This is a genomic window from Lentzea sp. NPDC058450, from assembly GCF_042721395.1.
Classification (GTDB): domain Bacteria; phylum Actinomycetota; class Actinomycetes; order Mycobacteriales; family Pseudonocardiaceae; genus Lentzea.
Genome location: NZ_JBHXLO010000003.1, coordinates 249533 through 307203 on the forward strand (window position 1 = coordinate 249533; position 57671 = coordinate 307203).

General features: G+C 70.7%; 46 protein-coding genes (1 of these 46 cut by a window edge). 29 read left to right on the top strand and 17 right to left on the bottom strand.

The window, feature by feature from the left end; translation table 11 throughout:
• Window positions 1-134 precede the first annotated feature (134 nt).
• Window positions 135-563 (top strand): DUF305 domain-containing protein, encoded by a 429-nt coding sequence (locus ACFWNN_RS07470; RefSeq protein WP_382439034.1) that lies wholly within the window; start codon window positions 135-137, stop codon window positions 561-563.
• On the opposite strand, the gene ACFWNN_RS07475 is transcribed toward ACFWNN_RS07470, so the two are convergent.
• A complete protein-coding gene (locus ACFWNN_RS07475; protein ID WP_382439035.1) occupies window positions 560-1369 on the bottom strand; it encodes an SDR family NAD(P)-dependent oxidoreductase in 810 nt (269 codons plus the stop codon). The two genes, ACFWNN_RS07470 and ACFWNN_RS07475, sit on opposite strands and share 4 nt — an antisense overlap.
• A gap of 78 nt (window positions 1370-1447) precedes the next feature.
• On the opposite strand from ACFWNN_RS07475, the gene ACFWNN_RS07480 reads away from it, so the two are divergent.
• The 7 genes from ACFWNN_RS07480 (at window position 1448) to ACFWNN_RS07510 (ending at window position 13698) form a co-directional block, all read left to right on the top strand.
• Window positions 1448-1867 carry a MarR family winged helix-turn-helix transcriptional regulator gene (locus ACFWNN_RS07480; protein ID WP_382439036.1) on the top strand — a complete coding sequence of 140 codons (420 nt, stop codon included), beginning with the start codon at window positions 1448-1450 and terminating at the stop codon, window positions 1865-1867.
• Between the two features lie 142 nt (window positions 1868-2009).
• Window positions 2010-4574, top strand: a complete 2565-nt coding sequence (locus ACFWNN_RS07485) for a LuxR C-terminal-related transcriptional regulator (protein ID WP_382439037.1) — start codon at window positions 2010-2012, stop codon at window positions 4572-4574.
• Window positions 4571-6835, top strand: a complete 2265-nt coding sequence (locus ACFWNN_RS07490; protein WP_382439038.1) for a LuxR C-terminal-related transcriptional regulator — start codon at window positions 4571-4573, stop codon at window positions 6833-6835. The genes ACFWNN_RS07485 and ACFWNN_RS07490 overlap by 4 nt, the downstream gene beginning before the upstream one ends.
• Window positions 6836-6915: 80 nt before the next feature.
• Window positions 6916-8925: a hypothetical protein gene (locus tag ACFWNN_RS07495; protein WP_382439039.1), complete on the top strand. Its 2010-nt coding sequence runs from the start codon at window positions 6916-6918 to the stop codon at window positions 8923-8925.
• Between the two features lie 4 nt (window positions 8926-8929).
• Window positions 8930-11134, top strand: a complete 2205-nt coding sequence (locus tag ACFWNN_RS07500) for a LuxR C-terminal-related transcriptional regulator (protein WP_382439040.1) — start codon at window positions 8930-8932, stop codon at window positions 11132-11134.
• Between the two features lie 319 nt (window positions 11135-11453).
• Window positions 11454-12470 carry a ParB/RepB/Spo0J family partition protein gene (locus ACFWNN_RS07505; RefSeq protein WP_382439041.1) on the top strand — a complete coding sequence of 339 codons (1017 nt, stop codon included), beginning with the start codon at window positions 11454-11456 and terminating at the stop codon, window positions 12468-12470.
• A 28-nt stretch (window positions 12471-12498) separates the two neighbouring features.
• Window positions 12499-13698: an MFS transporter gene (locus ACFWNN_RS07510; RefSeq protein ID WP_382439042.1), complete on the top strand. Its 1200-nt coding sequence runs from the start codon at window positions 12499-12501 to the stop codon at window positions 13696-13698.
• Window positions 13699-13703: 5 nt separating this feature from the next.
• Here ACFWNN_RS07510 and ACFWNN_RS07515 read toward each other — a convergent pair whose 3' ends face one another.
• Complete coding sequence (locus ACFWNN_RS07515) at window positions 13704-13961, bottom strand: hypothetical protein (RefSeq protein WP_382439043.1); 258 nt, start codon at window positions 13959-13961, stop codon at window positions 13704-13706.
• 77 nt (window positions 13962-14038) lie between these two features.
• On the opposite strand from ACFWNN_RS07515, the gene ACFWNN_RS07520 reads away from it, so the two are divergent.
• Window positions 14039-14353, top strand: coding sequence for a LuxR C-terminal-related transcriptional regulator (locus ACFWNN_RS07520; RefSeq protein ID WP_382439044.1), 315 nt, complete (start codon window positions 14039-14041; stop codon window positions 14351-14353).
• 3 nt (window positions 14354-14356) lie between these two features.
• On the opposite strand, the gene ispG is transcribed toward ACFWNN_RS07520, so the two are convergent.
• Genes ispG through ispH form a run of 3 tightly spaced genes read right to left on the bottom strand, consistent with a single transcriptional unit; the run spans window position 14357 to window position 18247 of the window.
• A complete protein-coding gene (ispG, locus tag ACFWNN_RS07525) occupies window positions 14357-15496 on the bottom strand; it encodes a flavodoxin-dependent (E)-4-hydroxy-3-methylbut-2-enyl-diphosphate synthase (protein WP_382439045.1) in 1140 nt (379 codons plus the stop codon).
• A complete protein-coding gene (locus ACFWNN_RS07530; RefSeq protein WP_382439046.1) occupies window positions 15493-17283 on the bottom strand; it encodes a 1-deoxy-D-xylulose-5-phosphate synthase in 1791 nt (596 codons plus the stop codon). Before ACFWNN_RS07530 ends, ispG begins: the two co-directional genes overlap by 4 nt.
• Window positions 17284-17308: 25 nt before the next feature.
• A complete protein-coding gene (gene ispH, locus ACFWNN_RS07535; protein WP_382439047.1) occupies window positions 17309-18247 on the bottom strand; it encodes a 4-hydroxy-3-methylbut-2-enyl diphosphate reductase in 939 nt (312 codons plus the stop codon).
• Window positions 18248-18603: 356 nt separating this feature from the next.
• Here ispH and ACFWNN_RS07540 point away from each other — a divergent pair, with 356 nt between their 5' ends.
• Complete coding sequence (locus tag ACFWNN_RS07540; RefSeq protein WP_382439048.1) at window positions 18604-19506, top strand: SAM-dependent methyltransferase; 903 nt, start codon at window positions 18604-18606, stop codon at window positions 19504-19506.
• Between the two features lie 4 nt (window positions 19507-19510).
• Window positions 19511-20374, top strand: a complete 864-nt coding sequence (locus ACFWNN_RS07545) for a methyltransferase domain-containing protein (RefSeq protein ID WP_382439049.1) — start codon at window positions 19511-19513, stop codon at window positions 20372-20374.
• Window positions 20375-20449: 75 nt separating this feature from the next.
• Here the strand turns inward: ACFWNN_RS07545 and ACFWNN_RS07550 are convergent, their stop codons facing one another.
• Window positions 20450-21670, bottom strand: coding sequence for a cytochrome P450 (locus tag ACFWNN_RS07550; RefSeq protein WP_382439050.1), 1221 nt, complete (start codon window positions 21668-21670; stop codon window positions 20450-20452).
• A gap of 279 nt (window positions 21671-21949) precedes the next feature.
• Here ACFWNN_RS07550 and ACFWNN_RS07555 point away from each other — a divergent pair, with 279 nt between their 5' ends.
• From ACFWNN_RS07555 to ACFWNN_RS07590, 8 genes are read left to right on the top strand one after another with little or no spacing between them, the layout of a single operon-like run.
• Window positions 21950-22978, top strand: coding sequence for a polyprenyl synthetase family protein (locus ACFWNN_RS07555; RefSeq protein WP_382439051.1), 1029 nt, complete (start codon window positions 21950-21952; stop codon window positions 22976-22978).
• A 16-nt stretch (window positions 22979-22994) separates the two neighbouring features.
• Window positions 22995-24164 carry a cytochrome P450 gene (locus tag ACFWNN_RS07560; protein WP_382439052.1) on the top strand — a complete coding sequence of 390 codons (1170 nt, stop codon included), beginning with the start codon at window positions 22995-22997 and terminating at the stop codon, window positions 24162-24164.
• Between the two features lie 10 nt (window positions 24165-24174).
• Window positions 24175-25071, top strand: coding sequence for a UbiA family prenyltransferase (locus tag ACFWNN_RS07565; protein WP_382439053.1), 897 nt, complete (start codon window positions 24175-24177; stop codon window positions 25069-25071).
• The gene (locus tag ACFWNN_RS07570; protein WP_382439054.1) at window positions 25068-25892 is read left to right on the top strand and encodes an arylamine N-acetyltransferase; all 825 of its coding nucleotides are present in this window, start codon (window positions 25068-25070) and stop codon (window positions 25890-25892) included. Before ACFWNN_RS07565 ends, ACFWNN_RS07570 begins: the two co-directional genes overlap by 4 nt.
• Window positions 25889-27919: an aminodeoxychorismate synthase component I gene (pabB, locus tag ACFWNN_RS07575; protein WP_382439055.1), complete on the top strand. Its 2031-nt coding sequence runs from the start codon at window positions 25889-25891 to the stop codon at window positions 27917-27919. The genes ACFWNN_RS07570 and pabB overlap by 4 nt, the downstream gene beginning before the upstream one ends.
• Window positions 27916-28665, top strand: coding sequence for an aminotransferase class IV (locus ACFWNN_RS07580; protein ID WP_382439056.1), 750 nt, complete (start codon window positions 27916-27918; stop codon window positions 28663-28665). The genes pabB and ACFWNN_RS07580 overlap by 4 nt, the downstream gene beginning before the upstream one ends.
• 15 nt (window positions 28666-28680) lie before the next feature.
• On the top strand, window positions 28681-29586 hold the full coding sequence (locus ACFWNN_RS07585) for a diiron oxygenase (RefSeq protein ID WP_382439057.1): 906 nt from the start codon (window positions 28681-28683) through the stop codon (window positions 29584-29586).
• Between the two features lie 6 nt (window positions 29587-29592).
• A complete protein-coding gene (locus ACFWNN_RS07590) occupies window positions 29593-30744 on the top strand; it encodes a 3-deoxy-7-phosphoheptulonate synthase class II (RefSeq protein WP_382439058.1) in 1152 nt (383 codons plus the stop codon).
• Window positions 30745-30780: 36 nt separating this feature from the next.
• Here ACFWNN_RS07590 and ACFWNN_RS07595 read toward each other — a convergent pair whose 3' ends face one another.
• Both ACFWNN_RS07595 and ACFWNN_RS07600 read right to left on the bottom strand, forming a co-directional pair.
• Window positions 30781-32430, bottom strand: a complete 1650-nt coding sequence (locus tag ACFWNN_RS07595) for a carbamoyltransferase N-terminal domain-containing protein (protein WP_382439059.1) — start codon at window positions 32428-32430, stop codon at window positions 30781-30783.
• A gap of 38 nt (window positions 32431-32468) precedes the next feature.
• Entirely contained in the window at window positions 32469-33698 is a 1230-nt protein-coding gene (locus ACFWNN_RS07600) for a cytochrome P450 (protein ID WP_382439060.1), read from the bottom strand.
• A gap of 170 nt (window positions 33699-33868) precedes the next feature.
• Here ACFWNN_RS07600 and car point away from each other — a divergent pair, with 170 nt between their 5' ends.
• From car to ACFWNN_RS07625, 5 genes are all read left to right on the top strand, one after another.
• Entirely contained in the window at window positions 33869-37045 is a 3177-nt protein-coding gene (car, locus tag ACFWNN_RS07605; protein ID WP_382439061.1) for a carboxylic acid reductase, read from the top strand.
• The gene (locus ACFWNN_RS07610; RefSeq protein WP_382439062.1) at window positions 37038-38441 is read left to right on the top strand and encodes a GMC family oxidoreductase; all 1404 of its coding nucleotides are present in this window, start codon (window positions 37038-37040) and stop codon (window positions 38439-38441) included. Before car ends, ACFWNN_RS07610 begins: the two co-directional genes overlap by 8 nt.
• 90 nt (window positions 38442-38531) lie before the next feature.
• Entirely contained in the window at window positions 38532-39188 is a 657-nt protein-coding gene (locus ACFWNN_RS07615; RefSeq protein WP_382439063.1) for a transcriptional regulator, read from the top strand.
• Window positions 39188-40099 carry an ornithine cyclodeaminase family protein gene (locus tag ACFWNN_RS07620; RefSeq protein ID WP_382439064.1) on the top strand — a complete coding sequence of 304 codons (912 nt, stop codon included), beginning with the start codon at window positions 39188-39190 and terminating at the stop codon, window positions 40097-40099. The genes ACFWNN_RS07615 and ACFWNN_RS07620 overlap by 1 nt, the downstream gene beginning before the upstream one ends.
• Window positions 40096-41205, top strand: coding sequence for an alanine racemase (locus ACFWNN_RS07625; RefSeq protein WP_382439065.1), 1110 nt, complete (start codon window positions 40096-40098; stop codon window positions 41203-41205). The genes ACFWNN_RS07620 and ACFWNN_RS07625 overlap by 4 nt, the downstream gene beginning before the upstream one ends.
• A gap of 4 nt (window positions 41206-41209) precedes the next feature.
• Here ACFWNN_RS07625 and ACFWNN_RS07630 read toward each other — a convergent pair whose 3' ends face one another.
• Window positions 41210-41905 carry a GntR family transcriptional regulator gene (locus tag ACFWNN_RS07630; RefSeq protein WP_382439170.1) on the bottom strand — a complete coding sequence of 232 codons (696 nt, stop codon included), beginning with the start codon at window positions 41903-41905 and terminating at the stop codon, window positions 41210-41212.
• A 107-nt stretch (window positions 41906-42012) separates the two neighbouring features.
• On the opposite strand from ACFWNN_RS07630, the gene ACFWNN_RS07635 reads away from it, so the two are divergent.
• Genes ACFWNN_RS07635 through ACFWNN_RS07645 form a run of 3 tightly spaced genes read left to right on the top strand, consistent with a single transcriptional unit; the run spans window position 42013 to window position 44987 of the window.
• Entirely contained in the window at window positions 42013-43269 is a 1257-nt protein-coding gene (locus tag ACFWNN_RS07635; RefSeq protein ID WP_382439066.1) for an MFS transporter, read from the top strand.
• A gap of 25 nt (window positions 43270-43294) precedes the next feature.
• A complete protein-coding gene (locus tag ACFWNN_RS07640; RefSeq protein WP_382439067.1) occupies window positions 43295-44674 on the top strand; it encodes an acyclic terpene utilization AtuA family protein in 1380 nt (459 codons plus the stop codon).
• Window positions 44667-44987: a DUF4387 domain-containing protein gene (locus ACFWNN_RS07645; RefSeq protein WP_382439068.1), complete on the top strand. Its 321-nt coding sequence runs from the start codon at window positions 44667-44669 to the stop codon at window positions 44985-44987. Before ACFWNN_RS07640 ends, ACFWNN_RS07645 begins: the two co-directional genes overlap by 8 nt.
• Here the strand turns inward: ACFWNN_RS07645 and cmdF are convergent.
• A complete protein-coding gene (gene cmdF, locus ACFWNN_RS07650; protein ID WP_382439069.1) occupies window positions 44984-46555 on the bottom strand; it encodes a tyrosine 2,3-aminomutase in 1572 nt (523 codons plus the stop codon). The two genes, ACFWNN_RS07645 and cmdF, sit on opposite strands and share 4 nt — an antisense overlap.
• A gap of 278 nt (window positions 46556-46833) precedes the next feature.
• Between cmdF and ACFWNN_RS07655 the strand changes: the two genes are divergently transcribed.
• Window positions 46834-48090, top strand: a complete 1257-nt coding sequence (locus ACFWNN_RS07655; RefSeq protein ID WP_382439070.1) for a diaminobutyrate--2-oxoglutarate transaminase — start codon at window positions 46834-46836, stop codon at window positions 48088-48090.
• A 47-nt stretch (window positions 48091-48137) separates the two neighbouring features.
• On the opposite strand, the gene ACFWNN_RS07660 is transcribed toward ACFWNN_RS07655, so the two are convergent.
• Genes ACFWNN_RS07660 through ACFWNN_RS07680 form a run of 5 tightly spaced genes read right to left on the bottom strand, consistent with a single transcriptional unit; the run spans window position 48138 to window position 55489 of the window.
• Window positions 48138-50000, bottom strand: coding sequence for a BTAD domain-containing putative transcriptional regulator (locus ACFWNN_RS07660; RefSeq protein ID WP_382439071.1), 1863 nt, complete (start codon window positions 49998-50000; stop codon window positions 48138-48140).
• 48 nt (window positions 50001-50048) lie between these two features.
• Entirely contained in the window at window positions 50049-51284 is a 1236-nt protein-coding gene (locus ACFWNN_RS07665) for an MFS transporter (RefSeq protein ID WP_382439072.1), read from the bottom strand.
• Window positions 51285-51327: 43 nt separating this feature from the next.
• The gene (locus ACFWNN_RS07670) at window positions 51328-52671 is read right to left on the bottom strand and encodes an amidase family protein (protein ID WP_382439073.1); all 1344 of its coding nucleotides are present in this window, start codon (window positions 52669-52671) and stop codon (window positions 51328-51330) included.
• 11 nt (window positions 52672-52682) lie between these two features.
• Window positions 52683-54251 carry an APC family permease gene (locus tag ACFWNN_RS07675; protein WP_382439074.1) on the bottom strand — a complete coding sequence of 523 codons (1569 nt, stop codon included), beginning with the start codon at window positions 54249-54251 and terminating at the stop codon, window positions 52683-52685.
• Window positions 54248-55489: an ATP-grasp domain-containing protein gene (locus tag ACFWNN_RS07680; RefSeq protein ID WP_382439075.1), complete on the bottom strand. Its 1242-nt coding sequence runs from the start codon at window positions 55487-55489 to the stop codon at window positions 54248-54250. The genes ACFWNN_RS07675 and ACFWNN_RS07680 overlap by 4 nt, the downstream gene beginning before the upstream one ends.
• 198 nt (window positions 55490-55687) lie before the next feature.
• Between ACFWNN_RS07680 and ACFWNN_RS07685 the strand changes: the two genes are divergently transcribed.
• Complete coding sequence (locus ACFWNN_RS07685; RefSeq protein WP_382439076.1) at window positions 55688-56569, top strand: LysR substrate-binding domain-containing protein; 882 nt, start codon at window positions 55688-55690, stop codon at window positions 56567-56569.
• Here ACFWNN_RS07685 and ACFWNN_RS07690 read toward each other — a convergent pair.
• Both ACFWNN_RS07690 and ACFWNN_RS07695 read right to left on the bottom strand, forming a co-directional pair.
• Entirely contained in the window at window positions 56541-57302 is a 762-nt protein-coding gene (locus tag ACFWNN_RS07690) for an SDR family NAD(P)-dependent oxidoreductase (RefSeq protein ID WP_382439077.1), read from the bottom strand. The genes ACFWNN_RS07685 and ACFWNN_RS07690 overlap by 29 nt on opposite strands.
• A 28-nt stretch (window positions 57303-57330) precedes the next feature.
• Window positions 57331-57671 carry the 3' end of a 3-deoxy-7-phosphoheptulonate synthase gene (locus ACFWNN_RS07695; protein WP_382439078.1) on the bottom strand. Its footprint extends 838 nt past the window's final position, so the window shows 341 of its 1179 coding nt (coding positions 839-1179); its start codon lies beyond the right edge, outside the window; its stop codon occupies window positions 57331-57333.

The following is a 57671-nucleotide window of genomic DNA, read 5'->3' on the forward strand; positions in this document are numbered from 1 at the left end:
TTCTTAACCACCGGGTTCTTCCGGGGGGGGCCGGCGGGCCGCCGTTTGGGCCCCCCCTCCTCTGGGGGGTGCTGTTGGGGGTGCCGGCGGGGGGGCCCCGGCCCGACGCCCGGGCGGGCCCACCACGGGTTCCCTTGTCCCCCACTGATCTGGCGTTCGCGGACCTGCTGATCCCGCAGAACGAGACGGCGCTCGCCGCGCTCGCGCTCACCGGTCAGGACTCGTCGTTGCGGCCCTTGGCGGACAAGGTCGAGGGTCAGTACCGGGCCGAACTGGCGCGGGTGCGCGCGGTGCTCGCCGAGGCGGGCACTCGAGAAACCGACCAGCACGCGGGGCACGACATGCCCGGCATGATCACGGCCGCCGAACTGGCCGCTGTTGGGCACGCCGACGAGGCCGACTTCGACGAGCGGGTGAAAGCGTTGCTGCGCAACCAGTTCGAGGAGGCCCGGACGGTGGCTCGCGCGGAACGGGAGTCGGGCACCAGCGAGAGGCTGGTCCAGCTGAGCGCGGGCATCGACAGCACGCGCGCGGAGTTCCTGGCACTGCTGGAAAAGCCCTAGGGCAGGTCGGTGACCGCGTCGAGGCCGAGCTTGCGGTTCAGGGCGGCCACGGCGCCGGTGACCGCGCGGCGGGGCAGCACGCGGGCCACGAGCGTGGCCCAGCGGTTCGCCGGGCGGCCGGGATAGGAGGCGACGCGGCCGCGGGCGAAGTCGTCGAGGGTGCGGACGGCGACCGACTCCGGCGAGTCGGTGGCGCGCGGGTCCATCGTGGCCGTGGTGCCGTCGAAGAAGCCCGTGTCGGTCGCGCCGGGGTGCGCGGCCATGACCCGGACGCCGGTGCCGCGTTGTTCCTCCGCCACGGCTTCGGTGAACGACAGGACGAACGCCTTCGTGGCCGCGTAGCTCGCCTGGTAGGGCATCGGCTGGAACGCCGCGGTCGAGCCGACGTTGATGATGCCGCCCGCTCCCCTGGCCGCCATCTCGCGGCCGAACAGGTAGGTGAGCTCCATCAGCGCGCCGACGTTGAGCGCGACCGAGCGGGTGCTCTGGCCGAAGGGGCGTTCGAGGAACCGGCCGGCGGCACCGGATCCGGCGTTGTTCACCAGCAGGTCGATCCGGAGGCCGCGGTCGGCGACGGCGCGCACCAGGGTCTCGGGGCCGGCCGGGTCCGCGAGGTCGGCGCCGATCACCTCGGCCGTCACGCCGTACTCGGCCCGCACCTCGGCCGCCAGGTCCTCCAGCGCTGTCGTGGTGCGCGCGACGAGCACCAGGTGGGCTCCTCTGCGCGCCAGTTCGCGGGCGTAGGCGCGCCCCAGCCCCTTGGACGCGCCGGTGACGAGCGCGGTGATGCCGGCGAACGAGTACATGACCAGCTCCAGTTGTTCGAGTCTCGAAGTATCTTCAGCATAACTAGTTCGAACCTCGAAGCAAGTAGACTGCGCCTCATGGACGAACGGGTGGCGGCGATCGAGGCGATCCACGAGGTCTTCATGCGCACCGAGGCGGCGATCACCGGGCCACTCGCGGAGCTGGGCCTGACCACCGCCACCGCCCAGGCGCTGTGGGCGTTGTCCCCCGGCGAGGCGCCGCCGTCGATGAAGACGGTGGCCGCCCGCCTGCACTGCAACGCGCCGAACCTCTCGTTCGTCGCAGGTCAGCTCGCCTCTCGCGGCCTGGTCGAACGGGTTCCCGATCCGTCGGACGGGCGGTCGCGCGCACTCGTGCTCACCGAGCAGGGCGAGCAGGTGCGGGAGCAGGTCATGCGCATCACGGTCGGCAACAGCCCCCTGTCGGGACTGACCCCGGAGGACGTCGCGACCCTGCTGTCCATCGTGAACCGCGCGCTCACGGCCGGAGACCGCTGACCGGCCGCTGTCCGTTCCGGGAAGTTTGTTCCCCGTCGTGGAGCTTGCGTCACTCGTATTGATTACGGAAAGGTGCCGAGCGAACGCGAATCGTGACGAAGCGAAGTAGCTCGGGCCTGGCCCGGGTGATCGGGGAGCAGCTGTGACTGACCTGGTCGGTCGAACGGTGGAGTGCGAGAGCCTGCTCCGGCTGGCGGTGACCAGCCGGGACGAGGGCGCGCGCCTCGCTTTGGTGCGCGGGTCGCGCGGGGCCGGGAAGAGCAGTCTGCTGGCCGCCGTCCGGGTCGAGCTCGAGAAGCACGACGTGACGGTGTGGCGCGGTCTGCCGGCCGGCGACGACTACGCCGCGCTCTCCGAGGTGCACCGGGTCGCGGTGGAGGTGATGGCGCAACGGCCGCTGGTCGTGCTGCTGGACGACGCGGACGCCGGGGACGCGGCGACGGCCGGGTTCCTGGTGCGGCGCGGCGCCGACCTGCCGTTGACGGTGGTGCTGGCCTGGGAACCCGGTGAGTCGGCCGGATCGGTCTTCGCCGAGCTGGCCGAGGCCGGCCCCGTGACGGTGGTGGATCTCGCGCCGCTGACCGAGTCCGACGTGGCCGAGGTGGTCGAGCGGACGTTCGGGTGCGCGGTCGATCCCGGGTTCGCGGCGGCCTGTGCACGGGCCAGCGGCGGGAACCCGTTGTTGCTGAGGACGTTGCTGGAGGCGCTGGCCGGGCGGAAGGTGTCGCTGGATGCCCGCGGCGTCGAGGTGGTCGGTGAGTTCGGGCGGCGGATGGTGGCCGGCTGGCTGCCGCACCTCATGGAGGAACCCCACGTGCCCGAGGTGGCGCGGGCCATCGCGGTGCTCGGGACGGCCGACGCCCGGACCGTGGGGCGGTTCCTGAGGCTGCCGGAGCCGTTCGTGGTCAGCGCGGTGGACTCGTTGCGGCGCAAGGAGGTCCTGGCGGGGGCGAACTTCCGGCACGAGGACGTCTGCGGGGCCGTGCTGTCGGCGGTGCCCACGGCCGCGCTCGCGGAGCTGCGGCGGCGGGCCGCCGCGTTGTTCCACGACGAGGGGCGCCCGGCCGAGGAGGTCGCGGAGCAGCTCGTGTGGCTGCCCGAACTGCCCGAGGGCTGGATGTGGTGCGCCCTGAGGGAAGCCGCGGCCACGGCGGTGCGGCGTGGGGATCTTGCGACGGCCGACCGGTACCTGACGCGGGTGCTCGCGCAGGTTCCCGGGCACGTGGCCACGGTCGTGGAACTGGCCGACGTGCTGGTCATGATGGGCGCCGACGTGGCGGTGCCGCGGCTCGCCGAGGTGGTCGACCAGCTCACCGACGTCGGCGAGAAGGTGCGGATCCTCTGCCGGGTCGGGCTGCTCGCGGTCGCCGGGTCGTGGTCCGAGGCCGCGTTCGACCGGCTCGCGCTGATCGTCGACGAGGGCGCCGGGATCGACGGCGAGTCGCTGGCTCAGGTGCACGCGGTCCTGCTGACGGTCGGGCTGGGCGAGCAGGACAGCACGGCACGTCTGATCGAGCGCTATCGCCTGTCCGCCGAGGATGTGCGCGACACGCCGTCCGGGCGGCTGGTGGCCGGAGTGGCCGCGCAGGCCGAGATGCTCGCCGGCGAGTCGGTCGGGGAGACGGTCGCGCTGGCCCGGCTGGGGCTGGTTCCCGGGGCGCACGCCGGACCCGCGGTGACGGCGGCCGCGGTGCTCGGCGTGTGCGGCGAACCGGCCGAGGGGCTGGCCGCGCTGGACCGGCTGATCGGCACGACCGGTGCGCTCGACGCGGCGGCGCTGGCGGCCAAGGCGGGGCTGCTCGAACGAACCGGCGACATCGCGGAAGCCCATGCCGTGGCACGGAGTGCGTTCGAGGTCGCGGAACCGGCCGAGATCGCGGTGCTCTGCGCGACCATGGCCTCGATCCTCTGCAAACGCGGCGAACTCGCCGAGGCCGAGGAGTACCTGGCGCAGGTCGGCGAGCCGCGGTTCGGCTGGGCGCACGGGCCGGTGATGGTCCTGAAGGCGACGCTGCGGCGCGCTCGCGGCGACGACGACGGCGCACTGGACCTGCTGCTGGAGTGCGGGCGGCAGCTTCAGGCCGCCGGTGTGCACAACCCGGTGTGGGCTCCCTGGTGGCTGGACGCCGTGTGCCTGCTGGTGCGGACGGACCGCCGTGACGAGGCCACCGAGCTCGCCGTCTACGGCACGGAACGCGCGCGACGCTGGGACACCCCCGAGGCGACGGCGCTCAGCCTCATGGCGAGCGGGATGGTCGCCGACGGCACGGTCGCGGCAGAGCTGCTGGAGAGCGCGATCACGGAACTGGCCGGGACGTCCGCACGGCCGTTGCACGCGCGGGCGGTGCGGTTGCTGGGCGAGTCGAGGCTCGCGAACGGGGACGCGAAGGGCGCCCGCGAACACCTGCGGGCCGCCGTGAACCTGTCCCTCCGGCTCGGCGACCGGACGGCCGCGCAGGAAGCGCGGGACCTGCTCGTCCTCGCCGGTGGCCGCATGCCGAGACTGGGCGCGCGGCCCGCGGACGCGCTGAGCGGACGGGAACGGCGGGTCGCCGAGCTCGCCGCGGCCGGTGCCACCAACCGGGAGATCGCCGGCGAACTGTTCGTCACGCTGCGCACGGTCGAGAGCCATCTGTCCAACGTGTACCGCAAGCTCGGGGTCGAGCTGCGGGCGGACCTCGAGACCAGCCTGCGCAACACCGCATGACGGGGCTCGACGTCATCGCGGCGGCGCTGCGGTCCGGCACGGGGTCGCTCGTGGTGTTGCGGGGACCGTTGGGGTGCGGGCGTTCCGCGGCCCTGAAGGACGCGCGGCAACTGGCGGACGGCCTCGGACTCCCGGTGCTGCGGGCGGTGGGTGCCCGGCAGGAGAAGGACTTCCCGTCCGGCGTGGTGCACCAGCTGACCGGCGGCGCGGACGCACTGCCGGCCGGTCCGGCCCTGATCACCGTGGACGACCTGCAGTGGGCGGACGAGGAGTCGTTGCGCGCGCTGGCGCGGGCGGCGGGCCGGATCCCCGCGGTGCTGGTGGTCAGCGTGCGCGACGGCGACGTCGGGGCCGGCTCGCCGCTGGTGGAGGAGGTCGTCCGGCAGGCCGCTCACGTCGTGGTGCTGCGCCCTCCCCTGCTGGACGAGAGCGCGCGACCGAAGATCGTCGCCTGTCTGCGCGCGCAGCCACCGCGAACGAGGGCCGTCCTGGACGCGCTGGCGGTCCTGGGCGACGACGCGCACGCCGAGTTGATCGCGCCGCTCGCGGGGGTGGACGAGGTCGGGTGCGCGACGGCGCTGCGGGCGATGGAACGGCTCGGGCTCGTCGACCGGTGGGCGTTCCTGTTCGCGCACGACGTCGTGCGGGACGCGGTCGAGGCGACGATGGCGCCCGCCGACCGGGTTCGGTTGCAGGCCGGCGCGGTCCGGCTGCTGCACGACGCGGGCGCGCCGGCCGAGGTCGTGGCCGGGAGGTTGCTGGCCATCACGTCCGCGCAGGGGTGCTGGGCGGTCGAGGTGCTGCGGCTGGCGGCCGCGATGGCGGTCCGGCGCGGGGCGCCGGTGGTCGCGGTCGAGTACCTGCGGCGGGCGTTGCTCGAACAACCGGAGGCGGGGTGGCGGCGGGCGGCGTTGCTGGTCGACCTGGCCACGGCGGAACGGGGTGTCGACCGCGCGGCCGCCGTGGCGCACCTGGCGATGGCGGCGCGGATGGTGTCCGGCCCTCGCGAACGGGCCGCGGTCGTGGCCCGGTTCGTGCCGGTAGCACTGGCCGAGGCGCCGGCCGGGGTGCGCGAACTGGTCGAGGAGGTCGAGGGCACGGCGCACGACGAGGACCTCGCGCTGCGGGTCGAGGCCAGGGCGCACCTCGCCGACTGCGTGTCGCCACGCCGGTGCGTGGATCGGCTGCGGGACAGGACGGTGCCGTCGACCGCCGCGGGACGGGAGCTGCGGGCGGTGCGGTTGCACTGCGCGACGGTCGGTGCGGTCTGGCGCGCGGACGAGGTCGCGGCACAGGCACTGCGGGTGCTGGCGGACTCGCCGGCCGCGCCGGAGCACGTCCACACGCCGATCGCGACCCTCGTGCCGACGTTGTGCGCGGCCGGCGCCGGGGGCTCGGCGCTCGGCTGGCTGGACAGCGCGTGGGAACGGGCCGGTGCCGAACGGGTTCTGGTGGAGGCCGAACAGGTGTCGGTGCTGTTGCACACCGGCCGGATCACGTCGGCGCGCAGCGTCGCGGAGAGCGTTCTCACGGTGGTGGGCACGCACGGGGCCGCCGCCGAGGTGCTGCTGGCGTTGGCCGCGCTGGCCTGCGAGACGCAGGACGACCAGCTGGTGCACCGGCTGATGCCGCTGTTCGACGGCCGGGCGCACACTCCCGCATTGACGGTCGCGCACCGGATGCTGTGCGGCGCGGCCGGGGTGGCGGCGGTGGACCTCCGCGCTGCCCTCGCCTCGTTCCTCGACGCGGGCGGCCAGGCGCAGGAGCTCGGCTGGCACAACCCCGTGCTGTTCCCGTGGCGGACGGAGGCGGCGCGGGTGCTGTGGCGGCTCGGTGACGTCGCCCAGGCCAGGGAGCTGGCGGCCGAGCAGCACGCGCTCGCGGCGGAGTGGGGGTCGGCGGCCGGGATCGGCAAGGCGTTGTGCCACCTCGGTTCGATGACCGGCGGGCAGGCCGGGGTCGCGATGCTGCGCCAGGCCGTGCAGGTGCTGGAGGGCGCGGGCAACCAGTTCGAACTGGCCAGGGCGTTGTGGCAGCTCGGGCGGCGGACGGCGGACCGGCAGCGCGACGGTGGTCCCGCTCTCACCGGGACGCAGCAACGGGTCGTGGAGCTCGCGCTGGCCGGGCGGTCCAACCAGGAGATCGCGGAGCACCTGCGGGTGGGTGTGCGGGTCGTGGAGAAACACCTGACGAACGCCTACCGCAAGCTCGGTGTCCAGGGACGTGGCGGGCTGTCGACGGCCTTGTCCCACATGAGATGACATCGTTGACGTGTGACGAAGCGAACAAATAGCCTCTCGTCCGTGACCAGCGATCTGCTCGAGCAGGCCCGAAGTTCCGCGTGAGCAGGAGGATCACCGAACAGGAGCTCGTCACCGAACTCGACGCGAGTCTGCGTCGCGGCGGCGGGACCGTGTTCGAGGTGACCGGGCCGCCGGGATCCGGTCGCGCGGCGGTGCTGCGGCGCGTCGCCCGGCACGTCACCGGGGCCCGCGTGATCACCGCCAGCGCGTCGGCGTTCGAGTCCGATGTGGACGGTTCGGTGCACGGCCTGGTCACGGCCGATCTCGACGCCGGGCCGCTGGTGCTGGTGCTCGACGACGCGCAGTGGCTGGACGAGACCTCCACCCGCCTGTTCCGCGCGTTGCTGCGCAGGATTCACCGGGTGCCGGTGACGGTGGTCCTCGCGACGGCGGGGCTCGGCACGGCGGCCGAGGACGCGCTCGCCGGGCTCGCCGAGGACGGCGCGGTCACCACGCCGCCCTGGTACGTCGTCCGCCTGCCCGAGCCCGTCGCGGACGAGGACCTGCTCGCGCGCACGCTGCACCTCCTCGCGGAGGAGGACATCAGGTTGTTGCGCGCGTTGGCGGTGTGCGGCGAACGCGCGCCGGCGGCGGAACTCGCGGAGGTCGAGCACCTCGACCAGGCGCTCCTGCGGTTGCAGTGCCTCGGGCTGGTCACGGGCGAACGGCTGACCGGCGGGGTCGGCCGGGCCGTGCTCGCGGGGGTGAGCGAGGAGCAGCGCGACGACCTGCGGGCCAGGGCGGTGGTGCTCGGGCACCGGGCCGCGCTGGGGTTCGGGCGGATGAGCGCGATCCTGCACGACGCTCCCCCGGTGGGGTCGCCGTGGGCGTTGCCGGTGCTGCGGCGCGAGGCCGCCGTGCTGGCCTCCGCCGGACGGACGGCGGACGCGGCGCGGTTGCTGGCCAGGGCGTTGCGGGAGCCCGCCGGCGAGGCGACGCGCGCGGACCTGCTGGTGCGGCTCGCGCTGTGCGAACTCGACCACGCGCCGGAGGCCGCTGATCGGCGGCTGGCACAGGTGCTGCGCCTGACCGGGCCCGAGGTGTCCGGTGCACGGGTGCGGGCGGCGGACGTGCTGGCCTGCCGGGAACGGTTCGGCGCATCCCGGCGTGCCATCGAGAACGCGCTCTCCCACCCGGACCTGTCCGAGTCCGAACAGGAAGTGTTGACGGCGCTCTACTGGTACGTCGAGGGCGAGCCGGGCGAACTCGCCGTGCCCGCGTTCCCGGACGCGCCGGAAGACCCGGTGTGCCAGGGGATCGCGGCCTGGCGGCTGGCCAGGAGCGGGAACGGTGACGCCGTGGCGCTCGCCCGGCGGGCGCTGGTCGTGCGCGGCCCCGGTCCGTTCGCCCCGCGGCTCGCGGCGGCCGACGTGCTGTCCTGGGCCGCCGAGTACGAGAGCGCTCTCGACGGGGTCGACGCCGCACTGGTGGACGCCCGCCGGTGCGGTGCTCGGGTGGCGGTCGCCGAGGCGATGGTGCTGCGGTGCGCGGTGCGGTTGCGGCAGGGCCGGGTGGTCGGGGCGGCGGAGGACCTGGCGGACGTCGAGGCGGAACTGCCGCGCCGCAGCTGGTCTCCCCTGCTCGCCGCACGGCACCTGGTGCTGGAGGTGGTGCTGCTGCTCGCGGCCGGGATGGTCGACGAGGCCCGCCTCGCCCTGGTCCGCGAGATGCCCGCCGGCGGGCACGGCCTGACGTGCGCGTGGCGGTTGTTCGCGCACGGCGTGGTCGCGCTGGTGACGGACCCCGCGACCGCCGCCGGGCCGTTCGTGGAGTGCGGCCGTCACCTGAGGGACGTGGACGTGATCACCCACTCCGTGCTGCCGTGGCGGTTGCTGGCGGCGATGAGCCACCGGGCGGCGGGCGAACCGGCCGCGGCCGAGGACCTGATCGCCGAGGCCTGCGCAGTGGTCGAACGCTGGGGTGTGCCACAGATCGTCGAGGACACGCGGGGGTTCGTGGACGTCGTGCGCGCCATGCCCGAGGGAGAAGCCGCCAGAGCGTTCGTGGAGCAGTTCTTCCCCGTGCACCTCAACCGGCCCCGTGGCTGAGGCGGTGTCCGGCAGAGCGGCCGGGAAACAGCACCTGGCGGCGGCGCTGGCGGCCAGGACCGGGGCGTTCGTGACGGTCCGGGGGCCGATGGGCTCGGGCAAGTCGGCGTTGCTGCGGGCGCTCGCGGAGCAGCCCGGCGCGGTCGTGCTGCGGGCGAGCGGTGATCCCGCCGAGCGCGACCGGGACTTCGGGGTGGCGGACCAGCTCCGGCCCGTCCCGGACGGCTTCGTCGTCCTCGTCGTGGACGACCTGCAGTGGGCGGACCCGTCGTCGGTGCGGTGGCTGATCGAGCTCGCCGCGCGGGCGCTGGTGGTGACGGCCGTGCGGGAGGGTGAACCCGGTGCGGGCGCGTTGCCCGGGTCGGTGGTGCGGTTGCCGCCGCTGCCGTCGGTCTCGTGGTCGCCGCGCCGGGTCGCGGAGTGCCTGCGGCGGCAACCGGAGTCGGTGCGCGCCGTCGCCGAGGCGATCGCCGTGCTCGGCCGCCACGCCGAGGCCGGCCTGATCACCGCGTTGACCGGGCTCGACGACGGCACGTGCGGTGCGGCGGTGCGGACCCTTCGTGCGCTCGGATTCGTGACGGCACAGGGAAATCCGCAGTTCGTCGCGCAGGCGGTGGCGGACGCCGTGCCCGCGACGGCCTCCGGGCACCGGGCGGCCGCCGTGCTGCTGCACGACCGGGGCCATCCGGTCACGCACGTCGCCGACCACCTCGTCGCGTCCAGGGCTCCCCTCGACGAGTGGGCGGTCGAGGTGCTCCGGGACGCCGCGCGGCAGCACAGACCGAACGCGGTGACCTACCTGCGCAGAGCGGTGCCCGGTCCCGGCCGGGCCGCCACGCTGATCGACCTCGCCCTCGCCGAGAGCGCGACCGACCCCCTGCTCGCCCTGCACCACCTGTGCTACGCGACGGAGCTGCTGGCCCCGGGCCGCGAGCGCGCCGAGGCCGTGCTCCGGATGCCGATCACGGCCCTGGGCACCGCACTCCCCCTCGTCCGGGACCTCCTCGACGACGTCGGCCGGGACCTGCGGGACCCCGATCTGGTGCGGAGACTCGAAGCACGGGCGCGCTACGCCGGGCTCACCGACCCGGCCGAGCTCACCGACGCCACCGCGCGGATGAGGGAGCTCGGCCCGGACCGTGCCGCGAACCGGGAGCTGCTCGCGGTGCTGGCGTTCGCGACGACACTGCAGGGCCGCACGCCCGCGCACGAGATCGCACCACTGGCCGAGCACCTCCTCGCCCACGCGCCGACGGACGAGATGACGCGCCTGCTCGTGAAGACGCTGTGCGCGGCCGATTCCCCGCCCGCGGCCGCGACCGGGACGGACCGCGCGCTCGTGGCCGTCCACCTCGGGGATCTCGCGGACGCGCGGCGCGCGGCCGAGCTCGTGCTGGACGGCCCGACCGGCCAGGACGCCCTGCTCGACCTGGCACTCGTGGCGCTCAAGGTCGGCGACGAGCACCTGTGCGAACGCGTGCTGGCGAGTCTTCCGTCCGAAGTGGACAACCCGGGCGCGGCTGCCGTGTTCGACCTGCTGCGCGGCGCGGACGCGGCCGCGAAGGGCGACACGCGGGCCGGGCTGCGGCAGCTCACGGACGCGGGCAGGCACCTGGACCGGCTGGGCTGGCGCAACGTCGTGCTCTTCCCGTGGCGCATGGCGGCCGCGCACCTGCACCAGCAGCTCGGCGACGTGACGGCGGCCAGGGTCCTGGCCGAGGAGAACCACGACCTCGCGGTCGAGTGGGGCGCTCCGGCGGGCATCGGCCGGGCCCTGCGCGTGCTCGGCAGCCTGACCGACGGCGCCGAGGGCCTGAACCTGTTGCTGTCAGCTATGGACGCGCTCTCACAATCGGCCAACCGGGTGGAGCTGGCGCGCACCCACCTGGCGTTGGGGGTGCGCCTGCGCAACCGTTCCGAGCAGGTCTCGCATCTCCAGGCGTGCCAGGACATCGCGGCCGCCTGCGGTGACCAGCGGCTGGCGCGGCAGGCCGCCACCCACCTGCGCGGCGAGGTCCGCCGGGCCGAACTCACCCGCACCGAACGGAAAGTCGTCGCGCTCGCGGCACAGGGCCGGTCCAACCAGGAGATCGCGGAGGCACTCTCGGTGGGCACCAGGGCGGTGGAGAAACACCTGACGAACTCGTACCGCAAGCTCGGCGTGGTGAGCAGGGCAGACCTCGCCGGAGCGTTCAACCACCCGTTTTAAGCTTGCTTTTAGGCGCGCCATGCACGAGATTCTCACCGGAACCCGCCCGAGTCGGCGTTGCCCGTGTTTGAATTCCGACCGGTCTGGAAAGGCAACTAATTCGTCGGCGAAGCAAGGCGAGCGCCGCATCTCAACTGGGCCGTACCTTCCGTCGGTGTCCTGTCGGCCCGACCGCCCCGCAACCCCGGTGGGACCACAGTTTTAGCGGTGCGCGCCCGTCCGCGGTTGACCGCGAACCGCGATCTTCGTAGCGTCGGAAGCGCCGGGGAATCGTCAGTCCGCCGGTGAGCCAAGGCGAGGTTTCCGTCCACTGAGGACGATGGAACACGAGTACTCCTCGCACTCGATCGCGCACCGAAGGACGGCTTCGTTGCAAAATCAAGGATTCGACTGCGACCGTCAGGACCTGCCGTCACCGTGGCGCGCCTACCAGTCCGGTGTCGTTCCCACCGAGATGGTGCCGATCAGCCGGCTCCGGCTCGGCGGCTCGCCGCGCACCGGCGACGTGAGCGCCGAGCACATCCGGGTGCTGGCGCGGGCGGGCGTGCCGATGCCGCCGATCATCGTGCACTGCGGCACCATGTGCGTGCTCGACGGCGTGCAACGGGTGCGGGCCGCGACGCTGAGCGCCCGCGACCACATCGAGGCGCAGTTCTTCGACGGTGATGAGAACGAGGCGTTCGTGCTGGCCGTCGAGGCGAACACGGCGCACGGCCTGCCGTTGTCCACGGCCGACCGCAAGGCCGCCGCGGCACGGATCGTCCTGACCCACCCGACGCGGTCGGACCGGTGGATCGCCGCGATCAGCGGGCTGACCGCGAGCACCGTCGGCGAGATCCGGCGGCGTTCGACCGTCGAGGCCGCACGGTCGAACACGCGGCTCGGCCGGGACGGCAGGACGCGCCCGCTCGACAGTTCGGAGGGACGCAGGCTCGCGGGTGAGCTCATGCGGGCCGATCCGGACCGGTCGTTGCGCGACATCGCCAGGGCGGCCGGTATCGCGCCCTCCACCGTACTGGACGTGCGCAACCGCATCAGCAGCGGCGAGGACCCCGTACCGGTCCGGAAATCCGTGCCGGCACCGCGCCGGCCGGTGGCCGAACCGGATCCGCTCGAGATCATGCGCACGCTCTGCAAGGACCCGTCGCTGCGGCTCACCGAGGCGGGACGAACGTTGTTGCGCTGGCTCGACGCGCACACCGTGACCGGCGAGCCGCCGGTCGCGGACGTCCCCTCGCACTGCGCCGCCGCGATCGCCGCGCTGGCCCGGCACAACGCCCGGTTCTGGTCCGAGTTCGGAGACCGCGTCAGCGACCTCGACGACCAGCACAAGTGACCCCGACGACAGGAATGGACTGGTTCGCGTGAATGGATCCAACCGGTGGGTGGTGCTCATCGGCTCGTTCGTCGCGTACATGTTCGACGCGCTGGAGATCCTGCTGCTGTCGTTCGCGTTACCCGTGATCCGAGCTGATCTGCACCTCACCACCACACAGGGCGGTCTGCTCGCCACGGCCACGTTGCTCGGCATCGGCGTGAGCAGCGTGACCGTCGGCTGGCTCGCCGACAACTACGGCCGCAAGCGGGCGCTGATGCTGTCGCTCGCGGTGTTCGGCGTGTTCACCGCGTTGATCGCGGTGGTGCCGACCTTCACGTTGTTCGTGGCGCTGCGCTTCCTCGCGGGCATGGGCCTCGGCGGCGTGTGGGGCGTGGTGTCGGCGTACGTGGTCGAGACCTGGCCCGCCGCGCAACGGGGGCGTGCCGTCGCGTTCGTGCTGAGCTCGTTCCCGGTCGGCGGGGTGGTGGCCGCGGTGATGTCGGGCGCGCTGCTGCCGGACTGGCGGCTGCTGTTCCTGCTCGGCGGCGCCGGTGTGGTGATCCCGCTGGTCATCGTGGGGGTGTTCTTCCGCGAGTCGGCCGAGTGGGCCCAGCAGAAGACCACGCCGGTGCGGGTGAGCGAGATCTTCTCCCCCGAACTGCGCCGGCGCACGACGCTCGGGGTGGTCGTGACGAGCTTCGCGATGTTCGGCGCGTGGGGCGCGTCCACGTGGCTGCCGACGTACCTGCAGGGCGACAAGGGCATTCCCGGCCCGACGGTCGCGTTGTTCCTGACGGTGCTCAACGCCGGCATGTTCGTGGGCTACAACGTCTTCGGCATCATCGCCGACCGGATCGGCCGCAAGAACGCACTGGTGCTGTCGCTCGCCGGGGTGGCGGTCACGCTGCCGCTGTACGTGGTGGCGGCCGACCAGACGGCGTTGCTGTGGCTGGGCCCGCTGTTCGCGTTCTTCGCGGCCTACGCGGGCATCTTCGGCGCGTACCTCGGCGAGCTGTTCCCGACGCGGGTCCGCACGACCGGGGCCGGGTTCTGCTTCAACATCGGGCGTGGCGTGTCCGCGTTCGCGCCGCTCACCCTGGGCGCGCTGGCGGCGGGGTCCGGGTTCGGCGCGGGTCTGCTGGTGTGCGCGGGTTTCATGGCCTGCGCGGCGATCGTCATGACGTTCCTGCCCGACCTGCGGGAGACTGCACCGGCACGAACACAGGCGGCCCCGGCGGCGTCCTGACGGCGTCACTCCGGTTCGCGCGCCTGCCACAGGTAGCCGCGCACCGAGAGCGACGCGGCGCGCATGGTCGCGCGGACGCGGTCGAGGTCCTCCGCGGTCGCCGGGCCGGGTGTTCCCAGCACCTGCCTGGCGGCCTCCAGCAGGCACAGCACCGCGTCCAGCCGCACGCTGGCGGGCAGGCCGCTCAGGTCCTGGTGCAGTGCCTCCAGCAACGCGTCCGCCGCCGTGGTCGTGTCGTCATATGCCAACGTTGTCAACGTCATCCCTCGAAGTTGTTCCACTGTGGACACGAGGCTGAATCTCCTTTCCGGTCAGAGCTGTACGGGAATGGACGGGTGCCATGTACTCCGGGCAGAAGAACTGCGAACCCCACTCGGGCTGCGTCCGCAAGCACGAACCGCACGACCTGGTCGGCTGTCTGATGCTGAGCTCCACGCAGGCGCGCATCCTGGAAGGCGTCGCCGCCGGGTTCTCCAGCGGGCGGTTGTCGCGGGAGCTGTACCTCAGTTCGAAGACCATCGACTACCACGTGCGCGTGTTGTCCGACAAACTCCAGGCACCGAACCGGGTCGCGTTGATCTCGCGTGCGTTCGTGCTGGAGATCCTGCGCACGGACTCGTGGCCACCGCGGGTCGCGTGCGAGACCGTGGACTGACCCTCAGGTGGCCGCCTCGACGTCGACGCCCATCTCCTCGGCGAGGCGGGCGGCCTCGGCCAGCAGGGTCTCCACGATCTGCGACTCCGGGACCGTGCGGATCACCTCGCCCTTCACGAAGATCTGCCCCTTGCCGTTGCCGGCGGCGACCCCGAGGTCGGCCTCCCGCGCCTCGCCGGGGCCGTTCACGACACACCCCATCACGGCCACCCGCAACGGCACGGGGAACCCTTCGAGCGCGGCGGTGACCTGCTCGGCCAGCGTGTGCACGTCCACCTGGGCGCGGCCGCACGACGGGCACGACACGATGTCCAGCCCGCGCGGCCGCAGCCCCAGGGACTCCAGGATCTGGTTGCCCACCTTGACCTCCTCGACCGGAGGGGCGGACAGCGAGACGCGGATGGTGTCGCCGATGCCCTCCGCGAGCAGCGCGCCGAACGCGACCGACGACTTGATGGTGCCCTGGAACCGGGGCCCCGCCTCGGTGACGCCGAGGTGCAGCGGGTAGTCGCAGCGGGCGGCGAGCCGGCGGTACGCCTCGATCATCACGACCGGGTCGTTGTGCTTCACCGAGATCTTCAGGTCGGTGTAGCCGTGCTCCTCGAACAACGAGCACTCCCACAAAGCCGACTCCACCAGCGCTTCCGGCGTGACGCCGCCGTGCTTGGCCAGCAGCCGCTTGTCCAGCGACCCGGCGTTCACGCCGATGCGGATCGGCACGCCCGCGTCCCCGGCGGCACGGGCGATCGCGCCGACCTGGTCGTCGAACTGCCGGATGTTGCCCGGGTTCACCCGCACCGCCGCGCAGCCGGCGTCGATCGCGGCGAACACGTACTTGGGCTGGAAGTGGATGTCGGCGATCACCGGGATGCCGGACTTGCGGGCGATCGCGGGCAACGCGGCCGCGTCGTCGGCCGACGGCACGGCCACCCGCACGATCTCGCAGCCCGCCGCGGTGAGCTCGGCGATCTGCTGCAACGTCGCGTCGACGTCGGCGGTAGGGGTGGTGGTCATGGACTGCACGGACACCGGCGCGTCCCCGCCCACCGCCACCGGGCCGACCATGATCTTCCGCGAGGTCCGGCGCGTGGCCACGGAGAGTTCTTCCTTGCGCGGCACGGGCATGCCCAGGGCGACGGTCATAGCTCCACTCCTGAACCGACGGGCTCGCGCGCGTCCAGATCGGTGATCAGTCCTGCCACGGCCTTGGTGATGTCCTGCGCGGTCAGCCCGCACGCGGCGAGCACCTCGGCCCTCGACCCGTGGCCGAGGAACCTCCTCGGAATGCCGAACTCGCGCAACGGCGTGTGCACGTCGTTGTCCCGCAACGTCTGCGCGATGGCCGAACCGGCGCCGCCCGCCCGGCTGTTGTCCTCGACCGTGATCGCGAGCCGGTGCCGCCGGGCCAGATCGGCGAGGGCGGAGTTGACCGGGGTGACCCAGCGCGGGTCCACCACCGTCACCCCGAGTCCGCGGGCCGCGAGATCCTCCGCGACCACCAGGGCCAGTCCCGCGAGCGCGCCGATCGAGACGATCAGCACGTCCAGCGAGCCGGAGCGGCGCAGCACGTCCAGTCCGTTGAACACGGCCACGGCGGGCAGGTCGTCACCGGCGGGCCCCTTGGGGAACCGCAGCAGCGTCGGTCCCTCCTGCCACGCCACGGCCTCGGTCAGCAGCTCGGCGAGCCGGGCGCCGTCGCGCGGTGCCGCGATCCGCAGTCCTGGCACCACCTGCAGCACCGAGAGGTCCCACATGCCGTTGTGGCTCGGCCCGTCGTCGCCGGTCACGCCGGAGCGGTCGAGCACGAACGTCACGGGGCGCCGGTGCAGCGCGACGTCCATCAGCAGCTGGTCGAGCGCGCGGTTCACGAACGTCGAGTAGATGGCGACCACCGGGTGCACGCCGCCCATCGACAGCCCGGCGGCCATCGTGACCGCGTGCTGCTCGGCGATGCCGACGTCGATCACCCGGTCCGGAAACCGTTGCCGCAACGGGAGAAGCCCGGTCGGCTCGGTCATCGCGGCGGTGATCGCCACCATGTCGTCACGGCGCTGCGCCAGCTCGACCAGTGCCTCGCTGAAGACCGAGGTGAACGACCGGGGCGACGACTTCAGCGCCCGCCCGGTGACCGGGTCCATCGGCTTGATCGCGTGGCCGAGGTCCAGCTCGTTGTTCTCGGTGTGCGGGTGTCCCTTGCCCTTGGCGGTGACGACGTGCACCACCACCGGTCCTTCCAACGCCACGGCGTGCCGCAGGGCGTGCTGGACGGCGGCGATGTCGTGGCCGTCGACCGGGCCGGTGTAGAGGAGCCCGAGCTGTTCGAACACGTTCGCGCCGTGCCCAGCGCGCAGGTCGGCCAGGTGCTCGGCCAGTCCGCCGACCGTGGGCGCGTAGGAACGGCCGTTGTCGTTGAGCACGATGACGAGCGGCCGGTCGGGTCCGCCCGCGATGTTGTTGAGCGCCTCCCAGGCCATGCCGCCGGTCAGCGCGCCGTCGCCGATGACCGCGACGGTCGCCCGGTCGCGCCGGCCGAGGTGGGCGTCCGCGCGCGCCAGTCCGTCCGCATAGGACAGTGCGGTGGACGCGTGGGAGTTCTCCACGAGGTCGTGCTCGGACTCCTCGCGCGACGGATAGCCCGACACGCCACCGGTCCTGCGCAGCCGGTCGAACCCGGCCTGGCGCCCGGTGAGGATCTTGTGGACGTACGACTGGTGCCCGGTGTCCCACAGCACGCGGTCGCGCGGGGACTCGAAGACCGTGTGCAGCGCGATGGTCAGCTCCACCACGCCGAGGTTGGGCCCGAGGTGTCCCCCGCTCGCGCTGACCCGGTCGATCAGGAACGCGCGGATCTCGCCCGCGAGGTCGCGGAGTTGGGCCGCGGTCAGCTCCCGCAGCCGGGCCGGGTCGTGCACGGTGTCCAGCAGCGCCATGTCGAACAGAGCTCCTCGCGGTCGGTCAGGGCCCGGTGAGTCGTGCGGGCGGGGTGAACACGACGTCCTCGGTCGCGACCCGGTGCACGGCGACGTCGCCGTAGCCGAGCGAGGCGAGCTTCGCGACCACCTCGTCGACGAGGATCTCCGGCGCGCTCGCGCCGGCGCTCACGCCGACGGTGCGCACGCCGTCGAGCCACGCGGTGTCGAAGTGCGTCACGTCCGGCACGAGCTCGGCCCGCCCGCCGAGCCTGCGCGCCACCTCGACCATCCGGATCGAGTTGCTGGAGTTGGTGGAACCGACCACCAGCACCAGGTCGCAGTCGTGCACGATCGCTCTGATGGCGTCCTGGCGGTTCTGGCTCGCGTAGCAGATGTCGTCGGTGCCGGGCCCGCGCAGATCCGTGAACCGGCTCTCCAGCACGGCGATGATGTCCCTGGTCTCGTCGACCGACAGCGTGGTCTGCGTCAGCAACGCGACCGGCGCGTCGGCGGGAAGGTCCAACGCCTCCGCGTCGGCCACGGTCTCGACGATGATCGTCCGGTCGGGAGCGTGCCCGAAGGTGCCCTCGACCTCCTCGTGCTCCGCGTGGCCGACGAGCAGCACCGTCCGCCCGTCGCGGGCGAACCGGCGGGCCTCCTGGTGCACCTTGGCCACCAGCGGGCAGGTCGCGTCGAGCACGTCCAGTCCGCGCGCCGCCGCGTTCTCCCGCACCTGCGGGGAAACACCGTGCGCGGAGAACACGCACACCGCGCCCTCCGGCACTTCTTCCTCGGAGTCGACGAAGACGACACCGCGTTGGCGGAACTCGCGCACGACGTAGTGGTTGTGCACGATCTCCTTGCGGACGTAGATGGGCGCGCCGTGCCGTTCCAGCGCCAGGTCGATGATGGAGATCGCCCTGCGCACCCCGGCGCACAGACTCCGCGGCTCGGCCAGCACGACCTGCTTGTCGCCGCTCATTTCCCACTCCCGTTCCGCGCGATGACCCCCGCGCCGGCCGGTAGAAACCGAGTCCCTCTCAGGAAGTCCTGGCCGCGTGCCCAATGACCGGAGTAGTGCACGGTCTCGGCGTCGCACAGCAGCCACCAATCCGGAGAATAGTGCAGACGGAGCTATTCGCCGGGACCGTTGGGGTTTTTCCCAAAGTCGAACGAGCGCCCTCCGCGTCGTTGACACGGCACTGCGTGTCACTCCAGGATGGAATCCGATGGCCGCCACCCATATTTCGGGGCGACTCAGGATTCCGGATCGTGAGGCGGCAACGAATTTCGAACGAGTCGCTGCTTGCGAGAAATCCGAGCCCTGGAGAAGTGACCGTGTCAAATCTTGCAAGTTCACCGCTGGCAGCGCTCGACCCCCAGGACGAGGTCCGGGTCGTCGGCCAGTATTACGACGACAAGACCGCCAAACTCGTTCGCAAGTACGGGCCCGGCCCCCGGATCCACTACCACGTGGGCTACTACCCCGGTTCCGAGACGCCGACCTACCCGGCGAACGCGACGGCGGACGACATCCGCGCGAGCATCCGGCTGCACCAGGAGGGCCTGCTGCGCTACGGGGCCAAGATCTGGGGCGCCGAGCACCGCCTGTCGGGCAAGGTCCTCGACGTCGGCTGCGGCCTCGGCGGCGGGTCCCTGTTCTGGGCGCAGGAGTACGGCGCCGAGGTCACGTCGGTGACGAACGCGCCGGAGCACGCGCCGATCGTCGAGGGGTTCGCGCGCGAGTGCGGCCTCGACGGCAAGGTCAAGGCGCTGATCTGCGACGCGAACAAGCTCACCGTGGACGACGGCCCGTACGACGCGGCGGTCGCGATCGAGAGCAGCGGCTACTTCGACCGCCCGCAGTGGTTCGAACGCCTCTCGCACGTGCTCAGGCCCGGCGCGAGTGTGTGTGTCGAGGAGGTCTTCACGACACGTCCGCACGGCGCCGACGTGTGGGCCGAGTACTTCTACTGCAAGCCGGTGACCGTGGGCGACTACGAGAAGGCCGCCAACGCCGCCGGGTTCGAGCTGGTCGACGACGTGGACGCGACGGCGGAGACCGCGCCGTTCTGGGACGAGAGCGCGGCCTGGACGCAGGCGGGACTGGACGACGACCACAGCCTGTCCGCGGTCGAGCGCAGGCAGATGCGGATCTCCCTGCTCGCGAACCGGGCGCTGGGCGCCGAGTGGAAGGCGGGCGGCCTGAAGCTGGGTTTCCTGCGCTTCGAGAAGAAATGACCTCGTGTCAGCCATCACGAACGATGCGGAGTTCGACATGACGCTCGGCCAGTCCCCCGCTCCCAGCGACGTCGCGGACGTCTACGACGGGATCGGTCAGATCTACGGTGCGGCCTGGGGTCCCAACTACCACTACGGCTACTGGGACGACGACAACGACCACGCGTCGATCGAGGCGGCCACCGACCGCCTGACGGACATGATGATCGACGGTCTGCGCGGTCAGTCGGGCCAGCGGGTGCTCGACGTCGGCTGCGGCATCGGGCACCCGGCGTTGCGGCTGGTCCAGAAGTCGGGCGTGGACGTCGTGGGCATCTCGGTCAGCCACGTCCAGGTGGCACAGGCCAACGAGCTCGCGGCCGGCGCCGGCCTCGCGGACAAGGCGACGTTCCAGTTCACCGACGCGATGGACATGCCGTTCGCGGACGGCTCGTTCGACTCGGCGTGGGCGTTCGAGTCGATGTGGCACATGCCCGACCGCGCCCAGGTGCTGTCGGAGATCTCCCGCGTCGTGCGTTCCGGCGGCCGGCTCGCGATCGCCGACGTCATCGAACGCGGCCCGGTCAGCCCGGAGGGCCGCAAGGTCCTCGACCACGTCTGCGCGAACTACGCGGTGAAGTCGCTCGGCACGATCGAGGAGTACCGGGAGGCGCTGGCCGCCAACGGGTTCGTCGACGTGGACATCCGCGACGTGACGGCCAACTGCAACCGCACGCTCGCGGTGATGGCCGACGCCGTGGAGACCCGGCGCGACGAGCTGAACGCGCTGGTCGGCGAGGAGCAGGCCCAGTCGTTGCTGGACTTCATGCGCCTGTCCGCGGTCACGCCGGAGCAGGGGTACGTGTTCCTGACGGCGACTCGCGCCTGACAAGCACTGCGAAAGGAGCCCCGGCCGAATTCGGCCGGGGCTCCTTTCGCGTTCGGCATTGCCGAATCGCGTTCGTCAATGCCGAACGCGCAGCTCACTCAGCGCCCGCAGCGGGAACACCGGGCGGTGCTTCGGCGCCTGGCCCGCGACCAGCGTCAGACCGGGCATCCTGGCCGCGACGGCCTGCACCGCGACCTCCAGCTCGGCACGGGCGAACCCGGCGCCGAGGCAGAAGTGGATGCCGTGCCCGAACGCGAGGTGCGAGGAGGACTTCGTGTTCGGGGCGAACGCGGCGGGGCACGCGTGCGCGCGGCTGTCGCGTCCGGCGGCGCCGTAGAGCAGCAGCAACCGGCTGCCCTCGGCCAGGTGGACGTCACCGACGACGACGTCGCGCGTGGCCGTCCGGTACATGCCGGCGAGCGGGCTGTCGAAGCGCAGCCCCTCCTCGACGAGCTCGCGCGTGGAGACCGTGCCGTCGACGACGGACTGCCAGCCGTTCGGCGCGAGGAGCTGCTGGTAGAAGATCGTGCCCAACGCCTCGGCGCAGGTCATGTGGCCCGCGAAGATCAGCGTGGGGATCTGCACGGCGACCTCGGCGGCGGTGAGCGTGGTGCCCGCCTTGCCGTCGTGCAGCAGCTCGCTGATCAGGTCGTCCTGAGGGGTGACCAGCCGGTCCTGCGCGATGGCGCGGGCGAACGCACCGAACTCCATCAGCCCCTGGGCGTGCTCGCGCAGCAGGTCGGGATCGGTGTCCTGCTGCAACATCATGAGCTCGATGCGCTGCTCGGACCACAGCCGGCAGCGGTCGTAGTACTCCTCGGGGATGCCGAGCCGCCGGCACATCACCTCCAGCGCGTACGGCACGGCGAACGACGCGATGAAGTCGAACTCGTCGTCCTTCGCGGCCCGTTCCGCCAGGTCGGCGGCGATCTCCCGCATGGTCGGCTCGAACGCCCTGACCCGCGCCGGGGTGAACCCGGTGTTCAGCACCTCGCGGATGCGGGTGTGCTCGGGCGGGTCGAGCGAGCCCACGGCCACCGCGCCCGCGCCGCGCCAGGTCTTGAACATCTTCGCCACGTCGTCGGGCAGCGCGACCTTGGGACGCGGGTTGTGGTCGCGCGCGGAGAAACCGCCGTCGTCCTTCAGCACGGCGAGCATGTCCTCGCGCCGCGTCACGCACCACGCGTCGAGCAAAGGGGCGTAGAACACCGGCTCGTCGTCCCCGATGCCGGCCAGGAATGAGTACGGGTCGTCGCGGTGTTCGCCGTACGGGTCGAACGGCCTGCCTTCACGCAATTTCCCAGAATCGGCTGATACAGCCATTTAACGTCTCCAGCTCTCGGGGCACCATTCCCCGGCGCTGACCAGCACCGCCCGGTGCCACCCAGCAGCCACCAATCCACAGATTAGTGCCATCCGGGTGACGTGCCGCGCGGATTGGGGTTTTTCCCAAAGTCGCAGGAGTGCGCGGGGGCGTCGTTGACACGAACGCGAGGGGTCCCGCAGGATGCTGAGAGGAACTGCTGCCCGAATTATTTCGGTTTCAATTCGCGAACGTCAGTGCGGAGAATCCCGATGAGCACACTCGACACGTCGGTGACCGGGCTCGCGCCGCCGCGGACCGTGCGGTCCGAGGTGCTGCCCGTCGTGCGGCAGCAGGTGTCCGCCCTGGAACCGACCCTGGCCCGGATCTGTTCGTACCACCTCGGTCTGATCGACGAACGCGGTGAACCGATCAGCGCGGCGAGCGGCAAGATGACCCGCGCCGCGTTGATGATGGTGACGGCGGAAGGTCTCGGCCTGCGCGCGAACGACGTGTTGCTGCCCGCCGCCGCGTTGGAGCTGCTGCACAACTCCACGCTGATCCACGACGACATCATCGACGCGGACGACCTGCGGCGGGGCCGCCCGGCCGCGTGGAAGGTGTTCGGCGCCGGGCTCGCGATCCTCGCCGGGGACGCGGTGCAGAACCTCAGCATCGAGATCGTCGTGAACGACCCCGGTGCCGGCCGCGCGGAGATCGCCAGTGCGTTCGCGGAGGCCACCCGGCTCGTGCTCGCCGGTCAGTCCCGCGAGCTGACTGTGCGTCTGGGCCCGGACACCGGCATCGCCGAGTACGAGCGGATCGTCGAGGAGAAGACGTCCGCGCTGCTCGAGTGCGCGCTGGTGACCCCGGCGTTGCGTGCGGGCAAAGCAGATCACGTCGTGGCGGCGTTGCGCGGCGCGGGCCGGCACCTCGGCCTCGCCTTCCAGATCTCCAACGACGTCGAGGACATCTGGGGCGACCCGGCGGTGACCGGCAAGCCCGTCCGCGGTGACGTCGAACGCCGCAACCCGACCTTCCCTGTTCTCGCGGCGATGGCGACCGAGAGCCCGGTGAGCGCCCGGCTGCGCGAACTGTGGGACTCCGGCGGAACGTCTCCGGCGCAGGTGCAGGAGATGGCCGACCTCACCGAGGAGACGGGTGGCCGGGACACGGCCGACAAGCTCTCCCGCGGCCACCTCGACTCCGCCCTGGAGCACCTCGGCCGGGCCGGGCTGACGCCTGCCGCGACCGCCGAGCTGACCGCGTTGTTCCACCGCATCGTCCGCCGCACGGCATGACCCCCGGAGGTCGTCAGTGAGTACCCCGGTTCAACTGCCTCTCGAGCAGGAGAACGTGCTGGAGCTCGCGCCCGGTGTGCGCGCGCTCCAGTCCCAGGGTTCGGTCCACCGGGTGCGCACGCCCCAGGGAGGGCCGGGATGGCTCGTCACCGGGCACGCCGACGTGCGGCGGTTGCTGGACGACGACGAACGGCTGAGCCGCACCAACCCCGACCCGGCCGCGACGGACGGCGGGGCGGCGTTGCTCGCGAGCCTGCTCGGCGGGTTCGCCACGGACCACGCCCGGATGCGCGCGTTGCTGGAGCCGCACTTCTCCCCCGAGCGGATGGCGGAACTGCGCCCGTACGTGGAGAAGCAGGCCGGTCAGCTGCTGGACTCCCTTGCCGCGCAACGACCTCCGGCCGACCTGCGCGAGGCGCTGGCGTTGCAGTTGCCGATCCAGGTGATGTGCGAGTGGCTGGGCGTGCCGCCGGAGGACAAGGACCGCTTCGGCGGGTGGACTCAGGACGCCGCGAACGTCGGCGACCCGGCCAAGTCCAAGCAGGGCCTGGGCGGGTTGTTCGGTTACTGCAAGCAGCTCGTCGCCGACAAGCGGCGCAACCCCGGCGACGACGCGATCTCCCGGCTGTGCGCGGCCGACGGGATCACCGACGACGAGGTGCTCGGGCTGACGGCGTTGCTGCTGTTCGGCGGCTACGAGACGACGGTCGCGCGGATCGGCACCTGCGTGCTGCTGTTGCTGTCCGAACCCGGGCAGTGGCAGGCGCTGGTGGACGACCCTGCCCTCGTTCCCGGCACGGTGGAAGAGACTTTGCGGCGGTCGATGCCGAACCCGCACAACGGCGGCATGCCCCGGTGGGCCTCGGTGGACTTCGAGATCGACGGTGTGCGCATCGCCGCCGGGGATCTCTTGATGCTGAACGTGATCGCGGCCAACCACGACGAGTCGGTGTTCGCCGACGCGGGCCGGGTGGACGTCACGCGTGACACCGCGGGCAGCCTCGCGTTCGGGTACGGGGCGCACGCCTGCGTGGGCGCGGCACTGGCGCGGATGCAGCTGCAGGTGGTGATCGCGCAGCTCGTCGCGCGGTTCCCGGCTTTGCGCCTGGCCGTCGGTGTGGACGAGCTGAGGTTGCGGCATGAGACGTTGATCGGCGGTCTGTTCGAACTCCCGGTGACCTGGTGATGGGGAACTGATGCTGCACAAGATATCCGCGGGCGTCGTCACGAAGAGCCCGGACTCGATCCGCTCGTACCTGCTGCTGATGCGGCTGGACCGGCCGACGGGGTACATGCTCTACCTGTTGCCGGGCCTGTGGGCCGTCGTCTTCGCCTTCCAGGACGCGTCCGACCTGATCGCGGTGGCGGCCGTCGCCATCGCCGCCGTGCTGATCCGCGGTTTCGCCTGCGCCAGCAACGACGTGACCGACGTGGAGATCGACCGGCGGGTCGCCCGCACGGTCGGCAGGCCCGTCGCGGCGGGCACGATCAGCGTCCGCAACGGGGTCCTGTGGGCCGCCGCGCAGGCCGTCGCCGCGTTGCTCGTGCTGGCGGTGGCGAACTTCCAGACGGTGCTGGTCGCGCTGGCCACCTACCCGTTGATCGTCGCCTACCCGTTCATGAAGCGCTTCTTCGTCTGGCCCTCGGCGTTCCTCGGGCTGGTGATGAGCACCTACGTGTTCGTGGGCTGGACGGCGGCGACCGGGAACGCCGACTACCCGCCGCAGGTGTACGGCCTCTACGCGGCCGGCACGTTCTGGACGATGATCCACGACGCGATCTACTCCCACCAGGACAAGGAGTACGACCGCAAGATCGGGGTCAAGTCGTCGGCGTTGCTGTTCGGCGGCTCCACCAAGGTGTGGCTCGCGTTCTTCGGTCTGCTCAGCCTCACGGGCGTCATCTGGGCCGCGTCCCTGACGACCATAGGGTGGGCGTTCTACGTGGTGGTCGTGCTCGCCGCGGCCTACCTGGGCTACCTGATCAAGCGGGTGGACCTCGACGACCCGAAGGCGTGCTGGGACACGTTCTGCGCCAACACGAACTACGGCTGGCTCGTGCTCGCCGCCCTGATCGCCGGGCAGCTCACGTGACGGGCCTGTGGCAGGGCGACGGGGTCGACCTGGACGCCTACCTCGCGCGCGTCGGGTTCGAGGGCGAACCGGCGGCGGACCTGGCGACGTTGCGGGGCCTGCACACCGCGCACGTGGACGCGATCCCGTTCGACAACCTCGACGCGCTGCTCGGGCGGACCGAGGTGCCGCTGGACATCGCCCGCGTCCAGGACAAGCTCGTGCGGCAGGGCCGTGGCGGCTGGTGCCTGGAGCAGGTCGCGCTGATGGCGGCCGTGCTGGACCGCATCGGGTTCACGTTCACGGCGTTCGCCGGACGGACGCGGATCCGCACCGGGAACCCGTTCGGGCCCGCGTTGCACGTGGCGCTGGCCGTCGAGGTCGAAGGCGAGACCTGGCTCCACGACGTGAGTTTCGGCGCGCACGGCTTGCACGAGCCGATCCAGCTTCGTGCGGGTGCGCGGCTGGACGGTGACTTCTCGTTCGAGGTGGCGCGCGAGTCCTCCGGCGAGTTCGTGCTGCGGTTCCTGCGTCCTGAGGGCGCGGCCGAGCTGTACGGCTTCACCACGGACGCGCGTTATCCGTCGGACTTCGAGCTGCTGAACCACTTCTGCCTCACGCACCCGCGGTCGCCGTTCAACCACCGGATGATCCTCCAGCGCACGCAGGCGAAGGTCCGGCACCTGCTGGCCGGCACCACGCTGATGGAGATCCGGGCGGGCGAGACGTCGTCGCGCGAGCTCGACGAGGCCGAGGCGCTGGCCGTCACCGAGGAGATCTTCGGCATCGCGCTGGCGCCGGACGACGTCCGGACACTCCGCAAGACCTTGGCCGGCCCATGACGCGAACCCTGCTGGTCGACAACTACGACTCCTACACCTTCAACCTGTTCCAGCTGATCGCCGAGATCAACGGCCGCGAGCCGACGGTCGTGGTCAACGACGACCCGGCGTTGCTGGACCTGCGGCTGGAGGACTTCGACAACATCGTCGTGTCCCCCGGTCCCGGCCGCCCGCAGAACCCCCGGGACATCGGCCTGGTCGGCGATCTGTTGCAGCGCACCACGTTGCCGGTGCTCGGGGTGTGTCTCGGGCACCAGATCATCGGGCACCTGGCGGGCGCCTCGGTGGGCGCCGCGCCCGAACCCCGGCACGGGCACCTCGCCAAGGTCTCGCACGAGGGCGACCCGCTGTTCGCGGGCGTGCCGCGGGAGTTCGTGGCGGTGCGCTACCACTCGCTCAGCGTGCAGGAGCCGTTGCCTTCTTCGCTCGTCCCGATCGCGTGGGCGGACGACGGCGTGCTGATGGCGTTGCGGCACCGGGACCGGCCGCAGTGGGGCGTGCAGTTCCACCCCGAGTCGGTCGCGTCCGGCTACGGCCGCGAGATCCTGCGCAACTTCGCCGAGCTGACCCGGCAGGCGTCGGCGCCCGTCGAGGAACTGGGTCTTGTCAGCGCCGTGGTTCCTGTCTGCGACGCCGAGTCGACCTTCTTGGAGCTGTTCGGCGAGAGCGAGCACTGCTTCTGGCTCGACAGCAGCCGGGTCGAGACCGGGCTCTCGCGGTTCTCGTTCCTGGGCGACACGACCGGGCCGCTCAGCGAGGTCGTCACCTACCGCACCGGCAGCGGCGTCGTGCAGGTGCGGGACGGCCGCGGGGCGCACGAGGTCCCCGGCAGCGTGTTCGACTTCCTGGACCAACGGCTGCGCGAGCGGCGGATCCCCGACACCACGCTGCCGTTCGACCTGACCGGCGGCTACGTCGGCTACTTCGGGTACGAGCTGCGCGAGGAGTGCGGCGCCACGGTCCGGCACCGGGCCGAGACCCCGGACGCGGCCTGGATGTTCGCCGACCGGATCGTCGCGGTCGACCACCAGGCGGGCCTGAGCTACGTGGTCGCCGTGCACGACTCCGCAGGCCGGGACGCCGCCCAGGCGTGGGTCGACCAGACCGCGTCCGTCCTCAGTGGACTGCCTTCGACCGAGGAACCTCCCGCCGTACCCGCCGGGCCGGTCGACGCCGAGGAGTTCCTGGTCCGCGACCAGGCCCAGTACCTGGCGGACATCGAGGAGTGCCAGCGGCAGCTGCGTCTCGGCGAGAGCTACGAGATCTGCCTGACGAACAAGCTGCACCTGCCGTTCCGCGACGACGACACCTCGTTCTACCTGCGGCTGCGCCGGTCGAACCCGGCGCCGTACGCCGCGTTGCTGCGGCTCGGCGACATGACGGTGTTCTGCTCGTCGCCGGAACGGTTCCTGCGCATCGAACGGGACCGCTCGGTCACCAGCAAGCCGATCAAGGGCACCGCTCCCCGCGACGCAGACCCGGTGCGGGACGCGGAGATCGCGGCCACGCTCGCGTCGAGCGCCAAGACGCAGGCGGAGAACCTGATGATCGTCGACCTGCTGCGCAACGACCTCGGCCGGGTGTGCGAGGTGGGCAGCATCGACGTGGATCCCTATCTGGCCGTGGAGAGCTACCAGACCGTGCACCAGCTGGTGTCCACTGTGCACGGACGGCTGAAGGACGACGTCAGCGCCATGGACTGCGTCCGGCAGTGCTTCCCGGGCGGGTCGATGACGGGGGCGCCGAAGCTGCGCACCATGGAGATCATCGACGGCTTGGAGACCGAGGCCCGCGGCGTGTACTCCGGGACTTTGGGGTACTTCGGGTTGTCGGGCGGCACGGACCTGAACATCGTGATCCGCACGGCGGTCCGGGTCGGTGACCGGCTGTCGATCGGGGCGGGCGGGGCGATCGTGCTCGACTCCGACGCGCAGGAGGAGTACGAGGAGATGCTGCTCAAGGCGGCGGCCTCGTTGCGGGCGTGGCGGGCGCCGGCCGTGTCGGACGCGGGTGGTGTGCAGCGGTGAGCCGGCGGTGGTGGGACGGCGGGTGGACGGAGGCCGACGACTCGGGCGTGGTGCGGGTCATCGACTCGTGGCTCGTGGAGGACGGGCGGGTGCGCGGCCTCGGCCTGCATTTCCGACGCTTCGCCGACGCCTGCCGCCGGTTCGCTGAATGCTCCGCGCCCCACCTCCCCTGGACTTCCTTCTCCCCACCCCCCACCGACGCTTTCCTCCAAGCCGTTGCCGAAGCAATCCCCGCCCAGGGCCGGTGGTTCCCGCGCGTCGAACTAGTCGACATCGGCTCTCGCAAGCGGTTGCGGCTGTGGCTGCGCCCCGCTCCCCCGCGCACCAAGACCGTCCGGCTGTGGACCTCAGGCCCCGACCGCCGATCTAATCCCACAATCAAAGGCGTCGACCTCGACCACCTCGCCTCCCTCCGTGCGACCGCCATCGCAGCAGGTGCCGACGAGGCGTTGATCCTCTCCCCCAATGGACATGTGCTCGAAGGCTCGACGACCAGCATCGTCTGGTGGCGCGGCGACACGCTCTGCGGCCCGCCCCTCGACGCGGTACTGCCCGGCGTCACCCGCGCCCTCCTCGGCCCGATCGCCGAAGAACTGGCCACTCCGGCCGACCTCGCAAGCGTTCCCGTGTGGACGGTCAACGCCCTGCACGGCATCCGGCCGGTCACCGCGGGCCTGGGCGCCGAACCGGACCTGCGGCTGGCGCAGCGCTGGCAGGACGCACTCGTCTCCGTGCCGATCACGTGAAGGAGGTTCCACCCGATGTCCGCTGACTTCGAGCGCGACCTGCTGGTCCAGCTGACCGAGCGCTGGGGCAAGCGGGTGGCCGTCAAGAAGGACGAGCTCGACCTGGACGGGCATTTCGACGCGTCGTTGCCGGACTTCCCCGAACACCTCGTGCCCGTGCTCGCCCTGCCCGGCGCCGAAAAGCTCGACCGCGACGCGAAAGAGCGCATCCTGTCCGCCGCGTGGATCGCCTACAACGCCAAGACCGCGGCCATCGAGGACGAGATCATCCTGCCCGCGTGCCGATTGATGCTCCAGGACCGGATTCCGGTGCGCCGGGACGACATCGCGGTGGACGCGCTGCACCAGACCATCATCGACGAGCACTACCACATCCTCATGTGCCACAACGCCGTCGGCGTCACGCGCCGGCGCCGGGACCTGCGGGACGTGCGGTTCAAGCCGGGTGTGTGGTCGGTGGTGCAGGGCCGGGAGAAGGCACGGGCAGGGCTGCACGGGTTCGACCGGGACGTCGTCGACATCGCGTTCTCGCTGGCGGCGGAGACGACGATCAGCGGGTTCCTCTCGACCCTGTCGACGGCGCACGACATCCAGCCGATGAACCGCATCACCACCGACATGCACCGCCGCGACGAGAGCGGGCACGCGGTGGTGTTCCGCGAGCTGTGCGGGTCGCTCTACCGGAGCTTGGACGGTGGGCAGCAGCAGATGTTCCGCGAGGCGCTCGTGGACGGGCTGACGGCGTTCCGGTCGGCCGACCTGGAGCCGTGGGTGGCGGTGGCGGCGGAAGGCGGGTTCGAGATCGGCACCGACCAGCTGCGCGAGTGGGCGGCGGCACGGCCCGTGCCCAAGCGCGACACCGGCCCGTTGCAACTGCTGCTCGACGACCTGGGCATCAGCCACGACCTCGTCAAGACGTGAGGACCCATGAGCGACGGCACGGTCGAAACGGTCCCGGACTGGCGGACGCTCGTCGCCCGCCAGCGGCCACCGTGGCCGGACGAGGCACGGCTGGGCGAGGTGGTGGCGGATCTCGCGGCCTCTCCCCCACTCGTCACACCCGAGGAGTGCGACGCGCTCACCGCCCGGCTCGCCGAAGTCGCGGCGGGCAGGGCGTTCCTGCTGCAGGGCGGTGACTGCGCCGAACGGCTCGACCAGCTCTCCGCGCCCGCGATCGAACGCAAGCTCGGCCTGCTGCGGAGGATGGCCGCGATCCTCCCGCTCCCGGTCGTGACCGTCGGCCGGATCGCCGGTCAGTACGCGAAACCGCGGTCCTGGCCGACCGAGACCGTCGACGGCCGCGCACTGCCGGTGTACCGGGGTGACGCGGTGAACGGCACTGCCTTCACCGAAGCCGAGCGGCGGCCCGACCCCGATCGTCTCAAAAGCGTGTATGAGGCGTCGAAGTACACAGTGGACGTTCTGCGCGGCGGAATGTTCGTGAGCCACGAGGGTTTGCTGCTCGACTACGAGGAGGCGCTGACCCGGCGTGACCCGCGCACGGGCCGCAGGTACGCGGGCAGCGGGCACCTGCTGTGGATCGGCGACCGCACCCGGCAGCTCGACGGCGCGCACGTCGCCTACTTCGCGTCCATCGACAACCCCATCGCGGTCAAGCTCGGCCCGTCCGCGACGCCCGAGCACGCGCTGGCGTTGATCGACCGGCTCGACCCCGACCGCACGCCGGGCAGGCTGACGTTCGTCGTGCGGCTGGGCGCCCGCCGCGTGCGGGACCTGCTGCCGGAGCTGGTGGAGAAGGTCAACGCGTCCGGCGCGTCCGTGGTGTGGGCGTGCGATCCCATGCACGGCAACACCTTCCAGGCGCCCAGCCGGCACAAGACGCGGCGGTGCGAGGACGTGCTCGCCGAGATCACCGGGTTCGTGGAGGTCCACCGTGCGCTCGGCACGCACGCGGGCGGCCTGCACGTGGAACTGACCGGCGAGGACGTGACCGAGTGCGTCGGCGGCGGCCTCACCTTCGACGACCTGCACCGCAACTACACCTCGGCGTGCGACCCGCGGCTCAACGCCGGTCAGTCGCTCGAACTGGCGTTCCTGGTCGCCGACCTGCTCCGCTGACGAACGGGCGCGAGTCGCCTCGCGCCCGTCCACACCTCAGCTTTCGTTGGTGTAGAGCACGCCCTCGGACCAGATGTACCTGGTACCGCCCCACTTCGCCGCCGACTCGACGTCGGGGAAGAAGCCGCTGCCCTCCAGGTTCGCGCTGGTGTTGCACAGCACTGGAACCCCGCTGATCTCCGCGTAGTGCTTCAAGACGCGGACGGTGGCGGTGTCCTGAGTGGACTTGATGGTCTGCAAACGGGCGGTGCCGTCGAGGTGCACGATTGCCGGGACGCGCTCGGCCCAGCCCGGCCGCATGCGGTGCTCGAAGATCATGAACGGGTCGGGCGTGCCGGGGTCGAAGACCTCGGGTGCGCGCTCCTCCAGGCATATCGGCGCGACCGGGCGGTACGAGGCGCGGTTCTTGATGTCGTTGAGGACGTCCTTCATCCGCGTGCTGGTCGCGGGCGCGATGATGCTGCGGTTGCCCAGCGCGCGCGGACCGAGTTCGGCGCGGCCGGAGAGCACCACTACCGGTTCGTCCTCGGTGTGCAGGAGCTCGGCCAGCTGCCGTTCGTCGCACGGCCGCGTGGTCCAGCCGTCCGGGAGGGTGCCGACGGTGATCTTCGGACCGCTGTAGACGTCCCACTCCAGCGCCGTGTGGCCGTTGAGGAACATCTCGCACGCCGCGGTGCCGATCGCCGCGCCGGCGTCGTTGGGGAACGGCGGGATGAAGACGTCCTGGAAGACGCCGCTGGCCCGGATCGCGGTGTTCCACTTGATGTTGAGCGCGCAGCCGCCGCCCATCACCAGGTTGTGGCCACCGCCGGGGAACCGGCTCTGCACGGCCTTGGTGAGCCGGTCGAGCAGTTGGTGGCCGAGGTAGGCCTGGTAGGTGGCGATGAGGTCCGCGTTGGACAGGCCCGGCATCAGCTCGTCGCGGTTCGCGGCGACCTTGTCCCCCAGCACGCCGACCCGGTCGACGGTGATGTCGCTGAGCTCGGCCATGAGCTTGTCGAACACGGCGAACGCGCCGGTGTCGACCGTGCCCTTCGCCGCGTACGCCATCGCCTTGCCCGCGACGGAGAGGTGGTGGCGGATCGCCGGTTCCGACGTCATGTCCTCGTACGGCCGCAGATACGGCTCGAACCGTGCGCAGAACGCCGCGAAGCTGCCGCCGAAGACCGGCATGAGCGCCTCGACGAACGTCACCTCGCGGGTCTCCGCGCGGACCAGGTAGAGGCGCGGCGTGATGATGCCGTCCCACACCAGGACGAACGCGTCCTCGCCCCTGGCCGCGAACGGGCTGGAGACGTACGTGCCGATGAGGTGGTTCGCGACGTGGTGGTAGCTCGCGTACTCGCCGAGGCCGTGGCCGCTGAAGGTGTGCCGTTGCAAGGGACTGCCGTCGGTTTCGACGTACGGCGCGACCTTCAGCTGGATCGGCTCGCCGCCCTCGGTGACGGCGACGACCACCTGGCCGTCGGCGTCGGTCGTGTACCAGCCGTCGACCACGAACTTGTCGATGTCGGAGAGCTTCAAGCCCTCGGCGGCCAGGATCTCGGCGACGCGTTCCATGCTCCCGAGGGAACTGTAGCGCTCACCGTTGTTCAGCTTCTCGATCTCGTAGCTGAAGAGAAGGCGACCGTCCTCGATGACCGCGACGCCACCGTCGTGTGATGCCTTGATTCCGCATATCCGCATTGGTCAGCCGCACCCTTTTCGGAAATGAGAGAAAGTGTCTACCGGAGTCGCACTGGCAGCGATTCGAGCCCGCGAATGATCGTGCTGTTGCGCCACCGCAGGTCGCCGGGGTCGGCGGCGAGCGTCATGGCCGGGAAGGCGTCGAGCAGCGAGTCGAACGCCATCTGCACCTCGATCCGCGCGAGCGGAGCGCCGAGGCAGTGGTGGATGCCGTGGCCGAAGGCGAGGTGGCCGGCGGCGGGCCTGCGGACGTCGAGCGCGTGCGGGTCCCCGAACCGTTCGGGGTCGCGGTTGGCCGACGCGATGGCGAGCAGCACGAAGTCGCCCGCCGGGATCTCGGCGTCGCCGACGGTCAGGTTCTCGGTGGCGCACCGGAACGTCGCGTGCTTGAGCGGGCTCTCCAGCCGCAGGAACTCCTCGACCGCGCCGGGCAGCAGCGTGCGGTCCTGGTGCAGGGCCTCCCACTGGTCGCGGTGGCTCATCAGGTGCAGCGTGCCGTTGCCCAGGGCGTTGAGGGTGGTCTCGAACCCGGCGATGAACATCAGGTACGCCGTCGAGATCAGTTCGGTCGTGGTCAGCCGGTCGTCGAGGTCGTGCGCCGCCACCAGGGCCGTGAGGATGTCGTCGGTGGTGGCGGTGCGCTTGCGTTCGACGAGGTCGCCCAGGTACTCGGCGACGGCGCCGGCCGCGGCGGTGGCCTGCTCCGGGGAGTGGCCGGAGACGAGCGCGCTGGACCAGTCCTTGAAGTTGCCCTGCTCCTCGACCGGCACGCCCAGCAGCAGGCAGATGACGCGGATCGGCAGCGGGAACGCGAAGGCGTCGAGGAAGTCGACCTCGTCGCGTCCGTCGAGCGCCTCGATCAGTTCGTCGGTGACCTGCTGGATCTGCGGCCTCAGCGCCTGGACCGCGCGCCCGGTGAAGGCCTTGCTGACGAGCTTGCGCAGCCGCGTGTGGTCCGGCGGGTCGGTGTGCATCATGTGGCTCGCGATGACCTTGGAGAACCCGCCGCGCTTGCCGCTGTCCGGTTCCTTCTGCGCGAACAGGCCGTCGATGCGGTTCAGGTCGGTGCTGAGCCTCGGGTCCGCGAACGCCGCGCGCACGGCGTCGTAGCCGGTGATCACCCAGACCGGCAGCCCGCCGATCAGCGGGACTCCCGGGGGCATCCGCACGCGGTGCGCGGGGCCCTCCTCGGCGAGCTTCGCGTACACCGAGTAGGGGTCCTGCACGAACGCTTCGTCGAGTTCCAGAAGGGCGGAATCGTGGTCCATCGGCACGTCCTCGGATTGCAGGAGTCCTCACCTGAATCCCTATCAAGGCCCACCGTTCGCCGCAATCATGCTTATCAAAAAGCCTAATTCGCGTCTCGAACGGCGTGACGGCCCTCTCTGCTGCTGCTACGGTGCATGATTACCGGGGCTGTTCTCACGCGGAGACAACATTGCGACTTGCGCAGGTAATGGCGGACGTCTTCGAGCGCTTCGGCGACCGGCCCGCGCTGGGGGAACGCGCGCGGGAGTTCGTACCGGATGCCGACGGCCGTGTCACCTCCCGGCTGCTGCCCCGCTACGACACGATCACCTACGCCGAGGTGTGGCGCCGCGTTCAGGCGTTGGCGGCCGAACTGCCTGCGGTGGCAGGTGATCGGGTGGCGTTGCTCGGGTTCACCAGCGCGGACTACGCGACGTTGGGGCTGGTGTGCGGATACCTGGGCGCGGTCAGCGTTCCGCTGCAGACCGGTGCGTCGGTCGAGGTGCTGGCCACGATCGCCGCGGAGACGTCGCCGGTGGTCGTGTGCTCCAGCGTCGAACGGCTGGACGTGGCCTGTGAGCTGGTGCGGCGGACGCCTTCGGTGCGGCGGCTGGTGGTGTTCGACTACCACCCGCAGGACTCGTCGCAGGCCGCGCGGTTCGCCGCCTGCTCCTCGCTGGACGTGGAAGTCGTTGCGCTGGCGGAGGTTCTGGAGCGCGGGGCTTCGTTGCCTCCGGTCCCGCCTCACGTTCCTGGCGACGACGAGGATCCGTTGGCGATGCTCGTGTACACCTCGGGCAGCACCGGTACGCCGAAGGGCGCGATCTACACCGAGCGGCTGGCGCGGGTGATGTGGGAGGACCGGGCTCGGCGGGACGGCCTGGTGAGCCTGAACTACGCGCCGCTGAGCCACATCGGCGGCCACTTCACGCTGACGAACGCCCTGGCGCGCGGCGGGTTGAGCTGCTTCACGGCCGGGAGCGACCTCTCGACGTTCTTCGAGGACGTCGAGCTGGTGCGGCCGACCGAGCTGTCGCTGGTGCCGCGGGTGTGCGAGATGCTGTACCAGCGCTACCAGGGCTCGGCGGATCGCACCGACCCCCTCGGCGGGCGGATCGTGTTCGCCGCGTGCGGTTCCGCGCCGCTGTCGGCCACGCTGCGCGAGTTCGTCGAGTCGCTGCTGGGCGTTCCGTTGTTCGACATGTACGGCTCGACGGAGGTCGCGGGCATCGCGATCAACGGCACCTTGATGAACCCGCCGGTGCTGGACTACAAGGTCGTCGACGTGCCCGAGCTCGGCTACTTCCGCACCGATTCTCCTCATCCTCGCGGCGAACTGCGGATCAAGGCCGACGGGATTCCCGGCTACTACCAACATCCCGAACTGACGGCGGATCTCTTCGACGAGGACGGTTACTACAAGACCGGTGACATCGTCGCCGAACTGGGCCCGCGCCGCATCTCGGTGGTGGACCGGCTCAAGAGCGTGTTGAAGCTGTCTCAGGGCGAGTTCGTGGCCCTGGCCCGGTTGGAGTCCGTGTTCGCCGCCAGTCCGTTGGTGCAGCAGATATTCCTGTACGGCAACAGCGAACGCTCGCACCTGGTCGCCGTCGTGGTGCCCATGCCGGACGCTCTGGGGCGGGCGGGACTCGACGACCTGCTGGCCGAGTCGTTCCGGGAGATCGCGCGGGCCGAGGGGCTCCAGTCGTACGAGGTCCCGCGTGGCCTGCTGATCGAGCCCGAACCGTTCAGCCAGGCCAACGGTCTCCTGTCGGACCAGCGCAAGCTGTTGTCCCCCAAGCTCGCCGAACACTACGGCCCGAGCCTGGAGCAGCTCTACGCCGAGATCGCGGACCGCGAGGCCCAGGAGCTGCTGGACCTGACCCGCGCCGGCCGCGACCGCCCGGTCTTGGAGACCGTCCAACGAGCGGTGCGCGCGTTGCTGGCAGTGGAGGTGCAGTCCTCAGCGCAGTTCCGCGACCTGGGCGGCGACTCGCTCTCGGCGGTGGCGTTGTCGAACCTGCTGCACGACACGTTCGGGCTGCGCGTTCCGGTCGACGTGATCATCAGCCCTGCCCACGACCTGCGGCAGGTGGCCGCCTACATCGAGGCCAAGCAGGGTGTTTCCGCGAGTCGACCCACGTTCGCGTCGGTGCACGGCACCGACGCTCTCGTGGTGGCCGCCGCGGACCTCACCCTCGACCGCTTTCTTCCCGCTCTCGCCCAGGATCTGCCCTCGGCGGGCGAGCCGCGCTGCGTGCTGCTGACCGGTGCGAGCGGGTTCCTCGGCCGCTTCCTGACGTTGGAGTGGCTCCAACGCCTCGCGTCCGTGGACGGCAAGCTGATCGCGGTGGTCCGCGGCACGGACCCGGAAGCCGCCCGGCAACGCCTGCTGGACTCGTTCGGCACCTCCGACCCCGAGCTGACCAGCACGGTCGACAAGCTGGCGGACCGCCTGGAGGTGCTGGCCGGTGACATCGCCGAACCGGGCCTGGGCGTGGACGCGGCGACGTGGGACCGGCTGGTGTCCGAAGTGGACCTGATCGTGCACGCGGGCGCCCTGGTGAACCACGTGCTGCCGTACAGCCACCTGTTCGACGCCAACGTCCTCGGCACCGCCGAGCTGATCCGGCTGGCGCTGACCTCTCGCCTCAAGCCGATCACGTACGTCTCCAGCGTGGCCGTGGCGCACGCCGGCCCTCCCCTGGACGAGGACGCCGACGTGCGTTCGCTGCCGCCGCAGCCCGTGGACGCCGGGTACGCCAGCGGGTACACGACGAGCAAGTGGGCGGGCGAGGTGCTGCTGCGCGAGGCCCACGAGCAGTACGGCCTGCCGGTGACGGTGTTCCGCTCGACCATGATCCTCGCGCACTCGTCGTTCACCGGTCAGCTGAATCGCCACGACATGTTCAGCCGCCTGATGTTCAGCGTCCAGGCGTCCGGTGTGGCCCCGCGCTCGTTCTACCGCTCGGCCGACGCCCACTACGACGGTCTCCCGGTCGACTTCACGGCGGCGTCGATCGTCGAACTCGGCGGCAGGCCTGGCTACCGGACGTTCAGCCTCACCAACCCGCACGACGACGGCATCTCGCTCGACACGTTCGTGCGCTGGCTGATCGAGGACGGACACGCGATCGAGCTCATCGACGACTACGACGACTGGCTGGTCCGCGTCGAGGCGGCCCTGCGCGGCCTGCCGGAGTCGCAACGCCAGTACACGATCCTTCCGCTGCTGCACGGCTTCGCAGAGCCGGCGCCACCCGACCCGACCGTCCCGTCGGCCCGCTTCCACGAGGCCGTCGGCGACATCCCGCACCTGACCCGCCAGCTCATCCGCCAGTACGCACGAGGTCCCGAACTTGACTGACTACGACCACATCGTCGTGGGCGGCGGCAGCGCGGGCTGCGTGCTCGCCGCCCGCCTGTCCGAGCACTCCCACGTCCTGCTGATCGAAGCAGGCACCGCCACCCCGCCGACGGCCCCACCCGGCGCCTGGCTGTCCCTGCTCGGCTCTTCGGCCGACTGGCAGGACACCACCCTCCCGGAACCCGAACTGGGCAGGCCGATCTCCTGGCCGCGCGGCAAGGCGCTGGGCGGTTCGTCCGCCATCAACGGCATGATCTTCCTGCGCGGCCACCGCTCCAGCTACGCCTGGGGCAAGGGCTGGGAGTTCGACGACCTGCTGCCGTTCTTCCAGCGCAGCGAACACGCCCCGACCCGCGACCCCGCGTTGCGCGGCGTGGGCGGCCCGCTGCACGTCTCCCCTGCATCCCAACAACATCCGACAGCAGCGGCGTTCCTCGACGCGGCTGCGGAAGTGGGTTTCGGTCAGGCGACGGACATCAGCGGTGGCCTGGAGGAGGGCGTCGGCTGGGTCGACCTGAACATCGTCGACGGCGCCCGGCAGTCCGCCGCCGACGCCTACCTGCGCCCCGGTTCTTCCCTGACCGTGGTCGCGGACGCCCTGGTCCAGCGAGTGGTGTTGAGCGGCACCCGTGCCACCGGCGTCACCTACACCGTTGGCGGGCAACAACTCCAGGCGTCCGCCCCGTCGGTGATCCTGTGCGCGGGCACCGTCGGCACCGCCGAACTGATGCTGCGCAGCGGTCTCGGCCCCGCCGACCACCTCCGTGACCACGACATCGCCGTGCTCGCCGACCTCCCTGGCGTCGGCGCGAACCTGCACGACCACCCGCTGACGTTCGCGATGTACTCCGGCGCCCAGCCGATCCCGCCGGGCGCCTACAACAACATCGAGGTCCTGGGCCTGGTCCGCAGCGATCCCTCGCTGGAGTTCGCCGACCTGCAGATCGGTCTGTCCGCACCGGCCGGTGACAACCACTACGTGCTGCCGCTGTCGCTGATGACGCCGTTCAGCCGGGGCGAACTCCGCCTGTCCGGCAGTGGTGTTGCGTTGGCGCCGCGCTACCTGACCGACCCGCGGGACATGACCGCGATGGTCAACGGCATGCGGCTGCTGCGCGAGATCGGCGCGACCGACGCCCTCAGGCCGTGGCGCGGCGAGGAGGTGATGGCGGGCGGCGAGGAGCACATCAGGGCGACGGCCGGGCCGTACTACCACTACGTCGGCACCTGCAAGCTCGGTGAGGACGAGATGTCGGTGGTGGACCGGGACCTGCGGGTGCACGGCGTCGAGGGGCTGCGGATCGCGGACGCCTCGGTGATCCCGTCGATCCCGTCGGCCAACACCTACGCGACGGTGATCGCGATCGCGGAACGGGCCGCGAGCCTGCTCGCCTGACCGGGTCGTGGCGAGAGCCACATCGCGTTCGGCCGCACCGCGTGTGACACTCTGTCCAGCAAATGACAGTTTGTCCACGCGGAGGCATCGTTGTCCGACGTACCCGCGACCACCGCCGACGCGGTGTTCGCCGCACTGACGCCCGTGATCGAGGGCATCGCGGCGACCTTCGGCCGCAGCTGCGAGGTCGTGCTGCACGACTACCGCGACCAGGAGCACTCGGTGGTCGCGGTCGCGGGCTCCGTCACCGGCCGGCAGGCGGGCGACGCGATGAGCGAGATCGGCCTGCGCGTCCTCGCCGCCGGGGACGACGCCCGCACCGAGGTCGGCTACGTGACGCGGGCGCAGGACGGACGCGTGCTGAAGTGCACGACCGTGCCGTTGCGCGACGTCGACGGGACGTTGATCGGCGCGCTGTGCATCAACATCGACGTGTCCGCCATCAATCGCGCCACCGGGGTTCTCGCTGATCTGCTCGGGTTGTCCCCGACGGAGACGCCGGTGGCGTCCACGAACTTCTCCGGCGACCTGGACCAGGTGGTCGAGTCGCTCATCGAACGTGCCGAGCGGGCGCACGCGGTACCGGTGGCGTCGCTGGGCCGCGAAGAGCGGCTGAAGCTCGTCCGGGACCTGAACGACGCCGGCGTGTTCGCGTTGCGCGGGGCGCCGGGACGGGTCGCGGGACGGCTGGGCATCTCCCGCACCGCTCTGTACAACGACCTCGCCGAACTGAAGAAGGACGCGTGATGACCGCTTTCCTCTCCGAAGCCGAGTCCGCCGCTCTGGTCGACGACGAGCTCGCGCTCGCCGCCGCACGCGAGGCCTTTCTGGCCGCTGCCAAGGGGTCCACGTTCCCGGTCGTGATCGGTCGTTCGTCCACACCGGACACCCGGTTCACGCTCAAGTCCGGTTCGGCGGGCGAGCTGGTGGGTGTGAAGATCGGCAGCTTCTGGCCGGGCAACGTCGACCTGCCCAGGCACAGCTCGACGATCGTGCTGCTCGATCCCGCCACGGGACGGCTGAGCGCGGTGGTCGAGGCCGCTGCGGCCAACGCGTACCGCACGGCCGCGGCCGACGCGCTCGCCGTGCAGGCGTTGGCCCGCGCAGACTCCCGCACGCTGACCGTGATCGGCACGGGCCACCAGGCGTTGCACGAGGTTCGGGCGGTGAGTCGGGTCCGGCCGATCGAACGGGTCCTCGTCGTCGGCCGGCGTGCCGCAACGGCCTTCGCCGAGCGGGTGACCGCGGAGACCGGGCTGCCCGCCGAGGCCACCGACGCCAGGACCGGGGTCGCGGCGGCGGATGTGCTCGTGACGGCCACGACCGCGCGTGAGCCGTTGTTCGACGCTTCGTGGGTGGCGCCGGGCACGCACATCTCCGCGATGGGCGCGGACGGGCCGGGCAAGCAGGAGCTGCCCACCGAGCTCCACTCGAACGCGCTGCTGTTCTGCGATCTGCCGGACCAGTCCACGACGATCGGCGAGTTCCAGCACGCCCAGGGCGTCACGCCGACAGCACTCGGGGCCGTACTCACCGGCGAGGCCGCCGGCCGGACCTCTCGGGACGACGTGACGGTTTTCGACAGCTCCGGTTTCGCCCTGCAGGACCTCACTCTCGCCGCAGCGTTGCTGCGCCGCGCCGCCGGAGACGTCAAATGACCACCGTGGACACACCCGACACGCCGTTCGCCGTGGTCGACGCCGACCGGTTGGAACGCAACGCGGCCAGGCTGCGCGACCGTCTGGACGGCCTCGGGGTGCCGTTGCGGTTGCACGTCAAGACGTGCAAGTCGGTCGAGGTCGCCGCGCGGGTCCAGGAGGGCGGGCCGATCACGGTGTCGACGCTCGCCGAGGCCGAGCACTTCGCCGACGCGGGCTACCGCGACATCCTCTACGCGGTCGGCCTCGACCCGCACAAGCTGCCGCGCGTCGCCGCCCTGACGCGCCGGGGCGTGACGCTCACGGTGCTGCTCGACAGCCTCGCGCAGGCCGAGGCGCTCACCGAGTTCGCCGAGCGGGAGAACCTCCGCGTGCCCGCCCTGGTCGAGATCGACTGCGACGGCCACCGCGGCGGCGTGCAGGCCGACGATCCGGTCCTCGTCGAGATCGGCCGGACGCTCGGGCCCAACCTCGCGGGCGTGCTCACCCACGCCGGCGAGTCCTACTTCGCCTACACCCCGGAGGCGCTGCGCGCGGCCGCCCAGCACGAGCGGGACGTCGCCGTCGCGGCCGCGGAAGCGTTGCGCGCCAACGGACTCGACTGCGCGATCGTCAGCGTCGGGTCGACCCCGACCGCGCACGCGGCGACCGACCTGAGCGGTGTCACCGAGGTCCGCGCGGGCAACTACGTCTTCTTCGACCTCGTCATGGCGGGCATCGGTGTGTGCGACGTCGACGACCTCGCACTCTCCGTGGTCGTCACGGTGATCGGCCACCGTCCCGACAAGAACTGGGTGCTGACCGACGGCGGCTGGATGGCCACCTCCCGCGACCGGGGCACGCAGGCGCAGGCCGTCGACCAGGGCTACGGCCTCGTGGCGGACGTGCGGGGCACCCTCATCCCCGGCCTGCTCATGACCGGCGCGAGCCAGGAGCACGGCGTGCTGAGCACCAGGAACGGCGGTCCGGTGCCGGACCTGCCGATCGGGACCCGGTTGCGCGTCCTGCCCAACCACGCCTGCGCCACGGCCGCGCAGCACGACCAGTACCACGTCGTTCGCGGCACAGCGGTCGAGGCGCTCTGGCCGCGTCTGCGCGGCTGGTGAGCACTCAGCGACGCAGGTCGTCCAGGCCACCCCGCACGTCGTCCATCGCGATCTGCTCGGCGGCCGCCGAGTCGCCCGCACGCAGGGCGCGCACGAGCGCACGGTGCCCGGCGTAGCGGTCGAGCCCGAACTCGTGGTTCTGGTGGACCCGTTCCAGCACCAGGCTCTTGCGCTCGGCGCGGGTGAACACCCTGGTCTGCTCCAGCAATCGCACCAGGACGGTGTTGTCCGCGCACGCCGCCACCGCGTCGTTGAAGCGTTGCATCGTGTCCAGCAGGGCGTTGAGGTGCCTGTCGACCGGACCGCCCTCGGCGTCGCGCTGCTTGATGACGATCAGCAGGTCGTCCGCGTCGTCCAGCACCGCGTCGAGTTCGTCGAGCTGGGCCGCGGTCGCGCGACGAGCGGCGAACCGGGCGATGAGGCCGCGCAACGCGATCTCCACCTCCGCGAGGTCCTCCACGGCCTCGGCGCCGATGTCCGCGACGACGACCGTCCGCGGCCCCGTCCTGGTGATCAGGCCGTCCTGCTCGAGCCGCCGGATCGCCTCCCGGACCGGGGTGGGACTCATCTCCAGCCGTTCGGCCAGGCCGCGTTCGGTGATCTTCTCGCCGGGAGCCAGCTGACCTGCGCCGATGGCTTCCTGCACCGAGCGGTAGGCCCGGCCGGCCAGCGTGTCGGACTGCGCGTCCTTGTCGACCATCACGAGCGCCGATACTACGACAAACCTCGAAGCTATTGCTTGCGCATTTTGCTATAGCATCCTAACTTGGGCACGCCGCGACGTTCCCGAGCCAACGGAGGCTTCCGATGTCGTCACTCGCCGCGCCGACCGAACGGCGGCTCACCAGGCGCATCACGTTCTTCGTCGCGCTCGCCGTGTTCGCCCAGGAGGCGACCTGGGACTTCTACGACGCCCAGGTGCCGCCGCTGCTGCGCGAACACATCGCCAGCACCGCGATAGTCGGCCTGCTCATGGGCATGGACAACCTGCTGGGCATCTTCGTCCAGCCGTGGATCGCCCACCGCTCGGACAACACCCGCACCCGCTGGGGCCGCCGAATCCCCTACCTGGCCGTGGGCATGCCGCTAGCAGCTCTGCTCTTCACCCTGATCCCGCTGGCCACGGCGTTGCCGGCACTAATCGCGATCATCTTCGTGTACTCGTTGGTGGGCAACAGCTTCAAGCCGATCGCCCAAGCATTGCTGCCGGACTTCATCGAGCCGGAACGCCGGGGCCGCGCAAACGCGGTGGTCAAGATCGCCTCCGGCCTGACGGTCGTGGTGTCCGCACTGATCAGCGCGGTGCTGGTGGACGACCACCCGAAGCTCGCCTTCACCGTCCCCGCCCTGCTCATGCTGACGTGCACCGCGGTCCTCGTGCTGCGCGTCCGCGACAACACGTCGAGGGCCTACCAGCTGGCGCTCACCGAGGACGCCGCTCAGGAGTCCCCGCAACGACTGCGAGACCTGGCGCGGGACATCCTCCGCGACCGGGACCGCAGCCGCCTGCTCGTCGTCACCGCCGTACTGCTGTTCGCCTCCGCCTGGTTCTCGTCGCGGTCTTTGTTCACCCCGTACGGCATGGAAACGCTGGGCCTGTCGCGAGGCGAGGCGGGCTCGCTGACGTTCCCGAGCGGCATCGCGTTCCTGACCGCCGCCTACCCCGCCGCCCTGCTGGCCGAACGAATCGGCCGCATCCGCACGATGACGATCGGCATGACCGTCTTCGGCACATCTCTCGGGTTGGGCACTCTCGTGCCGACACCAGTAGTCACGGTCGTGTCGTTCTGCGTAGCCGCCGCCGGAGCGTCCGGCTTCCTGATCAACGCCGCCGTCGTGCTGTGGAACCTGGCCCCGTCCGCCCGCGTGATCGGCGTCTACACGGGCCTGTACACGGTGAGCTGGGCCGCGGGCGGCTTCATCGGCCCCGGCGTCGTAGGCGCCATGGTCGACATCACCGGCTGGCGCTACATGCTCCTGGACATCGCCATCGTCACCGCTCTCGCCACCGCCGTGATCCTCCGCGTGGCCGTGCTGAGCCGCCGCCGTTCCATCTCGCTGTAGAACCGTTCCACCGAAAGGGAAATCCATGAGCGCTCCCGACGGAGCCGTGCGCGTCCTGACGCCCACCGGCATGCTAGGCGCCGGCTTCACCGAGTCCTCAGTGGACCGAGGCCTGGAGCTGGGCGCCGACGTCATCGCCGTGGACGGCGGCTCCACCGACTCGGGCCCGCACTACCTCGGCTCCGGCACCGCCAAGACCACCGCAGCAGCAGTAGCCCGAGACCTGCGCATCCTCCTCCGCGCCGCCGCCAAGGCCCGCATCCCGCTGATCGTCGGCTCCTGCGGCACCAGCGGCACCGACTCGGGCGTCACCTGGGTGGCCGGAATCGTCGAGGACATCCTGTGCGAGGAGCAGCTAGACCTGTCCGTAGCGACGATCTTCAGCGAACAAACCGCCGACTTCGTCAAGTCCCGTCTGCGCGAGAACGCCGTACATCCACTCGCACCAACGGGCCCACTCGATGAGACCACTGTGGACGACTGCACGCACATCGTCGGCATGATGGGCCACGAACCCATCGAAGAGGCCCTCCGAGCGGGCGCCAACGTGGTCCTGGCAGGCCGCGCGACCGACACCGCCCTAGCCGCCACTATCCCGTTGATGAGGGGCCTGCCCGCCGGCCCGGCCTGGCACGCCGCGAAGATCGTCGAGTGCGGCGGCCAGTGCACCACCAACCCACGAGCCGGCGGCGTCCTGGCCACGATCGATGATTCTGGTTTCACCATCGAACCCCTCGACCCGGAAGCCGCCTGTACGCCGATCTCCGTTGCGGCACACATGCTCTACGAAACGGTGAACCCGTTCCGCATGCGCGAACCGGCAGGCGAACTGGACGTCACCGACGCCACCTACACCGCGCTGGACTCCCGCCGCGTACGCGTAGAGGGCTCCCGCTTCCACCCCGCCCGGCACACGATCAAGCTGGAGGGCGCCCGCATCACCGGCTACGAGACGATGTCGTTCACGGCGATCCGCGACGAGCACATCCTCGCGAACATCGAGGAGTGGACCGACCTGTTCGTCAAGGTCTTCACCGGCCGAGTAACCCAGACCCTGGGCCTCGACACCGCCGACTACGCCTTCGACCTGCGCCGCTACGGCTACGACGCCGTCCTGGAGACCCTGGACCCGGCCACCCGCCCACCCCGGGAGGTAGGCGTGATGCTGCTGGTCCGCGCCAAGACCCAAAAACTGGCAACCGCCATCGCCAAGGTCGCGAACCCGCTGATGCTGCACCTCCCGACCCCGGACATGGACTACCTGCCGAGCCTCGCGTTCGCCACCTCCCCCGCCGAAACCGAACGAGGCGCGGTCTACGAGTTCGCGCTCCACCACGTCGTCGACACCCGCACCCCCACCGAGATGTTCCGCACCGAGCACCGAAAGGCCGTCACCCATGACTGAACAGCGCACGTTGGGCGACCTCGCCCTGGAGGTCCGGTCCAAGAACGCCGGACCGTTCTGGGTGACCATGGAACTGTTCATGCGGAACGAGGAGGGCTATGCACTGGCCGCCGAGATCGTCGACGCGAACCTCATCGCGTCGCTGTACGAGGTGCGAGCCGAGGACGTACAACTCTTCCACATCCCGTCGCTGAACGTCGTGAAGATCTCGTTCCCGCGCCCGACACCGCAGGGCGGGCTGCGCGACCGGGACGTCCACGCCGGCCAGCACCACGTCCCGCTGGCGTCAGTGCCCACCCGCGGGCACGGCTAGCTCTCACCCATCTGCGGCAGCAGTTCGCCCGCCTCCCCCAGAAGCAGGGTCTCCCGAATGGTGGCGAGGAAGTCCGACGCCACTCCCCCGCCGTCCTCGTAGGCGGGAGTAGTGGTGCCCAGCAACGTCAGCAGTCCGCGCACGCCGGGGCTGAACTGCTCGGCTCCCGTGATCGCCGAGGCCTGGTACACGGCGGCGACCAGCACGGAGACGATCGTCTGGACGTTGTCCGTCAGCTGGAGCGACTTGCGAGCCGCGATCAGGCCCATGCTCACGACGTCCTGGTTCTGGCCGTTCGACGGAATGGTCTTGATCGACGCGGGCGCTGCCAGGTCGAGGTTCTCCGACGCGATGCTCGTCGCCAAGTACTGCGCACCCTGCAGACCGCATGTCACGCCGGGCTCCCCGAGTGTGAGGAACGCCGGGTAGGTCTTGTTGAGATGCGGGTCGAGCAGGCGGTTGAGCTGCCGTTCGGCCAAGACTCCAATCTCGGTGACGGCGATGTTCAGGAAGTCGCTCGCCATCGCGACGTACTGACCGTGGAAGTGTCCCCCGTGGAACACCGTCTCCGGCGACTCGAAGATCAACGGGTTGTCGTTGCAGGAGTTCAGCTCCTCCTCGACGATGCGTCGGCAGTAGCGGATCGCGTCCACCACCGGCCCCAGGATCTGCGGCACGCACCGCACCGTGTAGGCGTTCTGGAGGTAGTTCCCGGCATCGACGAGCTCATCCCCCGACGCGTCCCTGACAAGGCGCATGACGTCCTCGTGTGTCACGGTCAGGGCGCTGCCCGCCAGCAGTTCGCTGATGATCTCGGCGACCTCCGACTGGCCGCGGTGGTTCTTGAGCTCGTGGCCGTACTTCTCGAATGCGCGCGTGGAGCCCCGCATGATCTGGATGAAGGCCGCCGAGGCCCACAGCGCCAGGCGGAGCAACCGTTCGGCTCGCACCAGCGCCAGCGACGCCGCGCCAGTCATGACCGACGTCCCGTTGATCAGTGCCAAGCCGTCTTTGTAGCCCAGTCGCACGGGCCGCAGTCCCAGGTCCGACAGGACTGTCGCCGAGTCCACGACCTCACCGCGGTAGCGCACCGCGCCCGCTCCGATCAGAGGAAGTGCCAGGTGCGACAACGGCGCGAGGTCGCCGCTCGCCCCGAGCGAACCCTGCTGCGGGACGACGGGGTGGATCCTCCGGTTGAGGAACTCGGCCATTAGCTCAAGCGCCTCGACGCTGACACCCGAGTACCCCTTGCTGAGACAGTTCAGCCGTGACAGGAGCGCGGCGCGCACCACGTCGTCGGGAAACAGCAGGCCCGCGCCGGCCGCGTGGCTGCGAAGCAGGTTCTCCTGGAGTTCTGCCTCGAACCTCGCGGGGACGCTCATGTGGACCATCTCGCCGAACCCGGTCGTGACTCCGTAGATCGGATGGCCTTCCGCTCCCCAGCGCTGGATGCGGTCGCAGCTCTCGGCCACGAGTTTGAGCTGGTCCTCGTCGATCCGCACGATCTCGCCGCCGACCGCGACGCGGTGAACGTCGTCGACGGTGAGGTCCTTCCCCCGAACTAGCACGATCTTCTCCCCTCTGGACTGCCGGACGAAACAACGGCCAACGGCCGTGGCACCGCTCCGACCTGCACGACAACGTTTGAGCAACGGACTGGCAACGGGAACTCGGCATCGTTGCGGCACAAACAGATCGACGAAAGCCCACGGCCGGAGAGGTGACTCGCACACGGGTTCACCACGGCACTCGCCGTGCCACTCCCCAGTGACACCACTGTGGACGGTTGCTCGCCTTCGGGCTGCTTTCTGCTCATGCGCCACCGATCCGAGAGAGGTGATCACGAATGCCGGGTACGACAGTGTTCGACCGTCACGAGTCGGAGGTGCGCAGCTACTGCCGAAGCTTTCCGGTCGTGTTCGAGCGCGCCGCCGGCCACCACCTCTGGGACGCAGACGGTCGTCAGTACGTGGACCTGCTCTCCGGCGCGGGCTCGCTCAACTACGGCCACAACCCGCCGAAGATCGTGAAGCGGGTCAGCGAGTACCTGGCGAGTGGCGGGCCGGTGCAGTCCCTCGACCTGCACACTCGGGCCAAAGCCGAGTTCCTGCACCGATTCGCGGACGAGGTACTGGAGCCCAGGGGGTTCGTCGACCACGTCATGCAATTCCCGGGACCGGCGGGCACGCTCGCGGTCGAGGCCGCTCTGAAACTGGCGAGGAAGGTCACCGGCCGGACGAACGTCGTGGCCTTCCAGGGCGGCTTCCACGGTGCCTCGCTCGGCTCGCTCGCCGCGACCTCGTCGCCGTTGCTCCGCAACGCCGCCGGAACGGCCCTGCCGAACGTGACGATCACCGCGTTCGACGACGGAACCGGCTCGCCCGACTCGTTGGACGCGCTGCGGACCACGTGCCGCAATACTCCTCCCGCGGCCGTCCTGCTCGAGACGGTCCAGGGTGAGGGCGGGCTCCACACAGCCTCGGCACAGTGGCTCAAGGCGGTGCGACAGATCGCGGACGAGGTCGGCGCGCTGGTGATCGTGGACGAGGTGCAGGCCGGTTGCGGCCGCACGGGAACGTTCTTCAGCTTCGAGCACGTCCCCGACTTCGACCCCGACCTGATCTGCCTGTCGAAGTCGTTGAGCGGCATGGGTCTTCCGATGGCGATGGTGGTGCTCAAGCGGCAGCACGACCTGTGGAAGCCCGGCGAGCACAACGGTACCTTCCGCGGTCACAACCTCGCCTTCGTCGCCGCGACGGCCGCACTCGACCACTGGGCCGACCCGGTGTTCGTCGCACGCACGCCGATACTCGGCATCGCGATCAGGGAGTCGCTGCTCGAAATCGCGACCGCGCTGCCGGACGGCGTGGTGACGCTCGCCGGGCGAGGCACGATGAGCGGTCTGCGCTTCGCGGACGCGGAGATGGCCGAACGCGTGCAGGCGGAACTGTTCCGCGCGTCGATCATCGCCGAGAGGTCGGGCGACGGCCGGGTGCTGAAGTTGCTGCCACCGCTCACGATGTCGCTGCCGGAGTGGTCGGAGATCGCGGCCAGGATCGCCGAGGTGACGCTCGACGTCGCCAGGCTCCGCGTACCCGTGTGACCGCACCGCGGACGTCACCCCGGTGCGGGTGACGTCCGGCGCGGCCGTCACCCGGCCTCCGCGTGACGGCCGCGCGTGACGGCTTCCGCCGCAGAGGAGCCGAAGGGCTCGCGCGCGAACCAGGTGCGCCCGGCCGCCGGTCGTGGAGCCACGTCGGCCGAGGCGCCGGCGAGACGGCGCAGACCGGCGCGGCGGACCTCGGGAGGAATCCGGCGTGCCTGCTCCCGGACGAAGTCCCCGAGCAGGTCGTGCATCCGGAACTCCTGCTCACCTCCGGTACCCGGACCGCTCGGGTCGATCATGCCCGCATCGCACAGCCGCTCCAGCGTCCGGCTGACGTCCGGGCGGCCCGACAGGGTGCTCAGCTGCCGCTCGGTGAAGTCGTTGGCGGACAGGACTCCCAGCCAGCGCAGGGCTGTTCGGTCGTCCTCGCTCAGCCTGCGGTAGCTGAAGCCGATCGAGGTGCGCACTGAGGCCACCCCGACGTCGAGTTCGTCCAGCCGTGCACGGTGGTCGCGCAGCCGCTCCGCAAGTGCGACGAGTGGAGCGGAGGGCATCGCGCTCAGGCGGGCACCCGCTATCCGCAACGCCAGCGGCAGGTGGCCGCACGCGGAGGCGATGTCGCGCAGGGCGGCGGACTCGGTCACTGCGCGACCGGCGCCGACGAGACTGGTCAGCATCTCCACGGATTCCCGCTCGCGCAGTGGTTTCAGGCGAATCCGCCGACCCATCGGTGTGGTCGCGAGCAACGAGCGGCTGGTGATGAGCACGGCGCAGTCCGGGGTTCCGGGGACCACGTCCGTGATCTGGCCCGCGTCGTGCAGGTCGTCGATCATGATCAGCACCTTGCGGCCGCTCAGTCTGCCGCGCAGCATCGCGGTGCGCGCCGACGGTCCGGAGGGCAGCTCAGAAGGCACGACTCCGCACTGCAGCAGCAGGGTTTCCAGCGCCTCGGCCGAGGTGCTGGCCCGGACGTACAACTGCCCGTCGGGGAACCTCGGGCGGAGGCGGTGGGCCACGCTGATCGCGAGCGTCGACTTGCCGACACCTGCGGGACCGGAGATCAACGCGAGGTGCGGCGGATCCGTGGTGAGCTCCACGACCTCGTCCGCCCGCCCGACGAAGTCCGGGACCTCGGACGGCAGGTGACACCCGAACCCGACCGGCACCGCCCGGCGCACACCCGCGTCACCACTCAACGCCCGCTGGTGGAGCGCCCTCAGCGCAGGGCCCGGATCCACACCGAGTTCTTCGGCGAGGCTCACCCGGATGTCCTCGTACTGCCTCAGCAACTCGGCCGTGCTGCCGCTGCGGAAGAGGGCGAGCAGGTACTGCGCGCGCAGTCGCTCGTCGAGCGGATGTGCCGCTACTTCCTCCGCGAGCGACGACGCCAGCGCCGTGTGGCGGCCGAGCCGGAGCCGGACGTCGTTGTGATCGAGGCGAGCGGCGTGACGTTCCCGTTGCAGCGCGGACCTCGTGCGCTCCACCCACTCCCCGCTCAACCCGGCGAACGGCTCTCCCCGCCACAACGTCATCGCCTGCCCGAACAGGTCTGCGGCCAGGACGTCGTCCTCCGCGTCACGAGCCCGCGCGACGAGATCCCTGAAAGCGACCACGTCGATCGCCGACTCGTCCGTGTGCACCACGTAGCCGAGACGTCCGCGATCGATCTGGAGAGCGCCTCGAAACGTCCGGCGCAGGCGGGAGATGTGCGCCCGCAGCGTGCCCGCCGCGCCCGGTGGCGGCTGGTCCTCCCAGACCCGGGCCGCGAGCCTGTCCATCTGCACGTCCGGCGAGGCCGACATGAGCAACGCGACGAGCACCGACTGCCTCTGCGCGGGGCCCAGGTCCACCTCGGCGCCGTCGAGGAACGCCCGGACGTGACCGAGCAGCTCGAATTCAACCCGCATGGCAAGGATCCCCCCAAAGAACCCGCTACTTCGCCGCCCCGCGGGCGACTACCGCTGCCGCACCCCGGGGTGGAGCAGCGAGAACACGAACGCAGCCATCAGCACCACCGCGCCGACCGCGAACGGTGCCGACGGGGACAGCTCGTAGAGTCCGGTCGCCGCCATCGGACCCACGACCAGCGTGACGGCATTGGTGGAGCCGATCAGTCCGGCCACGCCGCCCTGTTCGTCGGAACCGAACAGCAGGGACGGCGCGGAGTTGTAGCCGGGCACTGCCAGGCTGTGCCCGATACCCGACAGCACCGACGCGGTGATCATCGCGGCGAGGTTCGGCGCGAACACCATCACGACGAACGCGACGCCGGTCACCGGAAGCCCGACGCGCAGCAACGTGAGCGGCGTCCAGCCCAGCTTCGGCACGACGATGCCCTGCACGAGCAGCATCGGCAGACCGCCCGCGAGCAGCACGAGGCCGGTGTACTCCGCGGTCGTCGCGCCGTCGAGGTGCAACCGGTCCTGCAGCAGGAAGCCGACGCTCAGCGACAGGAGGCTGATCGACAGGTAGATCGCGAGCCCGAGAACGAGGAACGGCCACATGCGGCTGTCCAGCGCCCGCACCTTCGGCGGCTTCGGCCGGTCGACGTGCCTGGTCTCCCTCGGCAGCCTGACCAGCACCACCAACGCGGCGAGTGCCAGCACGACGGGCGCGACGTAGAGCGCTGTGAGCAGGCCGAAGCGACCGAGCAGTCCACCGACCGCCGGGCCGAGCACCAGGCCGAGGCCAAGGCTTGCCCCGACCCTGGACAGTCCTTTGACCCGGTCGCGCGTTCCGTGGGTCACGTCGGCGACGTAGGAGTTCGCCGCAACCGGCAGCGCTGCGAGGGCACCACCGAACAGCACACCCCTGGTGAGCAGGAAGGCGACGAACACCACTGGGGCGCTCAGCACCCCGAGCATGCCCAGGTTGGCGGTCACCGCGAACGCGAAGAGCCCGACCGCGGTGCCCAACAACGCACCCGTGAACAGCGGCTTGCGACCCCACACGTCACTGCGCCGGCCCCAGAACGTGCTCGTCAGCGCCACCATCGCGGCGGAGGCGCTCATCACGAGGCCGAGTTGGAACTCGGTGAGCGACAGCTCCCGCGAGAGTGGCGGGAGCACCGGCGACAGCAACTGCTGACCCGTGTAGCCCCCGAAAACCGCCAGGTACACCAGCGCGAGTCCTTTGGCGGGCCTGGCCTCCCCGGCCGGTACCGCCGTTTCCGTCGAGTCCTGCGCCGACATCCCCATGTCCTTTCGTAACCGAAGTTTCGCTCAGCGTAGTCAATCACCGAGGTGCGAAACCGAGGTTTCCGAACACCGCTCCGGCGTCGCGGGCCAGTCCGATCAGCGCGTTCTCCGCGTGCGGCCTGCCCACGAGCTGCACCGCGAGCGGGGCCTGAGCAGGGCTGACACCGACCGGGAAGGTGATCGCGGGCAGTCCGGCGAAACTCGCGACCGGCGTGTACCCGATCTCCCGGTCGTAGTCGGGGTCCGCCGGGGTCGGGATGGTCGACGTCGCGGCGGGCTTCGCCCCCTTCGCACGAGGCACCACGGCGTCGAGCGGCAGGAGCCACGCGTCCACACCACCCTCGTCGAAGAGCCCGGAGACCGCGGCCCGATGACGGACGAGCGCGGTGCGGATCTCCGCGTACCTCCTGTCGTCGATCCTGGCGCCCGCCTCCAGCGCCGCCAGCGTGGACGGCAGCAGGTCGTCACCGAAACGCTCACCCCACACCTCCCGGCCGAGCCACGCGTCGCGGGCGCAGAGATCCCACGCGGGTCCGCGCCAGTGCCACAGGTCTCCCAGCCGCACCTCGCTCACCGCGTGGCCTGCCTCCGCCAGCGCTCGTGCCGCAGCGTCGAGCGCCCCGGCGATCTCCGGCTCGACCGCTCCTTCGGAGACCTCGCTCACCACGCCGACCCGCAACGCCCGGTGGGACACCTCGGAACCGAGGCCCAGGTGGGACCACAGGAACGCGAGGTCGTCGGCTGTTCTCGCGACCCAGCCGGGAGCGTCCATGGACGGGCACAACGGGAAGATGCCCGTCAGGTTGCCCGGATCGTGGGTGGTGCGCAGTCCCACCACTCCGCAGCGACCGGCGGGCCAGCGCACCGAGCCGAGCACGTCCGTTCCGAGCGAGACGTCGCAGATACCTGCCGCCACCGCTACCCCGGAGCCGGTGCTCGACCCCGCCGGATCGATGTGCGGGAAGTACGGGTTGCCACAACCGGAGCCGACACCGATGTTGAGCTCAGTGGTGACGACCTTCGCCGTCACCACGGTGTTCCGCACGTCCCGCAGCACTGCCGCGGACCTGCGCGGGTGGTGGCGATACCGCCGCAGGCCCAGGGTGGTCGGGAAGCCCGCGACGTCCACGGTGTCCTTCACTCCGAGTCGCAGCGCGGGCGAGTCCGACGACGGCTCCGCGAGCACGGCGCACGCGCGGTACCGAGCGTCGGCCACGACGCTCCACTCGTGAGCGGTCTCGTGCCACTCGGCCGCCCCCACCTCTCCCGAGGTGATCAGCCGGTGCCGTTCCCGGAGGGGCAACGCCACCAGGTCAGGTACCTCGACCTGGTCGGGCACGTCCGCGCCGCGCAAGAAGTCCTCGACCGCAGATGTGGACAAACCGACTCCGTTCACGAGACGCGACCCAGGAAGGCGGCGCCGGACCGCACTCCCCACCGGTAGGTGAGCAAGGCGCACACCGCGACGACCGCGGTGTCCCAGTGCAGCGGGATCAGCTGCGTGCCCCCGAAGGAGCCGAATCCGGACAGGACCACCAGCCAGCCGAGATAGGCGACCAGCCACGCGCCCGTCCGCAGCTCGACGCGCAGGTCCAGTTCGCGGCGGCGCAGCACGGCGAAGAGGAGCACGGTGAGCACCAGCACCGGTAGCGCGACCCGCAGGTGCTTCCAGGAAGCCCAGTAGATGAGCTCGGTGGCCACGACGAACCCGGCCGGCGCGATCCAGCGCATGCCGCGGACCCAGCCGGCGAGCCGCTCCGGTGCGGCGACGTGGAAGGTGCCCGCCGCGATCGAGCAGAGCGAGTAGGTCAGCAGAGAGAGCACCCCGACCACACCGATGATCTCGTGCCACCCTCCCGAGGGCAGCAGGAACACCATGCTCAGCACGAAGTTCAGGAGCAGTGCGTTCTTCGGCACGCCGCGACGGCGGTCCACCTCGGCGAACCTGCGCGGCAGCGCGCGGTTCTTCGAGACGGCGTAGGTCTGCCTGCCCCCGGTCGCGACGAACACGTAGGTGGAGCCCCACGGCGAGAAGACCGCATCGGCGTAGATGAGCGCCGCCAGCCAGCCGAGGTTCAGCAGCAGTGCGAGCTCGCCGAACGGTGAGACGAACGTGAGCCCGCGCCAGCCGGAGCCCAGGCTCTCGGGTGGCACCGCGAGCACGAACGTCACCTGGAGCAGCACGTACAGGACCACCGAGAGCGCGATCGCGGTCAGCACGGCCCGCGGAATGTCCCTGCGGGGGTTGCGCGCTTCCGCGGACAACTCCATCGGCGCCGCGAAACCGTTGATCGTGTAGACGATGCCCGCCCCGGCGATCGCGGTCAGTGCCGCGGACCAGCCGTACGGCGCGAGTCCGCCACCGGTGGTGACGTTGCCGGGGTGGAAGCTCGACACCAGCAGCGCCACGATGGTCAGCACCGGCACGAGCACCTTGATGGAGGTGACGAGCAGGTTGAGGCGCGCGAACAGCTTCACGCCGAACCAGTTGAGCACCACCAGCAGGGCCAGCACCCCCGCCGCGGCGAGCTTGCCCGCGATGGTCAGGGAGTCGGTGTAGAGGCCGGGCAGGTACCGGTTGGCGTACTGCACGATCGCCGACGCCTCAGCCGCCAGCGCACTCGCGAGCGCGAGAAGGATCGCCCAGCCGATGAGGCTGCCGGCCAGCGGACCGTTGGCCAGCAACGGCCAGCGCACCATCCCGCCCGCCTCCGGGCTGCCCGCCCCGAGCTCGACGAGCACCAGCGCGACCAGTGTCAGTGCCGCTCCGGCGATGACCCAGGACAACACGGCGGCAGGCCCTGCCGCCTGCGCGCCGTAGAACGCGCCGAACAGCCAGCCGGAACCGATGATCCCGCCGAACGCGACACCGGTCAGGCTCCAGAAGCCGAGATCCTTGCGAAGCCCGTCGCCCGGTCCAGTGGAGGCCTCGGCACGCTGGTCGGAGGACGTCGCCGTCATCCGGCTGTCCGGTAGAACGCCGTGCCGTCGAGGTAGCGGACCGTGCCCGAGTCGCGGAGCACGACCTCCTCGACGTCGTGCCTGAGGTTGACGATCACCGGGTAGGTCAGGTCGTCGACCGTGCGGGAGATCCTCTCGCCCGGCTGCACCAGCGTGCGCACCTCGAGCAGGCTCTCCAGCGACTTGAGCTCGTCGAGGTGCGGGTAGCCGGCGAGGGTGCCCTCCACTGGCGAGACCATCGCGACCGAGGCGAAGTGAGCCTGAAGGCGGTAGTCCTCCGCGTATCGGGCCATGAACCGGTCCGGGTCCACGTAGGCGTCGACGGTCCACTCGACCTGGGACTCGCCGACACCGAGGAACGCGTAGTGCGACAGGTCACCACCCGCGATGCGAGCGCCGACCTCCACTAGGCACGGCCCCTTGGGCGTCATCTTGATCTCGATGTGCGCCGGGCCGTGCCGGATGCCGAGCGCGTCCAGCACCTCGTAGGCGTAGTCGGCCAGTTGCTGCTGGACTTCGCCTTCGCGCTTCATCAGGTAGACCGCGTCGCAGAGGTCGAGCACACCGTTGGCGCTGATCCGGCTGGTCTTCCAGATGTCGCAGACGTGGTGGTGACCGTCTCGGCTGACGGTGTTGAGCATGTACTCGGCGCCGAAGTGGTACTCCTGCGCGACCACGGCCTCGTTGGTCGACGTGTAGACGTTGCCGCGGTTGATCAGCGCCCGGTAGGCGCGGACCGACTCTTCGGGGGAGTCGCAGAAGAACACGCCGTCACCCCCACCACCGCGAATGGGCTTGACGACGACCCTGCCACCGCGGTCCGCGTGCCAGGCGGCGAGCTGGTCCTCGCTCTCGACGAGCAGTTGGTCGGCACCGTGCACACCGGCCGCTTTGATCGTCTCGATCATGCGGAACTTGTCCCGCCGCGCCGAGCTGAGCGCAGTGCCGTTCGTCGGCAGCCCCAGCGCCTCGCTCAGCGTGTCGGCGAACTCGACACCCACCTCCGAACCCGCCACGACGGCGACCGGTTCGTGAGCGGCGACCGCGCGGATCGTCTCGTCGAGGTCGCCGTCGTGGACGATGTTCGCCGCGTAGCCGTCCAGGCTCAGCGACGAGCGGAACAGGATCGGTACCTCGGGAGAGCTCTGGACCCGGACGCATCCGTACCCGGCTTCGTCGAACCGTCGCGCGAGCCGCCCGCGTCCCTGGTTGGTCGGCAGGTAGGAATCGACGATCACGACATGTCCTTGGACTGACATGGTCACCCCGTTCTTTCCGGTCAGCGCCATTCTGGAGGCAGAGCCGAGAAGCGGTCCAATAACGCGTTGAACTGACTTGAAAAGCCACTGTTATCAACGGTCCGACCATTTTTTGGACACAGCCTGCTACGCTCTCGTCAATCTTGATTTTCACTTGTCGCGACAAGAAAGCGAACGATGGATCTGCGGAGTTTGCGCTGGTTCGTTGCGGTCGCCGACGAGTTGGACTTCGCCACGGCCGCGCACCGGCTCAAGGTCACCAGGACTGCGCTTCTGCGCCGGATCACTCATCTGGAACGCGAGATCGGATTCGCGCTCTTCAGTCGCGACCACCGGCGTGTGCAACTGACCGAGACAGCCAAGACATTCCTGCCTGCGGTGGTCGACCTGCTCGGCGACGCAGACGGGCTGATCAGGTCGCTGACGCGACCGCAGGTGTTGGAAGTGGCCTATCCACCATCGGTCGCACTCGGTCTGCCGGTTGCCATCGTGGAGTCCTTCCGGCGCGAGCACCCGTCGACGGGCGTCCGCACGTCGACGGGATCGTCCGACGCGAACGCGCGGCGCGTCGCGAACGGGGAGGTCGACGTGGCGTTCCTGCGCCCGCCGCTGACGGAGCAGATCTCGACGGCCGTGCTCGCCACCGAAGCGGTGTCGGTCGCGCTCCCCGCCGGCCACAGCCTGGCGGAACGGCGCGAGATCACCTGCGCCGATCTGCTCGGCGAACCGCTGGTGGCGTTCCGGCGCGAGGACGCCACCGGCCTGTGGAAGTCCGTTGTGGACGGTGTCTACCGCACCGGTGGCGGCCCGGCTGTCGTGAGGGTGGAGCCGGACGAGGCGCACATGCTCGCGGTGGTCGCCGACGGCGTGGGGATCTGCCTGATCACCGAGACGGCGGCGGAGGTGCTGCGCGTTCCCGGTGTCGAGATCAGGCCCATCGCCGACGGCCCACTGGTCGCACTCGCGCTGGGCTGGCGGCGCAACGACTTCAACTCGTCGGTCGCCGCCTTCGTCGCCCACGCGATCGCGTTCAGCGCCCGGCGAGCGCTCCCCCGTTGACCTGGACGATCTGCGCGGTCACCTGGTCCGCCTCCGGCGAGGCCAACCAGAACACGCTGTTCGCCACGTCGGCGGGGGTACTCGCCCGCCCGGTGGACGTCTGGCCGACGAGCATTCGCTCCCGTTCGGGCGAGAGGCGGTTCGCGAAGAACTCCGTCTCGGCGACATAACCGGGCGCGACCACGTTGACGGTGACCCCCTTCGGGCCGAGCTGCGCGGCCAGGTCGTAGGCGTACGGGTGCAGCGCGGCCTTGCTCCCGGCGTACGAACCCGAACCGGAGCCGCGATACGCGGCGATCGAGCTCACCAGGACCACACGGGCACCTGCGGGCAACGCGTCCTTCAGCGCCTCAGTCAGCAGCACCGCGGTGAGCACGTTCGACCTGAAGTTGCCCAGCCAGTGCCACGCGGCCCCCTCGACCCCGGTGGTGGCACCGTCGGGCGCGCCGATCTCGACGTTCCCGCCTGCGTTGTTGACCAGCACGTCCACCTGGCCGTGCCGGGCGACGACGGTCTCGGCCACCCGCACGGCCTCCCTGGGCTCGGCGAGATCCGCGGTCAGTGACGAGACCAGGCCGGACCCGGTGCTCGCGTTGATCTCCGCCGCTGTCCGCTCGAGCACGTCCACCCGGCGGCCTACCACCACCACCCGGTCGCCGGCGTCGGCGAACCGGTGTGCGACCGCACGCCCGATGCCCGTACCGCCACCACTGACCACGACGACTCGTGACAAGGTCGATCTCCTCGTTCTACCTCGATGTTCACCGGCGGAGCAGCTCTGCCGCCAGTCTGACCACGCGTTCGGCCTGTTCCCCGTCGAGCCTGGGGTCACACGCCGACTCGAACCGGGGGAAGTCGTCGACCGCCAGGCGGTCGTGGGTGTCGACGCACTCGGTGACGTCGTCGGGGGTCAGCTCCAGGTGCAGACCGCCGGGATACACGCCGTGCGCCCGCAACACCGCGCAGAACGCCTCCACCTCGGCAGCGACGTCGGACACGACTCTGGTCTTGCGACCGGACGCGGACCGCACCGTGTTGCCGTGCATCGGATCGCACAACCAGACGACGTCGCGTGCCCGGTGACCCAGACCGGTCAGCAACA

Bases quoted from the DNA above. Each gene is read 5' to 3' on its own strand.
- pabB (WP_382439055.1), top strand. From the start codon at position 25,889: ATGACGCGAACCCTGCTGGTCGACAACTACGACTCCTACACCTTCAAC.
- ACFWNN_RS07520 (WP_382439044.1), top strand. From the start codon at position 14,039: ATGTACTCCGGGCAGAAGAACTGCGAACCCCACTCGGGCTGCGTCCGC.
- ACFWNN_RS07645 (WP_382439068.1), top strand. From the start codon at position 44,667: ATGACTGAACAGCGCACGTTGGGCGACCTCGCCCTGGAGGTCCGGTCC.
- ACFWNN_RS07590 (WP_382439058.1), top strand. From the start codon at position 29,593: ATGAGCGACGGCACGGTCGAAACGGTCCCGGACTGGCGGACGCTCGTC.
- ACFWNN_RS07675 (WP_382439074.1), bottom strand. From the start codon at position 54,251: ATGACGGCGACGTCCTCCGACCAGCGTGCCGAGGCCTCCACTGGACCG.
- ACFWNN_RS07655 (WP_382439070.1), top strand. From the start codon at position 46,834: ATGCCGGGTACGACAGTGTTCGACCGTCACGAGTCGGAGGTGCGCAGC.
- ACFWNN_RS07490 (WP_382439038.1), top strand. From the start codon at position 4,571: ATGACGGGGCTCGACGTCATCGCGGCGGCGCTGCGGTCCGGCACGGGG.
- ACFWNN_RS07475 (WP_382439035.1), bottom strand. From the start codon at position 1,369: ATGTACTCGTTCGCCGGCATCACCGCGCTCGTCACCGGCGCGTCCAAG.
- ACFWNN_RS07640 (WP_382439067.1), top strand. From the start codon at position 43,295: ATGAGCGCTCCCGACGGAGCCGTGCGCGTCCTGACGCCCACCGGCATG.
- ACFWNN_RS07630 (WP_382439170.1), bottom strand. From the start codon at position 41,905: ATGGTCGACAAGGACGCGCAGTCCGACACGCTGGCCGGCCGGGCCTAC.
- ACFWNN_RS07595 (WP_382439059.1), bottom strand. From the start codon at position 32,430: ATGCGGATATGCGGAATCAAGGCATCACACGACGGTGGCGTCGCGGTC.
- ispH (WP_382439047.1), bottom strand. From the start codon at position 18,247: ATGAGCGGCGACAAGCAGGTCGTGCTGGCCGAGCCGCGGAGTCTGTGC.
- ACFWNN_RS07555 (WP_382439051.1), top strand. From the start codon at position 21,950: ATGAGCACACTCGACACGTCGGTGACCGGGCTCGCGCCGCCGCGGACC.
- ACFWNN_RS07665 (WP_382439072.1), bottom strand. From the start codon at position 51,284: ATGTCGGCGCAGGACTCGACGGAAACGGCGGTACCGGCCGGGGAGGCC.
- ACFWNN_RS07635 (WP_382439066.1), top strand. From the start codon at position 42,013: ATGTCGTCACTCGCCGCGCCGACCGAACGGCGGCTCACCAGGCGCATC.
- ACFWNN_RS07585 (WP_382439057.1), top strand. From the start codon at position 28,681: ATGTCCGCTGACTTCGAGCGCGACCTGCTGGTCCAGCTGACCGAGCGC.
- ACFWNN_RS07685 (WP_382439076.1), top strand. From the start codon at position 55,688: ATGGATCTGCGGAGTTTGCGCTGGTTCGTTGCGGTCGCCGACGAGTTG.
- ACFWNN_RS07530 (WP_382439046.1), bottom strand. From the start codon at position 17,283: ATGGCGCTGCTGGACACCGTGCACGACCCGGCCCGGCTGCGGGAGCTG.
- ACFWNN_RS07600 (WP_382439060.1), bottom strand. From the start codon at position 33,698: ATGGACCACGATTCCGCCCTTCTGGAACTCGACGAAGCGTTCGTGCAG.
- ACFWNN_RS07505 (WP_382439041.1), top strand. From the start codon at position 11,454: ATGGAACACGAGTACTCCTCGCACTCGATCGCGCACCGAAGGACGGCT.
- ACFWNN_RS07480 (WP_382439036.1), top strand. From the start codon at position 1,448: ATGGACGAACGGGTGGCGGCGATCGAGGCGATCCACGAGGTCTTCATG.
- ACFWNN_RS07565 (WP_382439053.1), top strand. From the start codon at position 24,175: ATGCTGCACAAGATATCCGCGGGCGTCGTCACGAAGAGCCCGGACTCG.
- ACFWNN_RS07660 (WP_382439071.1), bottom strand. From the start codon at position 50,000: ATGCGGGTTGAATTCGAGCTGCTCGGTCACGTCCGGGCGTTCCTCGAC.
- ACFWNN_RS07625 (WP_382439065.1), top strand. From the start codon at position 40,096: ATGACCACCGTGGACACACCCGACACGCCGTTCGCCGTGGTCGACGCC.
- ACFWNN_RS07515 (WP_382439043.1), bottom strand. From the start codon at position 13,961: ATGACGTTGACAACGTTGGCATATGACGACACGACCACGGCGGCGGAC.
- ACFWNN_RS07620 (WP_382439064.1), top strand. From the start codon at position 39,188: ATGACCGCTTTCCTCTCCGAAGCCGAGTCCGCCGCTCTGGTCGACGAC.
- ispG (WP_382439045.1), bottom strand. From the start codon at position 15,496: ATGACCGTCGCCCTGGGCATGCCCGTGCCGCGCAAGGAAGAACTCTCC.